Source organism: Bacillus sp. GW821-FHT11D08 (assembly GCF_058808515.1).
This window is the reverse complement of the sequence record NZ_JBXARS010000009.1, coordinates 57065-114735: the sequence shown is the minus strand read 5'-3', so window position 1 is coordinate 114735 and position 57671 is coordinate 57065. Positions and strand designations below refer to the sequence as shown.

Annotated in this window: 60 protein-coding genes, 3 pseudogenes and 1 riboswitch (2 of these 64 running past the window's edge); of the genes and pseudogenes, 15 read left to right on the top strand and 48 right to left on the bottom strand. The window is 46.2% G+C overall.

The window, feature by feature from the left end; genetic code table 11:
• The 6 genes from AC1RRX_RS17085 to acpS form a co-directional block, all read right to left on the bottom strand.
• A protein-coding gene (locus AC1RRX_RS17085) for an STAS domain-containing protein (RefSeq protein WP_003156182.1) crosses the window boundary here: on the bottom strand, positions 1 to 404 show its beginning. Its footprint begins 418 nt before the window's first position; only the first 404 of its 822 coding nucleotides appear in the window; the start codon lies at positions 402 to 404; its stop codon lies beyond the left edge, outside the window.
• Between the two features lie 117 nt (positions 405 to 521).
• The gene (gene ndoA, locus AC1RRX_RS17080; protein WP_003156187.1) at positions 522 to 872 is read right to left on the bottom strand and encodes a type II toxin-antitoxin system endoribonuclease NdoA; all 351 of its coding nucleotides are present in this window, start codon (positions 870 to 872) and stop codon (positions 522 to 524) included.
• Between the two features lie 5 nt (positions 873 to 877).
• Positions 878 to 1159 (bottom strand): type II toxin-antitoxin system antitoxin EndoAI, encoded by a 282-nt coding sequence (gene endB / locus AC1RRX_RS17075; RefSeq protein ID WP_003156188.1) that lies wholly within the window; start codon positions 1157 to 1159, stop codon positions 878 to 880.
• 119 nt (positions 1160 to 1278) lie between these two features.
• Entirely contained in the window at positions 1279 to 2448 is a 1170-nt protein-coding gene (gene alr / locus AC1RRX_RS17070; RefSeq protein WP_144464926.1) for an alanine racemase, read from the bottom strand.
• A 116-nt stretch (positions 2449 to 2564) separates the two neighbouring features.
• On the bottom strand, positions 2565 to 3572 hold the full coding sequence (locus tag AC1RRX_RS17065) for a LolA family protein (RefSeq protein WP_007410230.1): 1008 nt from the start codon (positions 3570 to 3572) through the stop codon (positions 2565 to 2567).
• Positions 3573 to 3736: 164 nt separating this feature from the next.
• Positions 3737 to 4102, bottom strand: coding sequence for a holo-ACP synthase (gene acpS / locus AC1RRX_RS17060; RefSeq protein ID WP_007410229.1), 366 nt, complete (start codon positions 4100 to 4102; stop codon positions 3737 to 3739).
• 92 nt (positions 4103 to 4194) lie between these two features.
• Here acpS and AC1RRX_RS17055 point away from each other — a divergent pair, with 92 nt between their 5' ends.
• Positions 4195 to 4794, top strand: a complete 600-nt coding sequence (locus AC1RRX_RS17055; RefSeq protein ID WP_003156193.1) for a rhomboid family intramembrane serine protease — start codon at positions 4195 to 4197, stop codon at positions 4792 to 4794.
• On the opposite strand, the gene AC1RRX_RS17050 is transcribed toward AC1RRX_RS17055, so the two are convergent.
• The 5 genes from AC1RRX_RS17050 to AC1RRX_RS17030 form a co-directional block, all read right to left on the bottom strand.
• Entirely contained in the window at positions 4791 to 6257 is a 1467-nt protein-coding gene (locus AC1RRX_RS17050) for a PH domain-containing protein (RefSeq protein WP_031378638.1), read from the bottom strand. The two genes, AC1RRX_RS17055 and AC1RRX_RS17050, sit on opposite strands and share 4 nt — an antisense overlap.
• Positions 6247 to 6726 (bottom strand): PH domain-containing protein, encoded by a 480-nt coding sequence (locus AC1RRX_RS17045; protein WP_007410226.1) that lies wholly within the window; start codon positions 6724 to 6726, stop codon positions 6247 to 6249. Before AC1RRX_RS17045 ends, AC1RRX_RS17050 begins: the two co-directional genes overlap by 11 nt.
• A gap of 116 nt (positions 6727 to 6842) precedes the next feature.
• Entirely contained in the window at positions 6843 to 8327 is a 1485-nt protein-coding gene (gene cshA, locus AC1RRX_RS17040) for a degradosome RNA helicase CshA (RefSeq protein ID WP_020953895.1), read from the bottom strand.
• Between the two features lie 329 nt (positions 8328 to 8656).
• Positions 8657 to 10027 (bottom strand): UDP-N-acetylmuramoyl-tripeptide--D-alanyl-D-alanine ligase, encoded by a 1371-nt coding sequence (locus AC1RRX_RS17035; protein ID WP_094032118.1) that lies wholly within the window; start codon positions 10025 to 10027, stop codon positions 8657 to 8659.
• Between the two features lie 76 nt (positions 10028 to 10103).
• Positions 10104 to 11189, bottom strand: coding sequence for a D-alanine--D-alanine ligase (locus tag AC1RRX_RS17030; RefSeq protein WP_043021431.1), 1086 nt, complete (start codon positions 11187 to 11189; stop codon positions 10104 to 10106).
• A gap of 153 nt (positions 11190 to 11342) precedes the next feature.
• Between AC1RRX_RS17030 and AC1RRX_RS17025 the strand changes: the two genes are divergently transcribed.
• Positions 11343 to 11660 carry a thioredoxin family protein gene (locus AC1RRX_RS17025; protein ID WP_003156200.1) on the top strand — a complete coding sequence of 106 codons (318 nt, stop codon included), beginning with the start codon at positions 11343 to 11345 and terminating at the stop codon, positions 11658 to 11660.
• On the opposite strand, the gene AC1RRX_RS17020 is transcribed toward AC1RRX_RS17025, so the two are convergent.
• On the bottom strand, positions 11657 to 12550 hold the full coding sequence (locus AC1RRX_RS17020) for a cation diffusion facilitator family transporter (RefSeq protein ID WP_015239191.1): 894 nt from the start codon (positions 12548 to 12550) through the stop codon (positions 11657 to 11659). The two genes, AC1RRX_RS17025 and AC1RRX_RS17020, sit on opposite strands and share 4 nt — an antisense overlap.
• 213 nt (positions 12551 to 12763) lie before the next feature.
• On the opposite strand from AC1RRX_RS17020, the gene AC1RRX_RS17015 reads away from it, so the two are divergent.
• Both AC1RRX_RS17015 and fbpB read left to right on the top strand, forming a co-directional pair.
• Complete coding sequence (locus tag AC1RRX_RS17015; protein ID WP_003156203.1) at positions 12764 to 12943, top strand: Fur-regulated basic protein FbpA; 180 nt, start codon at positions 12764 to 12766, stop codon at positions 12941 to 12943.
• Positions 12930 to 13076, top strand: coding sequence for a Fur-regulated basic protein FbpB (fbpB, locus tag AC1RRX_RS17010; protein WP_003156206.1), 147 nt, complete (start codon positions 12930 to 12932; stop codon positions 13074 to 13076). Before AC1RRX_RS17015 ends, fbpB begins: the two co-directional genes overlap by 14 nt.
• Before the next feature lie 26 nt (positions 13077 to 13102).
• Here the strand turns inward: fbpB and AC1RRX_RS17005 are convergent, their stop codons facing one another.
• The 8 genes from AC1RRX_RS17005 to dctS all read right to left on the bottom strand — a co-directional run bounded on the left by AC1RRX_RS17005 (position 13103) and on the right by dctS (position 21450).
• On the bottom strand, positions 13103 to 14248 hold the full coding sequence (locus tag AC1RRX_RS17005) for an acyl-CoA dehydrogenase family protein (RefSeq protein ID WP_094032119.1): 1146 nt from the start codon (positions 14246 to 14248) through the stop codon (positions 13103 to 13105).
• Positions 14249 to 14363: 115 nt separating this feature from the next.
• Entirely contained in the window at positions 14364 to 14699 is a 336-nt protein-coding gene (locus AC1RRX_RS17000; RefSeq protein ID WP_007410218.1) for a hypothetical protein, read from the bottom strand.
• A gap of 94 nt (positions 14700 to 14793) precedes the next feature.
• Complete coding sequence (locus AC1RRX_RS16995) at positions 14794 to 15561, bottom strand: ABC transporter permease (RefSeq protein WP_007410217.1); 768 nt, start codon at positions 15559 to 15561, stop codon at positions 14794 to 14796.
• Positions 15554 to 16480 (bottom strand): ABC transporter ATP-binding protein, encoded by a 927-nt coding sequence (locus tag AC1RRX_RS16990; protein ID WP_144464924.1) that lies wholly within the window; start codon positions 16478 to 16480, stop codon positions 15554 to 15556. The genes AC1RRX_RS16995 and AC1RRX_RS16990 overlap by 8 nt, the downstream gene beginning before the upstream one ends.
• Before the next feature lie 101 nt (positions 16481 to 16581).
• On the bottom strand, positions 16582 to 17631 hold the full coding sequence (locus AC1RRX_RS16985) for an AI-2E family transporter (RefSeq protein ID WP_007410215.1): 1050 nt from the start codon (positions 17629 to 17631) through the stop codon (positions 16582 to 16584).
• 185 nt (positions 17632 to 17816) lie between these two features.
• Positions 17817 to 19073 (bottom strand): C4-dicarboxylate transporter DctP, encoded by a 1257-nt coding sequence (gene dctP / locus AC1RRX_RS16980; protein WP_012116859.1) that lies wholly within the window; start codon positions 19071 to 19073, stop codon positions 17817 to 17819.
• Between the two features lie 108 nt (positions 19074 to 19181).
• Entirely contained in the window at positions 19182 to 19853 is a 672-nt protein-coding gene (locus tag AC1RRX_RS16975; protein ID WP_042634858.1) for a response regulator, read from the bottom strand.
• On the bottom strand, positions 19828 to 21450 hold the full coding sequence (gene dctS / locus AC1RRX_RS16970; protein WP_014416956.1) for a two-component system sensor histidine kinase DctS: 1623 nt from the start codon (positions 21448 to 21450) through the stop codon (positions 19828 to 19830). The genes AC1RRX_RS16975 and dctS overlap by 26 nt, the downstream gene beginning before the upstream one ends.
• An 80-nt stretch (positions 21451 to 21530) precedes the next feature.
• Between dctS and AC1RRX_RS16965 the strand changes: the two genes are divergently transcribed.
• Entirely contained in the window at positions 21531 to 22583 is a 1053-nt protein-coding gene (locus tag AC1RRX_RS16965) for a TRAP transporter substrate-binding protein (protein ID WP_015239187.1), read from the top strand.
• Between the two features lie 84 nt (positions 22584 to 22667).
• A complete protein-coding gene (locus AC1RRX_RS16960; RefSeq protein WP_012116856.1) occupies positions 22668 to 23489 on the top strand; it encodes a manganese catalase in 822 nt (273 codons plus the stop codon).
• Positions 23490 to 23525: 36 nt separating this feature from the next.
• Here the strand turns inward: AC1RRX_RS16960 and AC1RRX_RS16955 are convergent, their stop codons facing one another.
• The 4 genes from AC1RRX_RS16955 to AC1RRX_RS16940 all read right to left on the bottom strand — a co-directional run bounded on the left by AC1RRX_RS16955 (position 23526) and on the right by AC1RRX_RS16940 (position 25633).
• Positions 23526 to 23885, bottom strand: a complete 360-nt coding sequence (locus AC1RRX_RS16955) for a DUF4937 domain-containing protein (protein WP_144464922.1) — start codon at positions 23883 to 23885, stop codon at positions 23526 to 23528.
• On the bottom strand, positions 23879 to 24220 hold the full coding sequence (locus AC1RRX_RS16950; protein WP_042634851.1) for a cupin domain-containing protein: 342 nt from the start codon (positions 24218 to 24220) through the stop codon (positions 23879 to 23881). The genes AC1RRX_RS16955 and AC1RRX_RS16950 overlap by 7 nt, the downstream gene beginning before the upstream one ends.
• Before the next feature lie 134 nt (positions 24221 to 24354).
• Positions 24355 to 24726: a glucose starvation-inducible protein GsiB gene (gene gsiB, locus AC1RRX_RS16945; protein WP_015416859.1), complete on the bottom strand. Its 372-nt coding sequence runs from the start codon at positions 24724 to 24726 to the stop codon at positions 24355 to 24357.
• Positions 24727 to 24826: 100 nt separating this feature from the next.
• Entirely contained in the window at positions 24827 to 25633 is an 807-nt protein-coding gene (locus tag AC1RRX_RS16940) for an EcsC family protein (protein ID WP_007410207.1), read from the bottom strand.
• A gap of 166 nt (positions 25634 to 25799) precedes the next feature.
• On the opposite strand from AC1RRX_RS16940, the gene AC1RRX_RS16935 reads away from it, so the two are divergent.
• From AC1RRX_RS16935 to AC1RRX_RS16925, 3 genes and pseudogenes are all read left to right on the top strand, one after another.
• Positions 25800 to 26165: a DMT family transporter gene (locus AC1RRX_RS16935; RefSeq protein ID WP_007410206.1), complete on the top strand. Its 366-nt coding sequence runs from the start codon at positions 25800 to 25802 to the stop codon at positions 26163 to 26165.
• Positions 26162 to 26569, top strand: coding sequence for a DUF5360 family protein (locus tag AC1RRX_RS16930; protein WP_144464920.1), 408 nt, complete (start codon positions 26162 to 26164; stop codon positions 26567 to 26569). The genes AC1RRX_RS16935 and AC1RRX_RS16930 overlap by 4 nt, the downstream gene beginning before the upstream one ends.
• A gap of 57 nt (positions 26570 to 26626) precedes the next feature.
• A pseudogene (locus AC1RRX_RS16925) lies at positions 26627 to 26842 on the top strand (DUF2188 domain-containing protein); the annotation flags it as partial.
• Positions 26843 to 26900: 58 nt separating this feature from the next.
• On the opposite strand, the gene AC1RRX_RS16920 reads toward AC1RRX_RS16925, so the two are convergent.
• Positions 26901 to 27254, bottom strand: a complete 354-nt coding sequence (locus tag AC1RRX_RS16920) for a hypothetical protein (RefSeq protein WP_007410203.1) — start codon at positions 27252 to 27254, stop codon at positions 26901 to 26903.
• Positions 27255 to 27909: 655 nt separating this feature from the next.
• Here AC1RRX_RS16920 and AC1RRX_RS16915 point away from each other — a divergent pair.
• The 5 genes from AC1RRX_RS16915 to AC1RRX_RS16895 all read left to right on the top strand — a co-directional run bounded on the left by AC1RRX_RS16915 (position 27910) and on the right by AC1RRX_RS16895 (position 31627).
• The gene (locus AC1RRX_RS16915; protein WP_094032124.1) at positions 27910 to 29187 is read left to right on the top strand and encodes an Nramp family divalent metal transporter; all 1278 of its coding nucleotides are present in this window, start codon (positions 27910 to 27912) and stop codon (positions 29185 to 29187) included.
• Between the two features lie 105 nt (positions 29188 to 29292).
• Positions 29293 to 29559 carry a hypothetical protein gene (locus tag AC1RRX_RS16910; RefSeq protein ID WP_060675355.1) on the top strand — a complete coding sequence of 89 codons (267 nt, stop codon included), beginning with the start codon at positions 29293 to 29295 and terminating at the stop codon, positions 29557 to 29559.
• A gap of 224 nt (positions 29560 to 29783) precedes the next feature.
• Positions 29784 to 30362 carry a hypothetical protein gene (locus AC1RRX_RS16905; RefSeq protein ID WP_020953893.1) on the top strand — a complete coding sequence of 193 codons (579 nt, stop codon included), beginning with the start codon at positions 29784 to 29786 and terminating at the stop codon, positions 30360 to 30362.
• 96 nt (positions 30363 to 30458) lie between these two features.
• Positions 30459 to 31016, top strand: coding sequence for a hypothetical protein (locus tag AC1RRX_RS16900; RefSeq protein WP_007410197.1), 558 nt, complete (start codon positions 30459 to 30461; stop codon positions 31014 to 31016).
• A 380-nt stretch (positions 31017 to 31396) separates the two neighbouring features.
• Positions 31397 to 31627, top strand: a complete 231-nt coding sequence (locus tag AC1RRX_RS16895) for a hypothetical protein (RefSeq protein WP_094032125.1) — start codon at positions 31397 to 31399, stop codon at positions 31625 to 31627.
• Between the two features lie 359 nt (positions 31628 to 31986).
• Here the strand turns inward: AC1RRX_RS16895 and AC1RRX_RS16890 are convergent, their stop codons facing one another.
• The 16 genes and pseudogenes from AC1RRX_RS16890 to lrpC all read right to left on the bottom strand — a co-directional run bounded on the left by AC1RRX_RS16890 (position 31987) and on the right by lrpC (position 51157).
• On the bottom strand, positions 31987 to 32121 hold the full coding sequence (locus AC1RRX_RS16890; protein ID WP_254922222.1) for a hypothetical protein: 135 nt from the start codon (positions 32119 to 32121) through the stop codon (positions 31987 to 31989).
• Entirely contained in the window at positions 32121 to 33251 is a 1131-nt protein-coding gene (locus tag AC1RRX_RS16885; RefSeq protein WP_039062639.1) for a Rap family tetratricopeptide repeat protein, read from the bottom strand. The genes AC1RRX_RS16890 and AC1RRX_RS16885 overlap by 1 nt, the downstream gene beginning before the upstream one ends.
• A 136-nt stretch (positions 33252 to 33387) precedes the next feature.
• Positions 33388 to 33591 (bottom strand): DUF2651 family protein, encoded by a 204-nt coding sequence (locus AC1RRX_RS16880; RefSeq protein WP_228767510.1) that lies wholly within the window; start codon positions 33589 to 33591, stop codon positions 33388 to 33390.
• Positions 33592 to 33666: 75 nt separating this feature from the next.
• Positions 33667 to 34800: a hypothetical protein gene (locus AC1RRX_RS16875; protein ID WP_144464939.1), complete on the bottom strand. Its 1134-nt coding sequence runs from the start codon at positions 34798 to 34800 to the stop codon at positions 33667 to 33669.
• A gap of 62 nt (positions 34801 to 34862) precedes the next feature.
• Positions 34863 to 35626 (bottom strand): annotated as a pseudogene (locus tag AC1RRX_RS16870) (septation ring formation regulator EzrA).
• A 416-nt stretch (positions 35627 to 36042) separates the two neighbouring features.
• Positions 36043 to 36297, bottom strand: a pseudogene (locus AC1RRX_RS16865) (peptidoglycan-binding domain-containing protein); the annotation flags it as partial.
• Between the two features lie 407 nt (positions 36298 to 36704).
• Positions 36705 to 38426 carry a pyruvate oxidase gene (locus tag AC1RRX_RS16860; RefSeq protein ID WP_014416943.1) on the bottom strand — a complete coding sequence of 574 codons (1722 nt, stop codon included), beginning with the start codon at positions 38424 to 38426 and terminating at the stop codon, positions 36705 to 36707.
• A 57-nt stretch (positions 38427 to 38483) separates the two neighbouring features.
• The gene (locus AC1RRX_RS16855) at positions 38484 to 38930 is read right to left on the bottom strand and encodes an NUDIX hydrolase (protein ID WP_007410188.1); all 447 of its coding nucleotides are present in this window, start codon (positions 38928 to 38930) and stop codon (positions 38484 to 38486) included.
• Between the two features lie 53 nt (positions 38931 to 38983).
• Complete coding sequence (locus AC1RRX_RS16850) at positions 38984 to 40804, bottom strand: APC family permease (protein WP_007410187.1); 1821 nt, start codon at positions 40802 to 40804, stop codon at positions 38984 to 38986.
• Positions 40805 to 40960: 156 nt separating this feature from the next.
• A riboswitch (cyclic di-AMP (ydaO/yuaA leader) is annotated at positions 40961 to 41107 on the bottom strand.
• Positions 41108 to 41241: 134 nt separating this feature from the next.
• Positions 41242 to 43347 (bottom strand): cellulose biosynthesis cyclic di-GMP-binding regulatory protein BcsB, encoded by a 2106-nt coding sequence (locus AC1RRX_RS16845; protein ID WP_144464918.1) that lies wholly within the window; start codon positions 43345 to 43347, stop codon positions 41242 to 41244.
• Between the two features lie 5 nt (positions 43348 to 43352).
• Entirely contained in the window at positions 43353 to 44615 is a 1263-nt protein-coding gene (locus tag AC1RRX_RS16840; protein WP_017419244.1) for a glycosyltransferase family 2 protein, read from the bottom strand.
• Positions 44608 to 46335 (bottom strand): DUF2334 domain-containing protein, encoded by a 1728-nt coding sequence (locus tag AC1RRX_RS16835; RefSeq protein WP_085341739.1) that lies wholly within the window; start codon positions 46333 to 46335, stop codon positions 44608 to 44610. Before AC1RRX_RS16835 ends, AC1RRX_RS16840 begins: the two co-directional genes overlap by 8 nt.
• Entirely contained in the window at positions 46325 to 47173 is an 849-nt protein-coding gene (locus AC1RRX_RS16830; protein WP_085341738.1) for a diguanylate cyclase domain-containing protein, read from the bottom strand. The genes AC1RRX_RS16835 and AC1RRX_RS16830 overlap by 11 nt, the downstream gene beginning before the upstream one ends.
• Positions 47154 to 48239 (bottom strand): lipoprotein YdaJ, encoded by a 1086-nt coding sequence (locus AC1RRX_RS16825; RefSeq protein ID WP_144464916.1) that lies wholly within the window; start codon positions 48237 to 48239, stop codon positions 47154 to 47156. The genes AC1RRX_RS16830 and AC1RRX_RS16825 overlap by 20 nt, the downstream gene beginning before the upstream one ends.
• A 233-nt stretch (positions 48240 to 48472) precedes the next feature.
• Positions 48473 to 50659 (bottom strand): DNA topoisomerase III, encoded by a 2187-nt coding sequence (locus AC1RRX_RS16820; protein ID WP_003156261.1) that lies wholly within the window; start codon positions 50657 to 50659, stop codon positions 48473 to 48475.
• 63 nt (positions 50660 to 50722) lie between these two features.
• Positions 50723 to 51157, bottom strand: a complete 435-nt coding sequence (gene lrpC, locus AC1RRX_RS16815) for a transcriptional regulator LrpC (RefSeq protein WP_007410180.1) — start codon at positions 51155 to 51157, stop codon at positions 50723 to 50725.
• Between the two features lie 176 nt (positions 51158 to 51333).
• On the opposite strand from lrpC, the gene AC1RRX_RS16810 reads away from it, so the two are divergent.
• On the top strand, positions 51334 to 51624 hold the full coding sequence (locus tag AC1RRX_RS16810; RefSeq protein ID WP_003156265.1) for a DUF3817 domain-containing protein: 291 nt from the start codon (positions 51334 to 51336) through the stop codon (positions 51622 to 51624).
• Positions 51625 to 51661: 37 nt separating this feature from the next.
• On the opposite strand, the gene amj is transcribed toward AC1RRX_RS16810, so the two are convergent.
• The 7 genes from amj to AC1RRX_RS16775 all read right to left on the bottom strand — a co-directional run.
• Entirely contained in the window at positions 51662 to 52471 is an 810-nt protein-coding gene (amj, locus tag AC1RRX_RS16805; protein WP_012116831.1) for a lipid II flippase Amj, read from the bottom strand.
• A 496-nt stretch (positions 52472 to 52967) separates the two neighbouring features.
• Positions 52968 to 53390 carry a pyridoxamine 5'-phosphate oxidase family protein gene (locus tag AC1RRX_RS16800; protein WP_015239169.1) on the bottom strand — a complete coding sequence of 141 codons (423 nt, stop codon included), beginning with the start codon at positions 53388 to 53390 and terminating at the stop codon, positions 52968 to 52970.
• Between the two features lie 6 nt (positions 53391 to 53396).
• Positions 53397 to 54020, bottom strand: coding sequence for a GNAT family N-acetyltransferase (locus AC1RRX_RS16795; protein ID WP_015239168.1), 624 nt, complete (start codon positions 54018 to 54020; stop codon positions 53397 to 53399).
• Positions 54021 to 54107: 87 nt separating this feature from the next.
• Complete coding sequence (locus AC1RRX_RS16790; RefSeq protein ID WP_007410308.1) at positions 54108 to 54611, bottom strand: D-lyxose/D-mannose family sugar isomerase; 504 nt, start codon at positions 54609 to 54611, stop codon at positions 54108 to 54110.
• Between the two features lie 12 nt (positions 54612 to 54623).
• On the bottom strand, positions 54624 to 55484 hold the full coding sequence (locus AC1RRX_RS16785) for an SDR family oxidoreductase (RefSeq protein WP_144464914.1): 861 nt from the start codon (positions 55482 to 55484) through the stop codon (positions 54624 to 54626).
• A 158-nt stretch (positions 55485 to 55642) separates the two neighbouring features.
• Complete coding sequence (locus tag AC1RRX_RS16780) at positions 55643 to 57157, bottom strand: class I adenylate-forming enzyme family protein (protein WP_144464912.1); 1515 nt, start codon at positions 57155 to 57157, stop codon at positions 55643 to 55645.
• Positions 57158 to 57379: 222 nt separating this feature from the next.
• On the bottom strand, positions 57380 to 57671 hold the end of the coding sequence (locus AC1RRX_RS16775) for a BglG family transcription antiterminator (RefSeq protein WP_144464910.1). 1793 nt of this gene lie beyond the right edge of the window; 292 of the gene's 2085 nt are visible here — the last part of the coding sequence; its start codon lies beyond the right edge, outside the window; its stop codon occupies positions 57380 to 57382.

Genomic DNA, 57671 nt, shown 5'->3' with positions numbered 1-57671 from the left:
TCCCAGGAGATAGAATACTGATTTAAGATTTCCGTGTTGATCGGATTGAAAAAGCTGTCTATTTCCAAAATCAAATCTGCTCTGTCCTGATCGGCCATATTAAGGTCGACCATCGTTTCGTAAAGCAGTTTCCAAAACTCTGACAGGGTGGCTGAAAGAAGTTTCAGTGACAGGCCGAGCTGAACGGCGCGCAGTGCGAGTTCACTGATCTGCTCTTCCGTAGCCTCGTCATTTTTAGTCGATAATAAAAGAATGTCTATATAGTCTTTACAAATATTTTCACATATGTGATTCGTAAGCTGATAGTCTTCCTGATTGCCTACTTCTTTTAGTTTGGCTGTCCAAGTATCAAGCAGTTCATCATGCTGATCAATGATGAACTGATACACTTTCTGATTCGACATGGGTTTCACTGACCTCCCGACACAAAACAACAAATTTTGTTTGATTATCTCTTTATTATAGCGCTTATGTTTTTCGAAAACAAAAAAAGTTGCTCTATATGAGCAACCAAAATATGACTAAAAATCAATGAGTGCCAAACTGATTTGCAGGGCTTCATCAACCTTATCCATCATTTCATCATCCAGATGAGTTATTTTATCCGTTAATCTTTGCTTGTCAATCGTCCGAATTTGCTCCAGCAAAATAACGGAATCTCTTTCAAAACCGTAGCGTTTTGCATCAATTTCGACGTGGGTTGGTAATTTCGCTTTCTGTATTTGGGCTGTTATGGCTGCAACAATAGCAGTCGGGCTAAAGCGATTTCCGATATCATTCTGGATCACTAAAACCGGGCGTACGCCGCCTTGCTCTGAGCCAACAACAGGAGATAAATCAGCAAAATAAACATCGCCGCGCTTTACAATCAAAATGATTATCCTCCGCTGACTAAGCGCTCAACGGTCGTTTCTGCTTCGCACTCAGCATAGTGAGCCTCAGAAGAGATATTCAAGTTGATTTTCGCCATTTCCATATACCCGCGTCTCATCAAATCACGGTTATGGCGAGTTGTCCGTTCGCTGACATACGCTCTCACTGCTTGTGATATCAGTTCGTTTCTGCTTCGTTTCTCCCGCATCGCTACACCATCCAATTCAGCTACTAAGTTTTCGGGCAAGCTGATTTTCATTTCGGTTCTTGCGCTGGATTCAGACAAAAAACATACACCTCCACCAAACTTACGGATACGACCAATTCATCCATCCAGACATAATGATACCATTATTCAAACGTCAAGCAAAGCTGTTTTATAAATTCTCTTTTTCCGGATGACGGCTACTTGCTTGTATTATCTTGCAGTAAAGGATTTCTTACTTCCATTATACTCTCATTTTCCAAAAACATACGGGGAACGCGGGAACTAATGGTACAAGGGACCTCGTAATTAATCGTCCCAAGCCGCCCGGCGATTTCATCCATCGTGATCGTTTCTTCCTTCTGGCTGCCGATCAGGGTGACTTTGGTGCCCGGCGGATAAGATTGATCTAATTCGACCATCAATTGATCCATGCAGATTCTTCCCGCGATATTCATCCGTTTGCCGCCGATCAGCACAGACGTGCCGCTCAGCTTGCGGAGCCACCCGTCTGCATAGCCGATGGGAACCGTTCCGATCCATTGATCCTTCTCTGCCGTATATGTTGCGCCGTAGCTGACGCTTTCCCCTTTGCGGATCTTTTTCACATGGGATAAAACAGAGTGCAGCGCAAAAGCCGGCTTTAATTGAAACGGAATTTCGCTTTGGATGTCAGCAGAAGGACGAAGCCCGTACATACTGATGCCGAAACGAACCGCGTTAAAGAAGCCCTTTTTAAGACGAAGTCCGGCAGCGCTGTTCGCGCAGTGCACCATCAATTCTTTTAAAGGAAGCGGAGCGATCAATGTTTTAAAGCGGTCAAACTGGCAGAGGAAATAATCTCTGTTTTTCTCATCCGCGGTAGCAAAGTGGGTGAATACGCCTTTACAGACTAAACCGGGATTTTGGCTGAGGATTTTTAACACGCTTTGGATTTCTTCCTCCGTTTTGACTCCGAGTCTGTTCATGCCGGTGTCGACTTTCAGATGAAACGGCACTGTCGCACTCCCGAGGTGGCGCGCAGCTTCCTGAAGCCATTCAACAGAATACCCCGTGAGTGTTACGTCATACTCGGCAGCTGCTTGTACATATTCGGGCGGCACGGCGCCAAGCACGAGAATCGGCGCTGTAATGCCCCGCTTTCTCAATGAAATCGCTTCATCCAGTATGGCTACGGCAAGACAAGAGGCACCCGCTTCAAGCGCGGCTTTACCGGCTTCCAAATCTCCGTGTCCATAAGCGTTCGCCTTTACAACCGCCATGAGATGGACGTTTTCCCCGATGTGTTTTTTCATATGCGTGACATTTTCTTTAATCGCGGACAGGTTGATTTCCGCCCACGTTTCTCTGTAAAAGGATGCTGTGTCCATTCGATACACTTCCTAGCATTATTTTCAATTCATATTGTTATTATCATACTAAAATTATTCTGCAAAGTGAAATGGAATCAAAAAAGAGACCGACAGCGGCGGCCTCTTTTTTGACGTTATTTTGACGACTGTCCCTGCATGCTTTTGGCGGCGGCCACCATTTCATCTTTTGTCAGATCCTGTGATGACAGAAGATAATCCACTCCGTCATATGTCCACGTTAAAGACGTATCAGATAATGCCGCAACCGTGAAGCCGAGATTAACCGGTTCGCCTTTCAGCGTGACGGCAGAGGCGGCTTTTGCGATATGGGCTTTTTCTTGAATAAGGGTGAAAGATTTTTCTCCGCCGTAAGTCATGACGATCCGTTTGCCGTCCGCCGTTGAAATATCTTTCTCTTCAAGCTTTTTGACGCCGGCCGGCACTTGAAGCGGTGTTTTGACCGCAAATGAATCAGACGGCTTGGCGCTTGTGGCGACGTCCATCTGGGAAAGCGTCATATTTTTCTTCTCGTCAAAAGAGTCTTTATCAAACGGCTTGTTGAATTCAAAGCTTTTGAATTCGACTTTTACCATCACTTTCCGGTCTGTATCCATGACTTTGACGAGCGACGGGCTCATGTCCTTTTTGTTGAAAGTGATTTCCTGAGTCGGCAGCATTTTGTTGTGCTGATAGTTTGTTTTTGTTTCAAACGTGTACTTTTTATCTTTGGCGGAATAGACGGCGTCTTTGTCATGCTGCACGTCCTTTACAAGTGACTCAAACAAATATACTTGGCTGCTGTTATTCGGCCAGTCGCTTTGGAATCTGAAGCTCTTATTTAGAGACGGCGTGAGGACAAAGACTCCGTTGGCGTTCCGTAAAATGACTTGGTTTTGGTCTTTTTTCGGATTTTCCAGATAGACCCGGTACAGGGAAGGTTTTTTATGCCAGATTTCCACATTGTATACTTGCGGATCACTCCCCGTTTCGATGGTCATTTTGGCTTTCGCTTTGTACGAGGTGTATTCCTTCGCCTTCTTATCTAAACCGTTCACGATATCTTCCTGTGATTTTTGGCCGCAGGCCGAAAGAATAAGGACGGCAAGCAGTCCCGTTAAAAGCAAAACAAAGCTTTTTCTCACCTTTTTTCAACCCCTTCTTCTCAATTGATGTAAAGGGAAGAAATCGCTTGTTTGACTTTAACGGTACGCCCTGAACGGACGGACGCGTACCATAAAAGCCTCAAACAACTTGTCTCCCTTAATGCACTATCAAATATATGAAGGGGTTCCGGCTAATATGCAGACTAGCGTGACAACCTTTCAATCACGACCTGTGCCGCGGCGTATTCTTTTGTATGGGTAATGGAGACGTGAACCGCCGCGCCGTCAAGCTTGGCGCAGGCCAGCACAGGCTTTCCCGCTTTGTCGTTTCCAGTTTCAATATCCTGAAAGCTGAGCTCTTTGCCGATACCTGTGCCGTATGCTTTCGAAAAGGCTTCTTTTGCCGCAAATCTTCCCGCGAGAAATTCAATTTTCCTTTTGTCCGACAGCAATGTAAAACGGGCGTATTCAGCCTCCGTCAATATTCTTTGCGGAAATCTTGCCTGCCGGCTGAGCATGTTTTCAATTCTGTGCAGTTCAACGATGTCGATTCCGATTCCGAAAATCATGTGAATTCCTCCTAAAAGTCCGTACTAAAAAACGGTTTATGTCATAAACGTGTTACTATATATGTAACAAATCAGATGCAAAGGGGCTTGCGATGTTTATACGAACGGAAAATTTCCAGACTTTTATCAGACGTTATCCGGCCGTCAGCTGTATCTTGGCGCTGCAGGCGTTCTTGTGGCTGTTTTTCAGTATGCCGCTTCATTCCGTCATGATGTGGTCAGATGCTGTGACCGGCTATAATTACGGCGTTTCCTCGGGAGAATGGTGGCGGCTGGTGACACCGATGTTTTTACACGCGAATTTCACTCACCTTTTGTTTAACTCCATGTCTCTCTTTTTATTCGCGCCCCCGCTTGAGCAGATGCTCGGAAAAGTCCGTTTTCTGATTGTGTACATCGCATCGGGCATCATCGGCAATATCGGCACGTATCTTGCCGAACCGCTTGATTATGTGCATGTCGGCGCATCCGGCGCGATCTTCGGACTTTTCGGCGTGTATGTGTTTCTGACTGTTTTCCGCAAGGAGCTGATCGGCCGGGATCAGTCGAAAATGATTATGACCCTGCTTATCATCGCGGTGCTGTCGACGTTTATCAACTCTAATATTAACATTATGGCGCATTTGTTCGGACTGGCAGGCGGATTTTTGCTTTCCTTTTTATGCGTGCAGCAAAAAAAGCGGCGGTATTAACCGTCCGCTTTTTCATATGAATACCAGCGCCCGATGCGTTCGGCATCTTCCTCGCTGACATCCTTCAGCATGACATGCTCCATGTGGTGAGCTGATTTCACTGCGGTAGCCACAGATGCGAGCCGCCTTCTTTTTTGCAGAAAGGAGCGGCTGACTTCAAACATCTGCATTCTTCTTCTCAGCATAATCGTGGTCGTCTTCCCGACCAGCCTCGTGGTAATCTGAAGCCTGCCGCCGTTTATGCACCATGACGCTGTCCTAAACGAGGCATATCCAAGCACCAGTTCGACGGGAAGCACAAGGAGCGATGCATATCCCCACGGCTTAAACAGAATACAAAGCGGGATGATCACGAAAACCGAGAAGATTATGGATCGGAATAAATACCGGCGCAGCGCCCTTTTCGGCAAATGATTCCGGTTTTCTTCCAGCACGTAATCCGGTGTGAAACCGTTCAGCATCACTCCGAGCTTTGATTTGCGGATGATCGGAAACAGAATCGTCTGTGCTCCTTCTTTCTCATTCCCCGCACTGCCTGCGCTGACAATCGCCACCGTCGCGTATCCGAATAATTGCCTGATCACATTTTCTTTCATTTTAATGGCTTGGATTTTACGGAGCGGGATTGTCACTTGATGTTTTTCAATAATTCCTCTGGTAATGACCAATTCGTGTTCCTTTTTTTCTATTTTAAAGTTGGCATGCTTGATCATCATACCGGCGATGCTTAACAGCCAGGCGATGAACAATCCTATGAAAATGATCACGGCGTATATACCGATGCTCGCATGCTTGAGAAAAGAAAACCTGTCATAGAGCCAGTCCATCGGAAGTACTTCATCAATCTGAGAAAAGAGGGCGAATACCGCTGAGATGATGACACCGATTCCCCCGGATGTTGAGGCGGCCATAAGCAGCTCACCTACAGACAATCGGTAAACGGATTGCACATCTTCCCCGCGCATCGGCTCCTGCTCCGCTGCGGTCTCCCCTCGTTCTTCTTGTTCCGCTTTTTGCTGAAAAACAGCCGCTCTGATCCGTTCCGCCTCTTCCACAGTAATGGCGGATAAGACGGCCTCGGCGTTTTTCCCGTCGCCAGCCGTTTCGATTTGAAGCTTAACAAGCTTAAAAAGCTGCTGAATGATGCCGGCACTCGTATTCATTGATTGAATCCGGTCAATGGAGATGTATCTCTTTTTCGTAAAAAACAAGCCTTCTTCAATTCTGAATTCTCCGTCCTCAATCCGGTATGTGAATTTTCTCCACTCGATCACACTAGCCGTAATCAGCCAGATAAGCAGGACGGCGAGCGCAATGCCTCCGTAAAAGCGGATGAAGTGGTTGGAGTTTACAATATAGACGAGAAAAAATGGCAGAATAATGTTTTTAATGGTTTCGATAATAATATGGAATAAGTTCAAAATCACGGCCGCCGGGTGCAGACGTTTCGGCTCAGACATCATCTTCCGTCACCCTTGCCAGACGGGAAATGGAATCCCTCAGCCGGTCAGCTTCCTCCATATCAAGCGCCGGAATGGAATGAACGGTTGCCGCCGTAGAAATTTTGACTGAGGCCAGACGGTACCTTCTGAGGAGCGGGCCTTGTGAAGTATCTACGTGCTGCACCCTCACCATCGGCACAATGACCCGTTTGACAATAAAAATGCCGGATTGAATATCAATTTCATTTTCATGGACTTCATAGCGCCAGATCCTGTGCCTGATTTTCGGTATGGCATAGACGGATATCACTGAACCGAATATCCAAATGATGCCGAGGACTCCGGTGATCCAATACGGCCAATGGAAGAAATGGCTTAAAACAGCTGCTGCTATAACGGCCAGAAGACAGAAGGCGGACAGGATGATTTCCTGAAGACGCCAGACTTTTAAGCCGCTTGGACTGATTCGATTTTTTGGCTGTGCTCTCAACATACCTACCTCCCATTTTTTATCATACATACAAATACGGCTGATTTGCAAAAAAGATTCACTTTCCGGCATATCAAAAAAAAGCGGACCCCGTAAAAGGGTCCGCTTCCTGTGTTTTAGTATGATTTTTTCTGGCGTCTGTCACCTGAAGAACGGCGGTCGCTTGAGCGTTTTTTATCGTAGGAAGAACGGTTGTTGTTTTTCCCTTTGCCGCCGCGGTAGCCGCCGCCTTGGCCGTCTCTGCGCTTAGAAGTACGCTGGTTTTTATAGCGTTTGCTGACCATCGGCGCTTCATCAGTGAGGCGTACAGGCGTGCTGTCCGGCTCTTTTGTCGCCATTTTAATGGCTGCAGCCACAACTGTCACTGCATCATGATCTTCTAACAATTCCGCAGCTGCCGTCATGTAGAAGTTCAAGTTGTTTTCGCTGATCGCCGTGCGCAGACGGTCAACCGTCACCTGCTGCTGTCCTTCTAATGCTTCGTCAAGCGTCGGCTCTTTCATGCGGTCCATTTTGCGTTTTGTCGTTTGTTCAATCGCGCGAAGCATGCTTTTCTCACGCGGTGTGATAAACGTCATCGCCATACCCGTTTTTCCTGCACGGCCCGTTCTTCCGATACGGTGAACGTAGCTTTCAGGATCTTGAGGCACGTCAAAGTTATAAACGTGGGTAACGCCTGAGATATCAAGTCCGCGGGCGGCAACATCAGTCGCTACAAGCACTTCGATCGCACCTTCTTTAAATTTACGAAGCGCAACCATACGTTTCGCCTGCGTTAAGTCGCCGTGAATTCCTTCAGCCGCATATCCGCGAAGGTTCAGGGCTTCAGCAAGCTCATCGACACGGCGTTTCGTACGTCCGAATACGATCGCAAGTTCCGGAGACTGAATGTCAAGAAGACGAGTCAGGGTATCGAATTTTTTGCGCTCCTGCACTTCCAAGTAGAACTGCTGAATGTTGGACACAGTCATTTCTTTCGCTTTTACTTTTACGTGTTCCGGCTCAGTCATGAAACGCTCTGCGATCCGTTTGATCGGCGCAGGCATTGTTGCTGAGAATAAGAGCGTTTGGTGCTCGCTCGGCACGTTTGAGAGAATGGATTCAATATCATCAATGAATCCCATGTTCAGCATTTCATCAGCCTCATCCATAACAACCGTATTCACGTTGTTTAAACGGATCGTGCGGCGGTTGATATGGTCAAGAAGACGCCCCGGCGTACCTACGATGATATGCGGGTTTTTCTTCAATGCGCGGATCTGACGTCCGATATCCTGTCCGCCATAAATAGGCAGTACTTTCGCACGCTTATCTTGTCCGATTTTATATAACTCTTCAGATACTTGAATGGCTAATTCACGGGTTGGCGCGATTACGATTGCTTGAATATTAGGAGACTCGGGGTTCATTTTTTCAACAAGGGGTATACCAAACGCAGCTGTTTTACCTGTACCTGTTTGCGCTTGTCCAATGACGTCTTTATTTGAAAGTCCGAGCGGAATCGTTTGTGCCTGAATCGGCGTTGCTTCTTCAAATCCCATACGATTAATTGCCTTCATGAGATCAGAACTTAATTGAAAATCTTGAAACGTTATAGTCAAATTATTCAAACTCCTTCTAATTGCTGTTTCAGTAATGTCGTGATTTACCACTAAAAACTGTCCTTTCATTCAAAAGACAGGATCGTACGTATACAAAGCCCGAATTACTTTACGTTTAATCTTACCATTACAGTATGTGTTTTTCAATAAGGCGAGATGGTCAGGCGGCCGGAAGCGGCCTGACCGGATTCTTCCCGCGAATGATGCCGGCCCCCGCACCGTGCGGGTTTTCCCAGCCGGCGGGATTTCTTTTTCATACGGACAGAATTATTTCACCCTGAATTAGTTTCTTCATTTTTGATAATTTTATAATGCTGATCGGTATTTTTTCAGTTCTTCTCTAATAAATCTTTAACGATTTCTTCGAGCTTCATACCTCTTGATGCTTTAAACAGCAGGAGATCGCCGGAAGCGGCCATTTCCTGTATGGCGTGAAGCAGTTCTTTTTTGTCAAGATAATGGCTGACGCGCCCTTCTTCAAAATGCCGGCGCGCTCCGTCAGCGATGAATGCGCCGAGTGTGCCGTAAGTAAATACATGGTCGATTTCCGCCGGATTGACCGCAGCTCCGCATTCTTCGTGGAATGCTTTTTCTTCATCACCAAGTTCAAGCATATCACCGAGCACGAGCATTTTCTTCCGATAGCCTTTCATTGTTTCGATTAATTCGACCGCCGCTTTCATTGACGTCGGGCTCGCATTATACGCGTCGTTTACGATTGAGATGCCGTTTTCCGTTTTGACCAGTTCCAATCTCATACCCGTCACCTTCAGGCGGCTCAGTCCCAGAGCGGCATTTTCCGGCGTAATGCCGAAATAGATGCCGGCGGCGTATGAGGCCATAGCATTCATCACATTATGTCTGCCGAGAACCGGAATAAAGAAAGAACGGTCGATCCCGTCGATATTGAAGTACGTGCCTTCTTCCGCCTGTTTTATTTCTTTCAGGCGGAGATCATTGTCCGCGCCTGCGCCGTATGTCGTTGTCCGGCAAGTGTACGTCTTTTGGCGGAGCAGCGGCTCATCCCCGAAATAAAACAGAACGCCGTCTTCCCGAAGTCCGTTTATAATTTCAAGTTTCGCCTCCGCAATTCCTTCTCTTGAGCCTAAATCCTGCATGTGGGATTCGCCGATATTGGTAATGACGGCCGCTTCCGGTTCAGCAAGACGGCTCAGAAAATCAATTTCGCCTCTCGCGCTCATCCCCATTTCTAAAACGGCGATTTCTGTATCTTCAGGCATGGCAAGCACGGTCAGCGGCAGGCCGATATGATTGTTGAAATTGCCGGCGGTTTTGTGAACGCGGTACTGCGTGCCGAGAACGGCGTGAAGCATGTCTTTCGTTGTCGTTTTTCCGTTGCTCCCGGTCACCCCGATAACTCGTGTGCCGAGCTCTTCCAAATAAGCTTTTGCCAATGTCTGCAGCGCCTCCAGCGTGTCATCGACCAAGATGACAGCACGCTCCTCCGGCGGATTCGATTCGGAGCGTTCCCACAACACCGCGGAAACGCCTTTTTCGAATGCTTGCGGCACAAAGGTGTGGCCGTTAAAATGCTCGCCTTTTAAAGGAATGAACAGCTGATTTTTTTCCAAAGTCCGCGTATCCGTTGCGGCGCCCTCAATCATTGTTTGTTCAAATACGGGATTTGTCAGTGTGCCTTTGACCATGTCTGCGATTCGTTTTACAGTTCGCTTTATCAAAGGTGGCACCTCGCTTTCTGAAAATGTTGTCTGTTACGGGAAAAGACACTGCCCCTTCAGGCAGTGTCCGTCTTCATTAAAATGTATGTTTAATCAGCTGTTTTTCGGCATGGCGTTCTTTTGCCAGCTCAACCAGCTGTTCGATCAGATCACTGTACTCTACGCCTGCTTCTTTCCAAAGCAGCGGGAACATGCTGAATGGCGTAAAGCCCGGCATTGTGTTCACTTCGTTAATGAGCACTTGACCGTCATTGGTCAGGAAGAAATCGGCGCGGACAAGGCCTGATCCGTCAATCGCTTTGAAGGCTTTAATCGCCATCTCGCTGATTTCCGCATATTGTTCATCCGTCACTTGCGCGGGAATCATTAAATCCGTGTCGCCGTCTTCATATTTCGCTTTGTAATCGTAAAAGTCGGTTTTCGGCGCGATTTCACCGACGGCGGAGCATTTCGGTTCGTCATTTCCGAGTACGCCGATTTCGATTTCTCTGCCGGCGATTCCTTCTTCCACCACAATTTTCCGGTCATACTCAAAAGCCAGTTCGAAGGCTTTTTCAAGCTCTTCACGGTTTCGGCATTTGCTGATTCCGACGCTTGATCCGAGGTTCGCCGGTTTGACGAAGCACGGATATCCCAGCTCCTCTTCAACCTGCTGTAAGCAGCTGTCCGGCGTCTGTTTCCAGTCCTTTTTTAAGAAAGCGGCGTACTTCGCCTGCGGAAGCCCCGCTTGAGCGAACAAATGCTTCATGATGACTTTATCCATGCCGGCTGATGATGCAAGCACCCCGTTGCCGACATAAGGAACGTTCAGCAATTCCAGCAGACCCTGAATGGTGCCGTCTTCACCGTTCGGTCCGTGCAGAAGCGGAAATACGACATCGATCGGCGCCTTTTCGTCAGGCGACGCTTCAGGAAACATTTCCCGGTTCAATGCTGATAGAGCGAAACTTTCACCGTTTTGTTCCAGCTGAAGCATTTTCACGTTGGAAACCGGCTCAGTCAGCAGCGGGCCTCTTTGCCATTCTCCTTTTTCAGTGATGTAAATCGGATGTATATCAAACTTCTCAGTATTAAGCGCTTTTGTTACAGCTAATGCTGTCTGCAGCGATACATTGTGTTCGGCTGACTTTCCGCCGTACACCAATCCTAGACTTGTTTTCAATGGATATTCCCCCCACAACAATTCATCTTTACTATCTTATCACTTTCCTCAGAAAATGATCTAATTATTTTTGGGCATTCTGAATATGAAAGCATTTGTATGTAATTCCTTTTTATTTTATATTAAAATGGCATGGAAAAGGAGATGTGTCATATGAAAAAAATCAGTACAACAGAACAATTTAATGAACTTATTCAATCCGACAAGGAAATCATCGTGAAATTTTTCGCTGACTGGTGCCCTGACTGCACGCGCATGAATATGTTCATCGGCGATATTTTGGAAGAATATAATCAAAATGATTGGTATGAACTGAACAGAGACGAGCTCCCTGAGCTTGCCGACAAATATCAGGTAATGGGCATACCGAGCCTTCTGATCTTTAAAAACGGCGAAAAGAAAGCGCATCTTCACAGCGCAAACGCGAAAACGCCCGAAGAAGTCACAGAGTTTTTATCACAGCATATTTAATTCGTTTCACGATCTTTGTTTATGACTTCAGGCTCTACATGAACATGGACATGAGTCACATCATGTTCATGTTTTATTGCATATTCGACCTCATCGGCTACTTCATGGCCTTCTTTCACAGACAGTCCCGGATCTACCGTAATGACCAGTTCCACATGAACCGTGCTCCCCAAATACCTTGCTTTCACATCCTTCAGCCTGCTGACCTCTTTTATTTCTTTCACCGTGTGTTTATACGGCTCCAAATCTTTCAGATCAAACCCGTCCGTCAATGAGTGGGAAGCATCTTTGAAGATGTCCCATGCCGTCTTACAGATGATGATTCCGATCAGAAAAGCAATGACCGGATCAACCCACGGCAGATGAAGCCGGGCGGTTAAGACGCCTATAAACGCCCCAATACTGACATAGGCGTCAGAACGGCTGTCTTTCGCCGCCGCATGAAGCGCAGAACTTTTAACCCGATCCGCAAGACGGCTGTTATATACATACATGCCGTACATTACAATCGCGCTTCCGAGCGCCGTCCATGCCGCAATGAAGCTCGGCTCGGCCTCCGTTCCGCTGACAATCGCCTTTGCTCCTCCGATCAGCACTTCAATACCGACCGCCATCATAATAAAAGACGCAATTAATGAAGAAATTGTTTCAGCCCGATAATGTCCGTAGGCATGATCACTGTCCGCGGGGCGCTGGGAAATCCGGAGCCCGATCAGCACAGCCAGTGATGCGACAATATCCGTGGCATTATTTAACCCGTCCGCTCTGAGCGCTTCGGAATGATAAATAAGACCGATCACCAGTTTGACGGCGGCAAGGATGAGGTACGCGGCGATATTAAGAATCGCGCCTTTTTCGCCCCGTTTTAAGTTTGCCGTTTGATCATTCATGTAAGGACTCCTCCATTCTCATTCATAGTATGGATGGAAAAGCGGAAAAATAGCAGCTTTGATCTGAGCAAGTGCAATATTCGACAGCATTATTCCCCGGGAAACTTTTTGTCGAAAAATTGGCGGTATTTTCCCTTTACATATGAATATGCCCATTGTATACTTTCATTAACTGATAATGATTCTCAATATCATTTGATTAGGAGGGTAATCATGAGGTCTTCTCCTCAGCTCAGATCATCAGTTGAAGGACGAAAAAAACATCTGATCCATTTGCTGATCAATAACGGAATATACAAAAAGTCGGAACGGCATTTATATGAATTATCGCTCGGAGAATTAGAAAGCGAATACAAATATGTAAGGAAGGTGCGGGCTCATGGCGAAACGTAAAATAAAAACATACGAACAGCTGATAAAAGAAAACAAGGCGGCCATTATGAATAATCAAAAGCTGATGAATGTGATCTATGACAGAATTGACCGCAAGCATCAAAAACTGCTCCGGCACAACAGCCATACATAAAAAGAGCCTTTTTCAGGCTCTTTTTTTTATTGCTCAAAGGCTTCCGCCGCTAATTTGCCGATGACCGCATCGTCCATCGGCGGATTGTGAAGGCCGGCCCGGGCATCCCGATAATACCGCTGAAGCGGATTGTTTCGCTCCAGGCTTTTTGCGCCGGTGATTCTCATTGCTTTATCAACAACAGAAAGGACCGCATTTGTCACAATATGTTTTGCGGCGCCAAGCTCGCTTTTGATGAAAGGACGGCGTTTCGGGTCATCATACATTTGCGCCGCCGTGAAGAGAAACTGTCTCGCTTTTAACAATTCAAGCTCCATTTCCCCGACACGCTGCCCAACGGCCGGCACGTCTTTAATCGGTCCTTTCAGGCTGTTCGGCGAATATTCGGATGCAAACCGGACGGCATAGTCCCTTGCCGCTTGAGCGATGCCCAGATAAGCAGCCGGAATGTGAAGCAGCCAGCCATTCACTTTCGCCGCTCTCGGCCCGCTGATAAGCTCCACAAGCCGCTCGTCACTGACCATGACATGATCTAAAAGGAGATCATGGCTTCCGGTCGCCTTCATGGCAATCATATCCCATGTTTCCTCGACTGAAACGCCTGCCTGATCTTTATGAATGAGAAAAACACCGGTCGTTTGTTTTTCTTCAATCCATGCCGTCACAAGCATATAATCCAAAGTCAGTGAAAGGGTTGTAAAGGTTTTTCGGCCGTTCAGCACCCATTTTCCGTCTTTTTTGACAGCGGAGGTGCCGGGTCTTCCTCCCCTCGTCGGACTGCCGGTCTGCCGTTCCGTCGCTGCCCTGTTCAGGACAGCTCCCTTTTTCACCTCTTCTGTGATAAATGAAAAGACATCTTCATCCCAGCTGTTTCCTTCTCCGAGCTCACCCATGACGGATAAATGCCAGCCGATTCCGAGAGCAACGGCCGCGTCTCCTCGCGCCAGCCGTTCCTGAAACAGCACCATATCATAAACGGAAATGCCTGCACCGCCGAATACCTCAGGTACCGTTAACGCCGTATATCCCGCGTCGCGCAGTCTTTGAATTTTCTCCGCGGGAAAACGGCCCGCCTCATCATCAAGCGCGGCTGTTTTTTGAAATTCGTCTGCAAGCAGGCCGATTTTTTCCATCCATTCCCTCTGCCGTTCATTCTGTATCCATAAAGACACTGGAATCCCCCCATTATAATTCCGATAAAGTTAATAAGTATTATAGAGATTCAAGTCTCGTTTCGCAACTATGAGGCTGTACAAAAAAAACACGCTATTCCATGGAATAGCGCGTTCAGACTGCTTCCGGGCCGCGGTCCTGCTTAAGCCCGAGATAAATCAGCATATATGTGAGATAACCCATCGTCATCACAAGCCCGCCAAAGAAAAAGCTTGAAAAAATCGGCTCTTCAAACGCGGTAACTGCCGCAAGCACGATCCAGCTTGCATACAGGTAGATGATGAAATAACGGAATCCCGACTTCATTTTATATAAGAGAAACAGCCCCACTGTAGAAAACAAACCCAGCGCAAGCCTGAAATAAACAAGATGTTCGAATTGGAACATGAATGACACAAAGGAAAAACCAAGCAATAACACAATCGGTAATGCGGTAATAAAATTTCTCAAGTGAGCACCTCCGTCATTACCTTTATTATAAATCAAAATAGCATAAATTATTGATTTATCGTGATCTTTTTCACAAAAATGTCATTCCTTTACTTTATACCCGAACATCGCGTTTGCAAAAGCTCCACCAAGCGACGGCTAAGAAGAATACGATATGGATAATGATAATGCCTGCGGAAAATAACGGCGTCATTCCCGCAAACAGCGGTTTCGCCCCGCTCATATATTGCGTCAGGTCAGTATTTGCGAACAGCAGAAAACTTCCCCATTTGTTTTGGAAGAGCGACATAATCGTCACGAGTGATTTTGCGCCGTACAGCACGATAAATGACAAAATGACGGCCGTTGCGCTGTTTCGGAATACAGAAGAACACAACAAGCCAAAGCATGCCATCGCAAACGCCTCGACCCAGTTCGTGCCGATTACTTTCAGGGTGTTCATAAGAAGCGTCCCTGATTCAGATGTCACCGACACGCCGAAGAAAGCCATGCCGAACAGCAGAGACAGAATATAGTACGCCGCATACAGGTACAAGCTGACCAAAAATACGGTAATGAGTTTAGATACAAAAATCCGCTCCCGCTTTACCGGGCGGATTAACAAAAATTTGATCGTTTTCTTATCAAATTCAGCGGAAATGATTGTTGCCGCGATCACGATCGTTAATGCCTCAAGCAGAATATTCAGCCCGGGCGCGTACGCCATATAGCCGATGAAATTCTCATCCGTTCCGGAACTGATGACAAGCCGTTTAATGACAAGCGCCATAATAAATTGGAGAACGGCCATCAGAATCAGCGCCACCAATGAGACTTTTCGGTTAAAGAGTTTCATATGCTCATTCGCTGTCAATTTAAACATTCGTCTCCCCCTCCTCTTGAAGCGCCCTCGTCACTTTCATGAATTCATCCTCCAGCGATTCCGCATACGGCATGATGGAATACACGAGAAAGTCTTGTCCGACGAGCGCACGGTTTAATGCCGGGATGTCATTCTTCGCTACGGTGACGGTAATGCCCCCGCCGTTTTTCTCCGGAGCAAATTGCTGTTGGGACAGCCATTCTAATGCTTCGTCAGCCGGCTGAATATCGAGGACGGCTTTTTCTTCTTTTTCCTCAGCGCCGCGCAGAACAACCTCTGTTTTGATCTCACCTTTTTGAATGATGATGACACGGTCGCAAAGGTCCTCCACTTCACGCAATAAATGCGTCGCAAAAAGGATGCTCGTCCCTTCAAGCTCCGCGAGTTCCTTTAAGTGATCGCGGAAATCCTTCATTCCGCCGGGATCAAGCCCGTTTGTCGGTTCATCTAAAATGAGCAGATTCGGACGGTGAAGAATGGCCTGTGCAATCCCGAGACGCTGACGCATACCAAGGGAATACGTTTTAACTTTGTCATGAACGGCATTGGTGAGCCCGACCCGTTCGATGACTTCCTGAAGCCTGTCCTCTTTGATGTTTTTGTGCATGTTGGCAAAGTGCTTCAGATTTTCCCACCCCGTCAGGTACGGGTAGAATTCAGGATTTTCCACGATCGCTCCGACGGATTCAAGCGCTTTTTCGAAATCAGCATCGTGCTGAAAGCCGTTAATTGTAATCGTGCCGCTGTTTTTCTTTAAAAGACCGACGATGATTCGGATAAGTGTGGTTTTTCCCGACCCGTTCGGACCGAGCAAACCGATGATCTCGCCCTGCCTGACATCCATGCTGATGTTTTTTAAAATGTGCTTTTTGCTTATTGTTTTGTCAAGGCCTTCAATATGTAAAATCGGCTCAGTCATACAGCCTTCCTCCTTTTTCACAAAAAATAAACAGTGCCCGTACATAGGCACTGTCTGCATTATAACATTAGTCATATATTCGTGAAGAGCCGGAGCCGACGTTATGTCTTATCCGGGACCGGTCCGTTTTTTTCCTTCTCTTCATTATTGACGACATCCAGAATATCGAGCAGGAACACAAAAATCGGAATTCCGATAATCAAGCCCCAAATGCCGAAGAAATGTTCCGAGAAAATCAGAACTGTAAAGGTAAAAAAGATCGGCAGTTCCGTTTTCGCTGACATCAGTTTCGGATTAAGGAAGTACGTCTCAATCGCATGGATGACGAAAATGACCAGCACGATGTAGATGACATACGCTGCGCCGCCCGTCGTATACGCGATGATGCTGAGCGGAATGAGCGAAATCACCACACCCGCAACGGGAATGAGCCCGAGGAAAAAGACCATGATGGACAGGCCGAACAGCTGCGGAAAATGCAGAATCGCCAATGCGATCAAGGTGAGGATACAGTTCACCAGCGCGATAATAAATTGGGCTTCAAGCACTTTGCCGAATGTTCTCGCAAACTTGCTGCCGAAATAAGCAAGTTCGTAGTAAAAAACAGACAGCTTGCTGTGCTGAAATTTTTTCATAAACTCCGTGAGCCGCTTTTTCTCGAACAGGAAAAACATGCTGAGAATCAGTGACATCACGACCTGCAAACCGAAAGTGCTGATATCGGCCAAGTATGTATACAGTACATTAAAACCTTCTTTTACATAGGAACCGATATTGATATCGCCGAACACGCTCGATATCTCATCATAAAACGGAATGACATCGGGATGATACGCGATGTGCTTGATCTGCTTAATCAGCTGTTCAATCTGCTTGGCAACAATCGGGTAAAAGACAAAGCCTCCGACAGTCGCCCCGACAGCCAGCGCAATATATAAAACGGTGATGACCACCCTCTGGCTGATCCGGAAAAAATGGTTCAACACGTGCCGGATGACAGTCTCCAGCCGATCCATCAGAAAAGTAAAAATAAACGTAAGCAAAATCAAATTAATCATACTTCGGAATACAACTAACACCCCAGTCAAAACAAGAAAAACGGAAAAACGTCTGACACCCGGATGCTGAAAAAATTTAAAAATAGCCGCCATTTATACACTCCTGCTAGGACAAAAAGCCCTTAGATTTCATCTTTCACTCTCTAATTGTAAATTATATAACAAAATGACGCTAAGGTCTTTGTCCACCTCCTAATAAATTTAAACAAATTTATCTTTTTTACTCATGGCGGCCGAAAAAAAGAACGGCATGCCCGATGCATACCGTTCCTTTCCTTTTATACCGCCGTTTTCATTTCTTTTACGGCCTGTGTGCTTTTCGCTTCGTCAAACTCATTTTCGCTCTTGGCTACGATGATGGTGGCGATTCCGTTTCCGATCAGGTTGACGATCGCCCTTCCTTCACTCATAAAGCGGTCAACGCCGAGGAGCAGCGCCAGCCCCTCCAGCGGAATAACCTGAAGCGCCGATAAAGTGGAGGCGAGCACGATAAATCCGCTTCCGGTTACGCCCGCCGCGCCTTTTGATGTCAGCATCAGCACGAGAATGATCGTAACCTGCTGGCCGATGGTAAGGTCAACGCCGAACACCTGCGCCAGAAAAACCGTCGCCATGGACAGATAAATCGAGGTGCCGTCCAGGTTAAAAGAATATCCCGTCGGAATGACAAGGCCGACAACCGATTTGGAACAGCCGTAGCGCTCCATTTTATCCATCATCCGCGGAAGGACGGACTCAGAAGAGCTTGTGCCGAGAACGATGAGCAGTTCATCTTTAATAAAACGGAGATAGTTCCACAAGCTGAAACCGAATAGTTTGCAAATGATATTCAAAGCGACAAATACAAACAGGAACATCGTAACGTATACAGACAGCATCAGACTCGCCAGCGGCTTGATGGAATCAAGGCCGAAGTGCCCGATCGTATAGGCCATGGCCCCGAATGCGCCGATCGGCGCCGCGCGCATGATGTAGCCGATGATTTTGAAAAAAACGTGCGACAGTTTATCGAAGAAATCAATAATGCTTTTGCCTCTTTCACCGAGCGCCGCCAGGCCGACACCGAATAAAACAGAAAAGAATAAGACCTGAAGAATGTCGCCTTTTGCGAAAGCGTCAACCATATTTGACGGAACGATGTGAGTGATAAATTCAATCCAGTCAATCCCCTGTCCCCCGTTTTGCGTGTACTGAGAGACATCCCCTTTTTCAAGCTTGCTGTAATCAAGCCCCTCACCGGGTTTCATGATATTGACGACCAGAAGTCCGATAATAAGGGCGATGGTGGTCACGACTTCAAAATAAATAAATGCTTTTCCCCCGACTTTGCCGACTTTTTTCATGTCTCCCATCTTGGCGATGCCAAGCACGATCGTCAGGAATATGATCGGTGCGATAATCATTTTTACCGCATTGATAAATGTATCGCCGAGCGGCTTCATCTGCTTCCCGGCCTCAGGCCATACGAGTCCGACAATGACGCCGATGATCACCGCCGTGATGACCTGCACCGTAAGATTTTTGAAAATTTTCATCCCTACTCCCCCTTGCCTCTCGCTGCGTCTATACAAAAATGATAGCGTTTTCAAACAAAGAGGGGAAGCTTATGATCATAACGGACATTTTGGTCTTTTTGGTCTCGGCTAGCGGACGAATTTGTAGCGGTTAACCGGCCGGCCCACTCCCCCGTATTGAATGTCGAGCTTAATCTGGCCGTCTTTTTCAAGAAAATCAAGATAACGCCGCGCTGTCACCCTGGCGATTCCGAGCGCTTTGGCGGCTTCTTCAGCTGAAAGCGGCTCCGTCTGCTGTTTCATATAGGTCAAAATTTCATTCATCGTAAAATGATTTAACCCCTTCGGCAGATCGCGGGACGGATTTTGCGGAATTTTAAGCAGCATGTCAAGCTGCTCTTGCGACATGGTGTCATGCTCTTCAATTTTCCGTTTATATTGTTTATAGTTTTCGAGCGCCTGTCTCATCCGCTCCAGCTTAAACGGCTTCAAAATATAGTCGGCCGCACCGTTTTGCAGCATAAGCTGGATTGTTTCTCTGTCTTTTGCGGCCGAGACGATGATGACGTCTACTTCGAGCTTTTGTTTTCTGATTTCCTGGAGCGTTTTAATTCCGTCTTTTTTCGGCATGTATACGTCTAATACCACGAGCCCGGGCCGCAGATCTTTAATAAGCCTGATTCCCTCGTCTCCGTCAGCGGCTGTGGCGATGACGCTGAACCCCGAAACACCGGTGATAAATTCTTTATTCACCTCCTGCACCATCGGATCATCTTCAATAAGCAGCACCTTGATGTCCATCGAATGATTCCTCCCCCTTCATCGGAAATAAAATAGAAAATGCCGTTCCCTGTCCCTGCCGTGTGTCGACTTCAATAACGCCCATCCCTTTGTCGACGATTTGTTTGACGAGGTACAAGCCGTATCCCGTTCCTCCCGTTTTATTGACGGTAAACCCTTTGTCATAAAGGCGCGGGATGTGCTGATCGGAAATCCCGCTTCCGTTGTCTTCTATTAATATAGCAAGCACTTCATCATTTTGCTCGATACTGATGTCAATATGTTTGTCCTCCGTGTCCGCTGTTTCGAATGCGCCGAACGCATTCTCAATTAAATTGCCGAGCAGGACGACGATGTCATGCTGGTCGACATGTTCCGGAAATGCCGAGAAACTGCTGTTTTCATCAATTTTCACAGAAATGCCAAGCTCTTTTCCTCTTTTGATTTTGCTTAACAGCAGTCCCGCCGCAGCGTCATTCTGAATGGCCTGATGAAGAAAATCGGTGACGCTTTCTTGTTCTGATGATTCCTTAAAAGCAAGCTGGAGCGCTTTTTCTGATTTTCCGAGCTGAATCAGTCCCGCGATGGTGTGAAGCTTGTTCATATGTTCATGATTTTGAACTCTGAGCGCATCGACAAAATTTTTCACACCTGTCAGTTCTTCCGCCATTTTCGCGGCTTCCGTCCTGTCCTGAAAAATGGCGACGGCTCCGATGACCTTCTTTTTCATGACGATCGGAATTCTGCTGCTCATGATCACCTTTCCGCTGACTTGGATTTCTTCATTATATACGGCTCGGTTCCGCTCGACGATCTCAGGGAGCCGCGAATCTTTTAACACGTCCCAGATCAGCCTGCCATCGGTCTCTTGTCTGACATTGAATATCTGCTTCGCTTTTTCATTAAAAATGGTGATGTGATGCTGATTATCGATCGCGATGACGCCCTCATTCATCGAATGAAACGTAGCGGTCCGTTCCTCATACATTCTCACGATCTCATGGGGCTCCAGCCAAAACATTTGTTTTTTGATGTGGCGGGCCAGCAAAAAGGAGCCGGCCAGTCCGAACCCGAGCGCCAGCAGAACGATAAACAGTATTTCATGTTTCAGCTGAAGAAGAATTTCACCGAATCCGGGCAGCGTTTTACCGGCCAGAACGACCCCGATCTGATTCAAATCCCGGTCTTTAATGGGATAAAAAGCGCGGACGGCGGTGCCGATTTCTCCCTTTGCTTCGGAAAAATAAATGTGCTCGGCGAACGCCGCGGCTTCGTCCTCACCCCTTGAACGCTTTCCGATCATTGTGCTGACGGGATGTGAATAGCGGATATGATCCATATCCATGACGACGATGTAGTCCGCTTCATTGATGATCCTTATTTCTTCGACCGCATGGCGCACGTCTTCCCTTTGTTTTTTCTGCTCGAGGGCGCGTTTGACATCGGTCATCTCAGATACCGTCCGCGCGGTATTCATCAGCCGTTTTTTCAGCTCGCGCTCCTCTGTATGCTGAATATTGCCGATCAGCACGATGCCGACGATCAAAAAGGTAAAAAGCACGACGATATACGAAAGTATGGTGATTTTCCAGCGGATGGTGAGCTTTTTTTTCGTCATTGGCCTCTTCCTTTCCGTCTCTTTACGAAAACGGCCCGCCCGATTATGCTTGTTATAGAAAATGGCGGAGGGGGTTTTCGATGAAAAGCTTGCTGACTTGTCTCAGCCTGATGGTACTCGGTATCGGAACCGCTTTATTCATCGGCTTTCATGATCGTTTCTCAACGGAAGAACCGTATTATGATGACGAACAGGAAGGCCTGAAAGATCAAATCGTTTTCAAATTCAGCCATGTCGTTGCTGAAAACACGCCAAAAGGGCGGGCGGCGAATAAGTTTGCCGACCTTGTCTATCAAAAGTCCGGCGGCACCATTAAAGTAGAGGTGTTTCCAAACGGGAGCCTCTATTCAGATAATGAAGAAATAAACGCCCTCCAAAACGGGGACGTGCAATTCATCGCTCCCTCCACCTCAAAGCTCGGATCACTGTCTCCCGAATGGGGTGTTTTGGATCTGCCTTACGCGTTTACAAACTATAAAGCCGTGCAAGAAGGCCTGAACGGCAAAATCGGCACACGCCTGTTCGCTTCTTTAGAAAAGCATCATTTGAAAGGTCTGGCGTACTGGACGAACGGGTTTAAGCAGCTTACGTCAAATAAAGGGCCGATCTTCACTCCGGACGATTTGAAAGGACAGGCGCTCAGGATCATGCCGAGCAGCGTGATCGAAGACCAGTACCGTCTGCTCGGCGCGCGCCCGCGGCAGGATTCCTTTAATTCCACGTTTCAGCTCTTGGAAAGCAATCTCGTAGACGGAGAAGAAAATACGATTTCAAATATCTATTCTAAAAAATTTTATAATGTTCAAGATTATTTGACAATCAGCAATCACGGGTACCTCGGTTATGCCGTGATGACCGACGAGCATTTCTGGAATTCGCAGACAGAAAAAACGAGAACCATCTTAACGGAGGCGATGAGAGAAACGACGGAATGGAACGAAGCCTCCGCTGAGAAAATGAATAAAGACCAGCTTGAAGAGATAAAGAAGAATTCATCCATTCATATTCATGTGCTGAGCAAAGCGGAAAAGAACACATGGATGAAACGCCTCGACCCGATTTACGGACAATATGAACAGGTGATCGGCCGCGGGCTTGTGCAGGATTTGTTATCCTTGCGCCGCGAGCCTTAGCAGGACCAATACGCCCATCTCCGTTTCATCCCTTTTCCCGCCGGGGAAGTAAATAGGGACAGAGCAAAAAAAGGAGATGGAGACATGTTTACACATACGAAAAAACTGCAGCATCCGGCTAAACCGGATCGTCCTGACCCGCTGTTCGCAAAAAAGATGCAGGAAATTTTAGGGGGACAATACGGGGAAATATCCGTCGCCATGCAATATTTGTTCCAAGGATGGAATACACGGGGCAATGAAAAATATAAGGATCTTCTGATGGATACCGCGACGGAAGAAATCGGCCATGTCGAAATGATCGCGACGATGATTGCGAGACTGTTAGAAGACGCCCCGCTGGCAGAGCAGGAAAAAGCGGCTGATGATCCGGTCATCGGGTCCATTTTAGGCGGGATGAATCCGCATCATGCAATTGTCTCAGGACTCGGCGCAATGCCGGAGAGCAGCACGGGCGTTCCGTGGAGCGCAGGCTATATCGTCGCAAGCGGAAACCTTCTGGCAGACTTCCGCGCCAATCTGAACGCCGAATCACAAGGAAGGCTTCAAGTCGCACGCCTGTATGAAATGACCGATGATAAAGGCGTGAAAGATATGCTCAGCTTTTTATTGGCCCGCGATACCATGCATCAAAACCAATGGCTTGCGGCCATTAAAGAATTAGAAGAACAGGAAGGCCCGATCGTTCCTTCCACATTCCCGAAGGCACTGGAAAAACAGTCATTCTCCCATAAGCTTATTCATTTCTCAGATGGCGGAGAAAGCGCTGAACAAAATTGGCTGAAGGAAACAGCGCCGGACGGAGAACCATTTGAATACGAAAAGGAACCGAAAGCGCACGGCGAAATAGCTAAGCTGGATCCTGTCCCGCCGTATGTCCACAACACGCTTCCCGGACGCGAGTAAAGACACAAGCCCAAAACAAACTGTTTTGGGCTTTCATTATGCCTTCTGAACCGTCCAGTCCGGTTCGTATCGGATGTCCGGGTGATGTAACAGCTCGTGAATGACAGGTTCATCCTCTTCATACAGCATCACTTCTATTGAAAGAATCGCAGCCTTCTGCCCGATTTCTTCGTATATGCGGTCATGTTCGTTCTCCATAAAATCATCATAGGCCTGTCTGTTCTCCCAAACGCTGATGATCTCTGCGATGAACAGGCCGTCTGCGTTTTTCCGCCAGCCGCCGGCCTGTTTGACGAAGCCATTTACACATGATAATGCTCCCCACCTTGACTGTGCTTGCGCAAATGCTTCAGCGTTTGCAGCGTCTGTTTCACATACAATCTTTTTGATCAGCATGACAATTCCTCTGTGATGACTGTTTTCGCATGCGTATGCTCGACACAAAGATTCACGGTTCTGACGTAAGAGCGGGTGCGGTGAATCGTGCCTTTCGGGATGAGCAGGCTGTCATTTGCCTTGAGCACTGCGGTTTCTTTGTCCTTAAAATCAATCAGCAGCTCCCCTTCCAGAACGATGAACCATTCATCTGAGTCAGGGTGATGGTGCCAGTCATATTCTCCCGTAAACACTGCGAGGCGCACACAGTGGTCATTGATCTCCGCGATTGAAAAATTGTCGTGTTTTTCTTTAACTTTATTGGCGATAGCGAGCAAATTCAGCATGTCAGACACGAGTGAAAAACCCCTTTTTCATCTTATTGTATCGCAACGGCGGCTCAGATTAAGATTTTCCCAAAATAAAAAGCGATCCAGCTGATGCGCCGGATCGCTTTTGATCTGCAGGTTGTCTGCCTTTTATGCTTTTATTAGCTGCTTCGTCTGTTTCCGCCTTTTTGGCCAATTTCCTTATAAAAATCTTTGTCATGATTTTTGCTTGTGGCTTCTCCGCCTTTTTGGCCGATTTCTTGATAGAATTCCTTGTCATGGTTATTGCTAGTGGCTTCTCCGCCTTTTTCACCGATTTCCTGATAGAATTCTTTGTCATGATTTTTGCTAGTGGCTTCTCCGCCTTTTTCACCGATTTCCTGATAGAATTCTTTGTCGTGATTTTTGCTAGTGGCTTCTCCGCCTTTTTGACCAATTTCCTGATAGAATTCTTTGTCATGGTTATTGCTTGTCGCTTCTCCGCCTTTTTGACCTGCTTCTTCTCTGCTCATTTTGTTATTATCTTGTGCCATTTTTGAATTCCTCCTTTAATTGGTGTTGGTTGTTGGTTTCCCGATTTCAGAACTGCTAAACAAAGAAAACACATTGAATGTGTTTTCGGGTGGTTTTTTATCATTCTGTATCCTTCATGCGTTTTAGAATCCGGCGTTTTTTATAAAGCATGATGCCTGTTTCCGCGATGCTTTCTAAAGCTGAACGGTTGGCGGACGCGCCGAAGATGATACCTGCGGCCGGAACCATTTGCAGCAGTTTTTTCGCGGCGAACGTATCGCGGTAGCTGTAAACGACTTCCCGCCAGCCTTGGATTTGCGAGGCGACGCGCTGATAGGCGCGGTCGTTTTGATCATATTGCCGTAAATCTTGCAGGATCGCTTTTTTTCCGATGACGTCACTGGATGCAAGCTGGAGCAATTTGACGATAAACACGCGTTCTTTCTTGTCTTTCGGATCAAAGCCGTAAGCAACCGCGATATCTTGCAGCGTCTTTAAGGACAGGCCGAGCATCGCCGGGATGTCTGCCGCCAGCGTGAATACGCCGCCGACTCCCGTTGCGGCTCCCTGCACCGTCGCGGCCTTTACGCTTGTACGCGCTATGGCTTCTGCGATTTCGTCCATGACGGCAAGCGGCGCAATGCGGATGTCGTGTAGCGTTTGACATGTACCGTGCGGCAGCCGTTTTTGAAACTTTTTCATGATGCGCTTTTCAGATGTCAGGTACTGTCCGCCTGACTGAATAAACGTTCCCGTTTCATCGAGAATGAGTCCGATTTTCCTCTGAATAAATTGCGGTGTCAGCTTGTCCAAAAGCTGAAACGGCAAGCGGGTGAATGTTTGCCAGAACATCACCCTCTGCTGCGCCTTTTCCCATTTTTGAATGTCTCTCAGTTGTCTTTCCAGGTCTGTCCGCTCTTCTGTCACCCGTCCTGCACGTCCTTTCTGATTTCTTTGTTCATAGTATACCTTTATGGCGTTTTCTTTTTACACCCGGCCGAATTTTTTATCCGGAAAACATTCCATTGTTTAATTTTCTTCAAATTCTGTATATTGTATAATTTTGAATAATACGATTGAAGGAGAATGTTGAATGCAATGGATTTATTTAAGTTTAGCGATCATTTTTGAAGTATTGGGTACGGTCAGCATGAAATTATCAAATGGATTTACAAAACTTGTCCCAAGTATTTTATTGTTATTGTTTTATATCGGCAGCCTTTGTTTTCTTACTTTGACTTTGAAATATATAAGTGTCTCCATCGCATATGCGGTCTGGTCCGGAATGGGGATCGTGCTGATTTCCGTGATCGGAATTTTTTTCTTTCATGAACAGTTCTCTGTCATAAAAGCCGTCTCTGTTCTTCTGATCATCATCGGTGTTGTTTCCTTAAACTTTATTTCTGAAAGTGAAACGTCATCAAACGGCATCAGCGTTCATACGGACAGAAACAGATGATGAAAGGGTTAAAGGTTCTCTTCCTCATTACAGATATTGGATTTATCGTTTATTGGATTGTTACTTTTTTTGAGTGGATTCCAAAAAACATGGTGTTTAAAGATTATGATAACGCCATGATCATGGCCTGGAACTGGTCATTCTTTCCCTTAGATATTTTCATTTCGATAACCGGGCTGTACAGCTTGTTTCTTTATAAACGGACACATGCGTTATGGCGCTCTTTCGCATTAATATCACTTGTGCTGACCTTTTGTTCAGGCCTGCAAGCGATTGCCTTTTGGGTATTTATCGGTGATTTTGATCTTATGTGGTGGGCATTCAATCTGTACTTGCTTCTTTATCCTTTATATTTTATTCAGAAATTGCTGGTCTCTCGTAAAAATAGCTGTCATTCTTTTTGATGAGGCGGTTTTCTTTTTCTTCAGGCGGGAAACACTTTTCATAAAGGAGTGATAGACATGCCTTGGTCTATGAAGGATTATCCGCAATCATTGAAGAATCTCGAGGAACCTGTGAAGAAAAAAGCGATCGAAATCGCGAATGCGATGGTAGATGAGGGTTATGAAGAAGGACGGGCCATTCCCATTGCGACAAGTCAGGCGAAAGAGTGGAAAAAAAACGCTTCTAAGGAAGAAATCGATCAGCTGATGAAACACGATGATGAAACGAAACGCGGAAATTGAATCGGAATAAAGGAAAAACCCCGCTCTCAAGAGAACGAGGTTTTTCTGATTATAAACCGTAATAATAAGATAGCGTGGTGACTGAAACGTAGCCTGTCGCTCCTGCATACGTGACTTTCAGCCATTTATTAGAATTGGTGTAGTGGCCTTGAACATATTCTCCGGTTACCCAAGAACCAGTAATTTTTTTACCGCTTGAGAATGTTGTGATCGTTGAACAGCTGACCTTAGAGCATGAGCGCATATTAGCACCGTAAATACCGACTGTGCCCCCGCTGGCTAAAATGGAAACGTCCGGTTCAGCTTTAGGTTTGAAAGCTGCTGCTGATGCAGAGCCGCCAAAAGCGAATAAAGAAACAGCAAAAATCATGGCTAAAGAAATGATCGACAAACGACGTACCAAGAAAATTCCCCCTCTTTTATCATATGGCCGGAAAGCTTTCCTGACGTTATTATACTTTTTCGCCCGGGAGACTGAAATAAGTCTAATGCTCCAACTTCTTTTCTTCGCAAGTGACCATGCCGATTCTTTTTTTGATAGATAACAGCGGTTTATTAGACTGGAATCACTGAAATATCGTTGATTCAAACGTTTATTCAGAGCGGCCGGAGTTTTTCCGGAGGTCATTTGAATGGTACAGAAAGGTTTTATCTTTCAATGGAAAGAAACATTATTATTCTATTTACCCGAGAAAACGGAGGAAATACAGCGTCTTTTTCTCAAATCAGTTGGGCGGACAGAAAGTTGTGAAGTTATATAGGCAAGTGTCCTCTTTTCACCTTTTTAAAAGAACGCTCCACGCATCCGCGCATGATCCGACGCGGAAACACGCTTTGCGAACGGCATCGCTTCTTTCCCGGAACGATGCCGTTTTCATTTTCGGACCTTTCTTCGGCGGGATACATATCATAGATAAAACAGGGCATCAATGTGCCGGTTTATTGAACATAAAGAACTTGACATCTTATAATAGCGGATTTATGATGTAGATAAAATAATTTGCATCTAGGAAACTTTTTGTTATTTAGCTAAAAATCTATCGGAATTTAGGTGAGACATAATGAGCAAAGACATCTCAGCACAATCACTGCAAGCAAAAGCCGTGCAGGATGCACTTGACGGCAAAAGCAAGGGATTCAAGCGGCTTCTGCCTTTTTTAGGCCCCGCCTTTATCGCGGCGATTGCCTACATTGATCCGGGAAACTTCGCTACGAATATCTCAGCTGGTTCGAAGTATGGGTATATGCTGCTGTGGGTCATCCTCTTTTCAAACTTGATGGCTTTTTTAATTCAAGTTCTTTCCGCGAAGCTCGGCATTGCCACGGGTAAAAACCTTCCGGAAATCGCCAGAGACCGGTATCCGAAATGGGTATCAGCCGGGCTGTGGATACAGGGTGAACTGGTGATTATGGCAACTGATCTGGCAGAATTTATCGGGGCGGCGCTCGGACTCAACCTGCTGTTCGGCATACCGATGGTTGAAGCGGCCATTATCGCGGCGATCGGATCATTCGCGATTTTAGAGCTGCAGCGCCGGGGTTACCGGGCGCTGGAAGCGGGCATTGCCGGACTTCTGTTCGTCGTGGTGATCGCCTTCGCTCTGCAAACCTTCTTTGCCAAACCTGACGCCGCCTCCGTTCTCGAGGGGCTGTTTATCCCGAAAATTGACGGAATGGACAGTGTGCTCTTGGCAACCGGGATACTCGGCGCAACCGTGATGCCGCATGCCATTTACTTACATTCCGCACTGACACAGCGCCGTGTCGTCGGAAAAACGGATAGTGAGCGGAAAAAGATTTTTAGATTCGAGACGATTGACATTCTCATCGCGATGGTGATCGCCGGGGCGATTAACGCAAGCATGCTCATCGTCGCTGCCGCGCTTTTCTTCAAGAACGGGCTGTATGTAGAAGATTTAGACGTGGCTTATCAGCAATTCGGCCACTATATCGGACCGGCTTCAGCCATTCTCTTCGGGATCGGGCTGCTGGCCGCAGGGCTTTCAAGCTCTTCTGTCGGCACATTGTCAGGCGATATTATCATGCAGGGCTTCATCCGTTACCGTATCCCGCTTTATTTGCGGCGTTTCATTACCATCATTCCGCCGATGATCATCATTATCTCGGGGGTCAACGCCACAGAAGCGCTCGTATGGAGCCAGGTCGTTCTTTCATTCGGCATCTCCTTTGCGCTCGTGCCGCTGATTATGTTTACAAGCAACAAACGCCTGATGGGCGCCCTGACGAACCGAAAATGGGTGACGGCTCTCGCCTGGCTGATTGCGGTTTTGGTGATCGCGCTTAATCTGTTTGTGATCTACGATTCATTCCGTTAGAAAAAAACCGGCCGCAATGGCCGGTTTTTCTTTTGACGCCGGGTGCCGTTCGTATCTTTTTCCGGGCGTTTTTGGTATGATAGAAGAAAAATCGGAGTTTTGCTTATGTCAGTATTTATCCTTTTTTATCTGTGGATTGTGCCGATTGTCATCGGCATCTTCTGTTCTCTTTTTGCTTATCGGACAACGGGTAAGAAACGTCTGATTCCCGGCTTTTTCATGATCGCATTAAGCATCGTTTCCTTAATCACGGGGCTTTGGATCGGCGGGGTGAACTATCATGTGTTCATCGGGGGCATGTTTTTATTCGGTACGTTATTGGCCGGCTCCGCCTTCCCGTTTTTCTTCGCTCTTTCACGCAAACGAAAATAAACAGGCATGCCGCCTGTTTATTTTTATTCATTAACCCTAAATTATAAACCGCTCCGATAATGTGATTCCGCCTCAATCAGCCTGTACATGTGTTATATAGGCTCCAGCCCATGTCCCATCTCATCGAAACTGCAGCCAAAATGAATCCTGCTAAAGAAGATTTTGAATTATAAGAAAAATACTGTATTAAAATCCTATTTACCCCAAAAATACCTATTGATAGAATGGTATCTGAGAGGGGAAAATGTTCAAAGCGGATCATATCGGTCCCGCCTAAATACATAGTCTTTCATTTCTCTCTACACTACATTTCTAAAGGAGGATTTCCCATTAGACACGCAGCTAAAGGCATTCTGTTTGCCGCATCTTTAGCCCTTGTAACTACTGCTTTTGTCCCCGCATCCTTAGCTAAAGAAAATCATAATAATACTGCCAATGCCACTGGAACGACCAAATCATTTTTTTATCAGACTGATACGCAATTTTCCTACGGACTTAAAGCACAAAGCGATGCATCTGTGTCAAAACCAGTCAAAGATGTAATCAGAGAAGTGCTGAAAAATAAAACAAAATTATTCAATCTTGTTGAAAAATTAGCAGGAAAGAAAATAAGAAATGAACTCGAGTCCGTTTTCAATGAACACATCGAACCGGTTTTAAAGAAAATGCTGAACGAGTATGTCGCCTTAAGCTGGGCTGACGTGGAAAAGAATCTTTATCTTTCACTTAAAAAGTCCGGACTTTCTGACAGCCAGGCTAAAAACCTCGCTCAATTGACAACTTTAGCAATGAAAGCATTTTAAAATCATTCATAAATGATCATCAGGAAAATACGTATGAAGTAATGCAAAGTGCTGTTAGATTCACTCTAATAGCACTTTTTCATTGGAGATGTCAAAATGACTGTCTTTTTTACTGTTCTGCTCACTTTCTTATGCTGCCTTGTGATTTCATCTCTTATTTTTATGATTCTATTAAAAAAAGAGATCGTGGATACACCGCCAAACCGCTTAGCTCATGCAGCATTCATCGTACTTATTGGATTCTCCCTGTTCTTGGCTATAACTGTACCCAGCCTAGTTATGTATTTTGCAGCTATAACTGTAAATCATTTTTTCGGAGAATATATCATCTATGGTTCACTTTCAGACTTATACATATTTTCTGTCGTCGTCAGTATCTTAGCTTTAGTTTATATGCTTATCCTTACAGCAATTGTAAAAGGAATGACTCATGTTTTGACATTGCCTGCTTGGTCAGCCTATATCCTTGAATTCATTTTTGCATGGGCTGCTGTTTACTTCTCAATCCAATACGTTTCCAATCATATCATTGAGAACATATCTATATTTCAAGGTGGAGAAATTCTTCTTTCATTGTTCATCACTTTCTTATTTTCGGGATTGGATATCCTTTTCACTAATTTGGATAAGATCACAAAAGAGAAATTAGGCTAAGGGGGTAACAAATATGAGAATCATGACATATATATCCTATTTTTCTATTTCTTTAGTTTTGCAGGTGGTATGGCTGCTATTAATAAAAAGAACCTCTAATATATTTCTGATAGATATGATTACGGTGTCCTTCTTATTCACCCTCTTTATGTTCATCTTGGATCAAATGTTCAAAAATAAGCGGACAAATTAGGGACTGTTTTTTAATAATCCTCGGGCTTCTCTTTCGTTTTGAAATGATTCCGGATCTAGAGATGTTACGGTGAGCCATTCATTAATGAATAACACCAGCCTCTTTAAAATACTTCTTCTTTTATATAACATCCTGACTTTTCCGTCATATATTCATACGAAAAAACTGCAATAGGGAGTAATGAAACATGATATTGTTTATTGGCAAGTTCATGTTGCTCTTTTTACTCTGTTCGCTGGCGTATCATTTGTTTAAAATTGTTTATTACAATATAGGGAAGAACATTGCGCTTAAAACCCCGAAAGGGACAAAGACAAACCGGACGGCACTTGTGTTTGTCAAAAATGGAACTACACTGAATGAGGGAGATTACTTTATGATCGCTGTTGTGACCGCTCTCTGGCTGTTCTTGAGATGAATTGCACTGGTCCTTCATAAGTTTTTTGATCAGCCATCGCTCGCCAGCTGCCGATTTTCACAATCATCGTTTTCGTTTAGGACGGCTATATGCAAGCAAGCCGCTCAACAAACAAAGGAGCTGTCGAGATCTTCTCGATAGCTCTTTTGTTTGTCCTTGAATGATTGAAGATAGGCTTAAAAATGGACGGCGTCTTTCTCATGCATGCATCGTTCAAGAAAACACTTCACAGCAAAACGGAAAGGTGAACGCAATATAAGTAACGGTTAAGAACCTTATGAGGCAGCGTATGTTGATTACTGGATAAGAAAAAGAAATCCCCCAGTCTTAAAAGGTGGAGGTCAAAAATTGGAGAACACTTAAATATTTATAGCTTTTTCAGCGATATAAAAAGTTCCAGAGTCACTCATTTCAGCAGTATAAACATTTGTCACACTTAATAATCCAGTAAAAAGAATACCGATTAAAGCGGAGCTGATTATAAGTTTCTTCATTATATAGCCTCCGTAACCTTAAGTATTTGTGTTTGGGCATGTATGGTTTTCTTTAAAAAGTTTCTTCCCTCTACATAGTTTCTCTTCTCAAAATGAAAGTCACCTAATTTTTCGGTTAGCTCTGCGAAATCAGACCAAAGGCGTTTCTTTTCCAAGTAACCTAAGCTTTGTTTCACTTCTGTTTCATTATATTCTTCGTATAATGAATTAATGATTTTTAATTTAGCCAAATATTCTTCTTCATTAGAAGTCCGAGCACGATTTAGAGCCGTTTCATAAAAGAAACGTGCTTCCTTGGCTTTATCACATTGGTACAGGACATTCGCCATCATATATAATGATCTCACTCCATACACTGTATCAATATGTTCTTTCACGTCTATTGCCTTTTTGAAATTCTCTTCAGCAGCAATCAAATTTTTCCCTCTTAAATAAACTAAGCCTAAGTTATGAAAGATCACTCCGATAATTCTTTTCACTTTTTCCTCATCCAAGCCACGGGCGATACTTAATGCTTCCCGATAATATGATTCTGCCTCCGTCAGCCTGTACATATCGTACATGTTAGCACCGACCATCATATTACAGCCAATCACTTTCACTTTGTATAGTTGACTTTTTTCAAACAATTGCTTGGCTTTTTTTAAATGATTGAGGGAAACAAAATGCTGATCAATTTGATAATAGGCATCAGCTATTTTGTAATGAAATTCAGCTTGCTCCATTTCATCTGATACAGCATTCAACTCTCTCTCTGCTTTGCGATAATAGCTTATCGCTTCAACATACTCTTTATGATCAAATTCATACATTCCACGAAAAAACAATGAGTAATATTTCAAGAGGCCTGTAAGTCTTTTTTGTGGTTTTTCTATTTTTTCAAGCAGTTCGTCGACTGTAGGGCGATCTCTATATCTGTCTTCCGGCTCCAAGGAATCTAACATCAATTGGTGACGAAAGCACATCAATGAATAAAAGACAAGCAAATCCTGATCCTCTTCCATCTCCTCTATTTCCTGTTCTACTTCAGCCTTTAAAATCTCAGCATCAGGCACACTGAACTGGCGAATCATTTTGTACCATTCATTGATCTTGACACCAACTTGGGACGACGGTAAAACTTGGTCCACACTTATCCCTCCCTCTAATCACTATTTTTGTAATATTATAACTTTTCCTACAATAAACACAAACGAAAAAATCCCGCAATTTTCGTCGCGGGATTTTTGGGATTATGGTTTTGATGTACACTCTTGATTATTCCATTTAATATTTTCGCTTTGTAAAATTCATTATAGTCTTAGTGATTGAACCGGAGATAAGGCAGGCTCCCGTCATGATAAACACCCAAATTAAAAATGTTGGCTCTGCCCCTATCACAACAAACATAAATATCAATGACAGGATCAATACGACGACAACCATAGTCCATACTTTTTTAAAGATGAAATACCCTATTATCCCCAGCATAAAAGAAGCTGCCGGAAGAATAATGAGTATGATATATGCAGGGCTCAAAAACGGGCTAATATAAACACCTCCTACTTATTTTAAAATTTCGAACCGGGCAATTTCCCACTCTTTTTTTGCTTTTAGCGGGATTGTTTTTACCTTTTTGCCTGATTTCAAATCATAAGACGTGATATCTCCAAGCTTGTTATCACGCTGGATATCAAAGTTTTTGAGTAAAACATACATCTCTCTGTCATTGAATTGAACATCATTCATTAATTTGTTATCATCCCCAGCATAAAAATCAAAAGATTTTTTCTTAACCATTTTTTTATCAAACACCTGCAGCTTCCCCTCAAAAGAAACAGCTAAGATGCTATCTTTTAATATTTTCAATTTTGCAGGATGAAACCCTTTCTCCATCTCGACTTCTTTTTTTACCTTAAGAGTCTCTCTGTCTATTAATATGAGCTTAGAATTCTCTTTCTCATTCACGTTATCATTAACTGCCAGTACAAATGTATTTTCATCTAGAGCTTGGAATGCATCCTTTTCATCCATGAAGTATATCCCTTTATTCGGTATGGATGCCTTGTTCTCTTGCTTATTTGTCTCTGGGTTAATTGAAAGGATGGACATACTTTCTTCATCACTTGAAATGACATAAATTTTATTTTTAGCGACGATTGCTGATCCAAGTTCTCCGTCAAGCTTTATTTGTTTCTTGTTTTTTCGGCTGTTTCCCTCCCAATATACCAGTTCACTTTCCAGCCCTTTGTCTGTATATCCAACGTTAATGTCATGGATGATATAACCGTCAGAACTATTTATAAAGAAAGCACCTTCATCCTCAGTTGTTTTTGACAAACTCTTTTCATTTATTTTGTTTATTTTTCCGGTTTTATTGTCTATCATCAAGTGATTATTGCTTCTATTTGATGAGAAGAACGTATCGTTTTTGTTATATGAAGACATCGTGAAATTTATACCATCTTTCAATTCCAAGCTATCCATTTTAGCACCATCTTCACCGTAAACCCCAATCTCACTTCCCCTATCTAAAGTGTTAGAAAAACCAACAATAAATTTTGCATTGTCAATATCCTTTAATACAGTCTTTTTATTGCTGCTTCTTTCCTCTTTTTCATTCCCAGTTTGGATGAGACCGCAAGAGGTTGTGACTATCAGTATGCAAATGAAAATAAACAGGGTCTTAAGTCTATTCATATTTTCCTCCCTTTGAAATGACAAAACAACCGGTGCAGCACCGATTGTTTTTGTCAATTTGTTTAACCCTTGTGATAAAAGATTGTTGTGTTATTGGATTTTACAAGCTCCATTGGTGTTACAACGCTGTCCCATTTGACATTGTCAATATCAATACCTTGGTTTTTCCAAGAACGCCAAGCTAATTGAGAACAATAAAATTTAGCGTCTTTTTATTTAAAAAGTTGAAATTATATTTCTTTTTATTATCTGCTTGCTTTTCCGCATATTTTGCAGCGTTTATATACTTATTGTTATTCGATCCTTTAACCCATAGACCATAAACTTTCTTTTTACTTCCCCAGTTATTATTATATCTGCGAACTCCATCTTGGTTTATAGGGCTCCAGCTTTTCGCCCATGCTTCAACTGTTTTTGATTTGTTAGTTGAAACAACCGCAGCATGTCCTACACCAATAGACCAACTTCCAGAATTAATTTCATAGCTTGTAAGAACATCACCTTTTGTACCTAACGCTTTTGCTGCAATTTGGTTCTTGGGCTGATATTCAGGCTCCTTGTATTTAGGAAGAACTTCATCAATTTGACCAGAGGCTTTCAATTCTTTGATTTCTTTTTGGGAACCCTTATACAAGTCTTCTGCATGTTCTTGTACATACGCATACTCTTCTTTACTCATTTCATAGAATTTCTGTACTTCCTCACTTGTCATGCCGGCATCTTTCATTTCCTGTATTTCCGTTTGGACTTTTTCATTAGTAAGTTGCGGAAATCCTTCAGCATGTGCACTTTTCCCAAATCCCAAGCCTAAACCGGAAATCAACATAGTTGTAGAGAACATGGTGGTAAGTAAAAATTTACTCTTTTTCACGTCAGTATCCCCCTATTGAATATTTTTCCTTCTTTTCTAAGATATAGGATATAAATAAGGTTGTAAACACCTTTTTTTAATTATTTAGGATATTTTAATCATTTCTATCTAGTGCATAATGACACAAAATCGGGATATGCAGTGCCAACTGAACTATAGGATTTGGGTTTTGCACGATGTTTATCAGGCAATGTGTTGTTTCACTATTTCTTCGTAAGGTTACCCTTCAAATTTTATACAAATTTACAAGTATTTTAAATGCCTTCCAACAAACACATTCTACCATTGATGCGAACCACAATTCTATATACTTCTTTATTTTTATGAAATATATAGAATTGTGGTACAGCCCTATTAAAGGGCTGTTTCATTTATTTCAGAAGAGACAACATTTTTGCTTTCGTTTTCGGTCCGTAAATTCCATCAGCAGTTAACCCGTACATAGATTGGAATCGTTTGACTGCGTTTGCTGTTTTCGGACCGTAATAGCCATCTATTCCGTTGTTCTTTGCTCCTTTGTCCGGATAGTAATAAAGAGCCGCCAAAGCTGTCTGGATCTGTTTCACGGCCGTTCCCTTAGTTAAGGGGCTTGTCACTTTAAAAACGCCTGATGGCAGCGTGTAAGATGATTTTTTGCCTTTTGTTGGAGAGCTGGCCGAGTCCGTCTGCTTTAATACTTGGCCGACTTTGATAAAATTCGGGTCCTTGATACTGTTCAACCTTTGCAGGGTCGCCATGCTCACGCCAGTTTCCTGTGCAATGACAGAAAGAGTATCGCCTTTCTTGACGGTGTACGTCGCCCCGCCTGTCTTGGTTTCTGTTTTTGCTGATAAGGGCTGGGCGATGCGATGTGCGAACCACGTTTGTTATGAACTGTCCTGGTCCTTCATAAGTTTTTTGATCAGCCATCGCTCGCCAGCTGTGGCTTTTCACAATCTCCGTTTTCGTTTAGGACGGCTATATGCAAGCAAGCCGCCCAACAAAAAAATAAACAGGCATGCTGCCTGTTTATTTTTTTATAACCACCTGCTTCTTAAAACAGCCGTTTTAAGCTTTTCTTGAGTGACGGCATTTCGATTTTTTGGTTTTCAAAGAAGTTTTTCAGCATGTATTTGCTGAAGCCCTTCGCTTGACCGTAAGTGATTTTTCCCGGAAGCGGCGGCTCGTCGCCGATGACGGCGTCGATGACGACCGGCTCATTTGAGTTGAGCGCTTCATGAAAAGCGGGAGCCAATTCCTCGTGTTTCGTCACTTTGATCCCTTTTGCCCCGCAGCTTTCTGCAAAAGCGGCGTAATCCATATTTTGCAGCTGGGTGACGTAGTCAATGTTGCCTTTGACCCGCTGTTCATATTCAATCATGCCTAAATTTTCGTTGTTTAATATGACAACCGTAATCGGCAGTTTATATTTAACAGCTGTCGGCAGATCCTGCATCACCATTGAAAATCCGCCGTCTCCGCAAATGGCGATGGACTGCCGCTCAGGTTCGGCAAGGCTTGCGGCAATCGCTCCCGGAAGCCCGCACCCCATCGTGGCGAGCCAGCTTGAGACGATAAAGTCCTGCTTCTTCATTTTAAAATGGCGGGCCATCCACACCGTAACCGTTCCGACATCCACTGACAGGACGGCGTCCTCTGCGGCCGCATCCTGAAGCCGGGCAATGACCTGCTGCGGCTTGAGCGGATGAGTCGCTTCGGTTTCATCCTTTTCGATTTCCTTCCACCAATGCTTCATGTGCTCGGTGCAGGCGTCCAAAAATCTTCTGTCTTCTTTATATTCAATGTATTCCGTCAGCTCTTTCAGCCCCAGAGCCGCATCACTGACGATTCCCGCATTGACGGGATAGCGCTTGCCGATTTTCGCCGGATCCGAATCAAGCTGAATGGCGGGCGTATCATCCGGGAGATAATCCCTGTATGGGAACGATGTGCCGAGCATGATCAGCAGATCGCATTCCTCCATTGCTTCGTAGGCGGGCTTTGTGCCGATTTGCCCGAGATTCCCGAGAAAGTGGGGATGGCTGTCAGGCACGACGCCTTTTGCCGGAAGGGTAATGACAATCGGAGCGGCCGCTTTATCGGCGAATGCGAGCAGCTCCTCTTTTGCTGATTTTAACCCTTGGCCGGCGAGAATGACCGGTTTTTTTGCGTTGTTAATATATTGCGCACATGTCACGAGATGTTCTTTTTTCGGCTCTATATCAGCTTTGAGGTATATCGGCGATGTGTAAACCGGCTCCCGTTTGATTTTTTGCGCGAATAAATCATCAGAAACAGTTAAAACGGCAACGCCTTTTTTGCTGTAAGCCGTGCGGATCGCCTGATTCAGAAGATCGGGCAGCGCTTCTGCCGTATGTACTTGCTGGTTGAATACCGCCACGTCCTCAAACATTTGCTCTAATTTGATTTCCTGAAAGCTGTCACGGCCGATTTCATCGGAAGCCACCTGTCCCGCAATCGCCAGCACCGGAACGCCGTCCGCTTTGGCGTCGTATAAACCGTTCAGCAGATGAACGGCCCCCGGTCCTGCGATTGAAAGGCAGACACCGATCTGGCCGGTCAGTTTTGCCTCAGCCGCGGCTGCCAGGGCTGCGACTTCTTCGTGCCGGGTTTGGATGAATGTCAGGTTATTCCGTTCATGTCTCAGTTCTTCGATAAATTCATTAATGCTGTCTCCGGGAATGCCGTATATATGACCGACTCCCCATTGTTCAAGCAGCTCCGTCATTACGTGTCCTGCTGTTTTACTTGGCATACTGCATCCTCCTTTTACCTGTATTCATCCCCTTTTTCATACAGGTTGAAACACGAGCTATACTCTCAGCTTTTTTCTTAGCAGATCAAGGATGGATAACAGATTTCGGTCTTTAAGGACTGCCTTTTGATTTGCCGCCCCATTGAGTCCGTCTTTTATTTGCCGTTTTCTGTTCGGCACCATGAACAGCGGCAGCCGGTTTGGGGAAAACCAGCGTAAAGCGGCGGTTTCCGGCCCGTTCATCAGCGGAGTTCCCCCATTAATGGCTCCGATGAATACATGTTGTGTATCTTCAAATGCCGGCCTTTCATACTCACCGGCTTTTTGCAGGATGGTCACGTTATAACCGGTTTCTTCGAAGGCCTCTCTGACGGCTGCGGCTTCAGATGTTTCACCTTCTTCAATCCTGCCCCCGGGCAAATCCCATAAGGGAATGTCTTTTCGTTTTACGAGCAATATGTCCCGCCCGTCATTTTGTATGATGACAAAAGCGCCTTGTGCCATGTTGTCCTCCTTTACAAAAAAGACCGCGGCATTTTAGCCTGCGGTCTTTGCCGTTACTTTTTAAAATGATACGGCAGGGTGGCGACGATTATGTCCTTCTTCCAAAACAGCCGGACGCGGAGCAAGAAGGCTGATTGGTTGTGAAGGATGGTCTGCCAGCGTTTTTTCGTAATGAATTGCGGAAACAGCACCATCACGGAGAACTGTTCTTTTTTCGCTTTCTGTTCGACCGTTTCCAAAAATTTATCAAACGGGTGAACCAGACTGCGGTATGAGGAATGCAGGGTGACGAGGCGGACACCGTTATGAAGCTCTTCCCAGCGCTTTTCCACCTTTTTTTCGTTTTCTCTGTCAAAGGAAACATGAACCGCAATGACCTGATCCGATAATGATTTCGCATACTGAATCGATTTTTGGACGACGGTGGTGACACCGGCGACAGGCACGATGACGACGGTTCCCCTGATTTCCTCAGGCTGCTGATCAACGACCCGCAGCTGTTCGCCGACCGCGGTGTAGTGATTTTTAATGACGAAAAACAGCATGACGACAGCAGGCATGAATAACAGCACTGGCCAGACAAGATTGAACTTCGTCGCGAATAAAATACACAGCACCATAAATGAAATGGCGGCGCCGCATGAGTTGATCAGCATTTTTACCGCCCAGCCCTTCGGCTTCTGCCTGATCCACTTGATGCACATTCCCGTCTGCGACAGCGTAAACGGGATGAACACGCCGACAGCATAAAGCGGAATTAAATGTTCCGTGCGGCCGCCGAATAAAAGAATGAGCAGGATGGACGCGATACCGAGAAAGATGATTCCGTTTGAAAATCCTAACCGGTCGCCTCGTACCGTAAACATTCTCGGCATATACTGATCGCGCGCTAAATTAAACGCCAGCTGCGGAAATGCGGAAAAGCCCGTATTCGCCGCAAGCACGAGAATCAATGATGTAACGCCTTGAATGAAATAATACACCGTATGGCGTCCGAAGGTTTCCGCGGCGATTTGCGAAATAACGGTCTCGTTAGGCTTCGGACCCGTGCCGTAGCCGTACGCCAGCACCGTAATCCCCGTAAATAAGATCGCCAGCAGAATCCCCATCATGGCCAAAGTGCGGGCCGCGTTTTTTGCCGGAGGATTTTTAAAGGCCGGGATCGCGTTTGAAATGGCTTCAACACCGGTCAGTGCCGAACAGCCCGAAGAAAAGGCCTTCAGCAATAAAAACAGCGTGATGCCCGCCACAGGTGTGCCGATCGGCGTGTGTTCGGCCGGATGAACCTGGCCCGTCATGAGTTTAAACAGCCCGACGACGATCAAAAGGACAAGCGCCGCCACAAACAGATAGACGGGATACGCCAAAATGGACGCCGACTCTGACAGTCCTCTCAAATTTAAAATCATAATCAGAATCACAAGCAAAACAGCAATGAGCAAATGATGCGGGTGCAAAGCCGGAAATGCCGATGTAATCGCGTCAGTTCCGGCAGAAATGCTTACCGCCACCGTCAGAATATAATCAACAAGCAATGAGCCGCCCGCAATCAGGCCCGGCTTCTCACCAAGGTTTTCTTTTGACACCATATAAGCGCCCCCGCCTTGCGGATAAGCGTAAATAATCTGTCTGTAGGACAGAATCAAAGCAAGCAGCAAAATGAGAACACCCGCTGCGATCGGAATGGAATACCAAAACGCGGCCGCGCTTACCGCAGCCAAAATGATCAGAATCTGTTCCGTTCCGTAAGCAACTGATGACAGCGCGTCTGAAGAAAGCATGGCGAGCGCCTTGAGTTTCGTGAGTTTCTGCTCTCCGGCAGCCTGTGATTTCAGCGGTTTCCCAATCAAAAATCTTTTGATTGAATGGTACATTTGTTGTCTTCCCCTTTTTTTCATTTTCCGTTTGATTTACAAACCCTTACTGCTATGATGTCTCCGAATGCTGATTGCATGCCATATTTCAGCACAGCAAAAAGACACAGAGGCAAACGGATGCCCCTGCGCCATAATCGTGCACAGGTTTCATTCATCTCCTCTCATGAACGCTTACGAGGTTAGCTGTCGGATTCGGGCTGATGAGAGTTGGCCCTACCTGAAAAAGGATTCACCCCAAGCGGCATCACGCGCCGCAAATTGGTTCCCCCGCTCTGATTACAGATTAAGCGATATAGATTATAAAAGAGATCATACTCCCGTCCCGTTCAGTTGTAAAGGGGCTTTTATGCTGTTTCAAAAATAAAAAAATCACCGCCAAAAATGGAAATAAAAATACAAAAAAAGAGGCCTGTTAACGGCCTCTTTTTCCTTCATTACTCTTCGCTTTTTTCATTATCCGCTTTCCTTTTTTTCCTTCTTGCCGTCAGCCAGATCAGACCGGCCGCAATGATCATAAGCGCCGCGAAAACAGCAATATACGTAACGTTCAGTGCTGCGGACCGGCTCTTCGTATCAACCGCCGAACTGCTGTCATCGGACTTGATTTGCTGATGGTTCGAAAACAGCTGCCGGCCGGCTGTTTCGTTAATGACAGTTGCGGCATCGCTTGTGCTGTCTAAAAAGCTGATCAGCTCTTTTGTGACAGACGCGCCGCTTCCTGATAACGGAGCAAAAACAGCGATGCTCCGGCCGGAGTCCCAAGGTGATTCCTGGGTAAACGCGACTTGTTTCGTCGTCTCATTAAGCATCTGAAACGAAGAAACATCGTACGCGCCGCTGCGGTCTGACGGCACGAGAAGCTTAGAGGCGTTTGATTTCAAAAGCGGAATTTGCGGCAGGCCTCCGATAAACACAACATTCCGGCCTTTGGCATCCGTTTCCTTCATGTCTGATGCAGTCTTTACGGTAAAGCCGTTTCCGAATGAATCCGCCACCAGAGAAAGTTCTTTCAGTGTCTGTATGTTTACGCCATCCGGGATGACGATCACTGTTTTCTCTTTCCCGCCGCCCGCAAACGGGAGCGGCCATTGCCCGAAATCAGCTTTCTGCGCCGTATCGCTTACCGGATACGTCAGCGTGCTGCTTTTATCAATATAGACCCATTTGTTTTCGTCACGGTCGATACACGGATTGTTATGTTTCAAACCTGATGTGACAAATTGCAGATCAATGTACCTGCTGCTTCGCAAAAGCTTCGGATCAATCGGGATGGAGACGTGGTAAAAGCCGTCTTTATCTTTATTGCCGAGATCATCAAGACGCACCGCATTCGGCTGTCCGTTGACCGTGACGTTCAGCTCCGCTCTCTCGGCGTCATTTGCTGAATCCGCCTTCGTCCGGATCGATTCCGACGTCTTTAATGTAAGTGAAAGCTTGACCTTACCGTCTTTATCAACAGCGGCCGCCGCAGGGTAAAAGAAGTGCTCTGACGCCGTTTTGTTTGATCCGACCGTTACATTTCCCGCGCCGAAGTCCTCTAGTGTCAGTTTATTGCCTGTCTTTTCCGCAGCGGGCTGAAGGCGGCCGATTGTCAAAGTATCTCCGCCCAGCTGGCTTGAATAAGCGCTGTCTGTGATGACGCGGATTTTATCCGTCAGCGTTTTGTCTGATTGCGCCGTGACAAACAGGACGGGCTGCCGTTTGTCCCCTGATGTCAGAACCCGTTCAGCGAGAAGAAGTTTGTTGTCTTCCGCTTTGATGTTCCCGCGTTCGAAAAGTTCTTTTATTTTCCCGTTCCAATGCTGATCAGCGCCGATGACAATTGACGGATTGCTGATTTTGCCGGCGTCGGATTCTTTTACATAGGATACCTTCAGCCTGCTGTCTGCCGTTTTCAGAAATGCTTCTGTTTTGACTGCGGCTTCAGCTTCCGCCGAGGTCGGTTTGTCAGGAAGGATAATATCGGTTTCTTCACCCGTATTGCCTGATTGGGCAAACGGATACGGGAAATGGCCGAGATCCGCTCCCTTTGACTTGCTTGCTTCTGAAAGCACAAGGCGGCTGTCCGGATAAATTTTTATCCAGTTGCCTGACGTATCCTGCCTGACGCAGACGCCCTCTTTTAATACGCCGTAAAATCGTAATGATACATTGTGATAGCCTTGGGCGGATTGGCTTTTGCTGAGATTGAGCTTCACCGTTTTCCGCTTGGAACTGCCGTCAAGCTTTATGGATTTGACGGGTTCATCATCAATGGCGATGGTTAAAGAAGACGGGGCAATTAATAAGTTTGACGCCTCGTAATCAATCAGAAGCGACTGATCCGCATTCGAAGCTCCCGCAGGAATCTGATAGGTCAGCTCTGCGCTGTCTTTCGCCCCGTACAGTGTCATCAGATCGCCAGTCAGCGCCTGCTGCTCTTTTGCGCCGGCGCTTGTTCCGAGGGCGGAACCGTCCGTTTTCAGTTCCCGGGCCGCGGCCGCCTGCCCGTTATACATCAATAGCAAAAGGCCAGTTATCAATATGATCGCTTTTTTCAAAAAGGTCACCCGCTTTTATTTTGATTGTATCGCTCCGTTTTGTACCACTTGACTTCCTGCTTGAACAAGCGGTGCTTGATCTCTGTGAATAATGACCAGATGACGAGCACGATCCAAGCCTGGGAGTATGTAAAGTACATCAGAAATACGATAAAGAAGTTTTGTTTGTTCATTTCTGTTTTTTCAATGCTTAAAGTAATCATGACCTCAGTCATAAACAGGAAAAAGGCCAGTATCCACAAAATCATCGCCAAAAACCCGACTGCCAGATGCAGGTCGTAAAAAAGATTGATGATAAAAATCGTGTTTGACATGATCACACCGAAGAAAAACAAAAAATACGTAAAAAAGAAATAAAACAGATCGAAGATGATCCGCTTGCGTTTCAGCTTAAAAAATTGGGATAAAAACTTGAGAACAACGTATTGGTTGCCGCGCGCCCATCTTGTCCGCTGACGCCACCACACCTTCCATGTCTCAGGCTCCTGCTCCCATGTCACAGCCGCCGGGAAAAAGCGGATATGATAGCCGAGATTATACACGCGGATGGTCAGCTCGGTATCCTCCGCCAGCGCCTTATCATCCCAGCCGCCGAGCTGTTCGATAATGCTCCGCCTGATCGCGAAGTTCGTTCCCGGGATGGTGGCGATTTTGAACCATTTCCATCTGCCGCCCTGCGCCATCCACTGAAAGCAGATGGTTTCAATATTGATAAACTTCGTCAGGATCGTTTTGGCCGCGTTGATGACACGGAATTTCCCGACAACCGCTCCCGCTTTCTCATCATTCATCAGACCGAGAACCAGGTAGTACACCGCCATTTTTTCCGGCGTATTGTCCGCATCATACACGCAGATCACGTCTCCGTTCGATTCCGCGAACCCTGAGTTCAGCGCCGAAGATTTTCCTTTTCCGGCGTTCGGGGGCTTTGTGATGACCATTTTAATGAAGTCATACTGACGCGAAAATTCATTGACGATGTCTCCCGTCCGGTCGGAGGAATTATCATTAACGACGATGATCTCAAGCCTGTCTTTCGGATAATACAGGTTCACCATCGCCTTCAGCGTCTGCCTGATGACGACCTCTTCGTTATGCGCGGGAATGAGCACGCTGACCTTCGGGAGCTCCCCCATCTTTGCGCGCCATTTCGGAATGTTCCGTTCGAAGGTCATATAATGCCTGAATCCGCCCTGCATCAGAAACATGTGATAGAGAAGCATCACCCATATTAAACTTAATGAGATAAAAAACAGAATGTTACTCAAGGCTCCTTCTCTCCTTAAAGATTCGTTTTTTTAATGTGGCGCGCAAATAAAGAACGTAGCAGGCGAACATGATGATAAACAATAACACCACGCCGGAGAGAATCCAAAGCGCTTTTTCCAGAGGCGTCTGCTGATGGTGATTGAAAAAGGCCGTTATCGGATGAATCTTGTTTTCCACATGAATGGTTCCGTCTCCGTCCGTTTTGATCCTGACGCTGTCCGACGTTACCGTTTGCTTCGTTTTCTTCAGATCGAGCCACTCGCCGCCGGGAATCCGCTCCATCTGATTGACGAGCTCGGGGAGGTATTTCATGCCGAGATACGGATGGTAGAAACCGCCCGCCACTCCGCCGCCGAAATCAATCATCTGCGAAATATGATTCTCCATATCTCCGAGCGGATTTTCCTTTGAGTTATCGGCATAACCGATTGTTTCAGGGTACAGCGTCATCCCGTCCAGCATAGCCGGCTTTGAGACGAACGGAGGGGCGCCCGAGGTTTTCCACGTCGTGCCGCTGAGCTGCACTTGTCCGAAAATGCTGGAGAAATAAGAAGATGCGATTTTGTAGCCTTCTTCAGACATCGTATAGTGCGGCGCTTCGAATGACAGCGGGTAAAGGCCGAGCTCTGTCAGATCGTCAATCGCCTGCTCCAGCTTCGTTCTCGTGTAGATTTTTTCTTTTTCACGGAAAGGCTTCACATACGCCCGGTACGCTTTTTCATTCGGAAAATCCTGTTCCTTTTCAAGCTTGACCGGAGTATCATCCGCATTTTCTGACGTAATCGGCTGATCCGCTTTGGCATCCCAAAATTCAAAGCCTTCTCCCGTTTCGCTGTATCGGTATGCGTGCGTGTAGCCGTGAATAATGATGCTGCCGCCCATTTGCTGAAGTTTTTTCAGGACGCTGACCATTTTCGGTTTGTCCGCCAAGTATACTTTTTCTCCGTTTTCCGGATTGAGATAGACCGGAATGACCGCCAGAATAAACGGAATGTGTCTTTTATGCAGGTAAGCGCCCGCTTCGTAAAGCAATGTTTCATCTGACATCGGACTGATGTCTTCAAGCCGCAAATAAAGGAGGGTGCCGCCCGCTGATTCTCCGAATGCGTTGCGCAGCGCTTTCGCCGTCAGAAACGAATCATTTAACAGGCTCGTCACACCGAAATAATAGTCAGAGCGCGCCGTTTTCCACATAAAAGGGCGGGTGCTGCCGTCACCGGACCGGTATGTATAAAGGGGCTTTCCTTTTACTCCCGATACGCCGAGCACGGACATCCCTTTTTCAAGCGGCATGTCTGTTTTTTCTTCTTTGCCGTAAATGCGGTATACCGTTTCTTTCTCTGTCAGGGACAAACCCGCAAATTGGCGGAACTGTCCGGCGTTATAGCCGATGCTGATAAGCTGCTGCGGCATGCTGCTGATCAGAGACACGAATGATGTGCTGAGCTTTTTTTTCGTGACGCCGTAATAGATGACGCGCCGATTCTTTTTGAGGTCCGCGGCTGTGATGTCTCCGTCGCTTTTCACGGTGACGGCGGATGAGAAATGGCCCGCGGTCAGATCAAGCATTTTGACCTCAGCGGTTTCTTTGCCGTCCGTGCTTGTATAAATAATGAGAATGCCGTCCTTTTTGTCTTTTGCTTCCGCCGTAAGGGGAACATAAACCGCCGAAATCATGAAGAGCGCCGAGAGTAAGAGACGTATCCATTTAGAGTTCATTCATCATCATCTCGTTTTCCAGTTCATTTAAAAATTGCTCGGCCGTTTGTAAATCCTTTCGGTACGCCAAGTAACATACACGGAAGGTGATGGAGACGTATTTACCGTTTTGCAGCCGATACGTATCCAATTCCTTTTTCAGCTTCGCCAGAACGGCCGGCATGTGTTCTTCAGGCGTATGGGTCAGCACGATGCCGAACCGTTCGGCGGACGGCCTGAATTTTTTGTCTGTTTCCCGAACGCTTGACCGGATTTGGCGGCTGATAAATGCCAGCAGGCGGTCGGTCTCTTTTTCTCCGTAGAGGGATTTGAATTCCTTGAAATAATGCATGTGCAGCAGCAAAAAGACGAAGGAATTGCCGTAGCGTTCCGCCCGCTTGATCTCCTCGGAAAGCTCCAGCTTCATCCGCAGATGGTTGTCAAAGCCGGTCACCCTGTCGACGGCGACAAAGCTCGTAATCTCTTCACGCAGCTGTTTCACTGAGCGCTCAAGCCCCTTCGCCAACTCGTGAATCCTTCCCGCTATGTAAGAAAAGACGAGCAGCGCAATCCCCCAAATGACCAGCACCTGCAGACTTTCGGCACCGGCAGACGCCATAAAGCTTCCGGTCTGAAACCACAGGAGCAGGCTGCCGAGAACAAATAAGACGAGTAAGGTGATGACGAGCGCGTAGATTGCCCCGAACCATATGCCGGCTCCCGTGACAAGCAATGTGATGCAGGTTATCAGAAGCCCTGCGGATTGCTGAGACGCATAGTAAATAAAAAAAGACAGCAGCACCAGCATAACTGCTGTGTAGCTGCACAGTTTTTGTGATTCATTGAATGATATTTTCATTAAACAATTTCCTTTCAGCCAGAAGCGGCAGCAGGTTATCGAAAGAATGTGTATCGCCCCCGCTCATATAGCCGCCGTAATCAGGTTTCAGCGTGTCCAGTGTTTCAAATGAAGTCATTCTTTCATAAAGCGGCTTGATGACAGCCGGATCAGCTTTTTGTTCTGCTAAAAAAAGAACGGCCAGGGCGTAAACGGACGGTGATTCGTATTGAACCACCGGCTCCTTCGTGTCTGCGCTGTATCGTCCGTACAGCTGTCCGCGCGACTTAAATTCCTTTATAATCCATTTCGACAGCACAGCGGCTTTGCCATCGCCCCGCTTCAGATTCACGGCGGCATACAGCTGGTCGATAACATTGACTTCGCTGTCATATTTGTATTCCTTAGTTTCGGTATTGAACGATTTCGGCAAAAAACCATTTTTCAGGGGCGCAAGATTGAGAACATCGAGGTTCCGGTTTTCCGTTTTCTCATCGATAATCCCCTTTTCTCTGAGCATCTGTAAGGCGCCGGGATCGACATAGGACAACGTCACGGTCTTTGACGCGGCATTTGAAGCGGCATCATAATAATCCGTAAAATACCCGTCATTCGTATTGTATTTTTCCAGCGCCTTCCCGATCTGCACCGCTGTTTTCCCGTATTCACTGTTTCCCCATAGGGTTCCGGCCTCATTCAGACAGTTCATGATTCTGAAATCGTCAATTAAGGCATTGGTGCCGCTCGCTTTATTCCCGTCAATCTTCCACGACACGAGCTCGTTTTTCGTCAGAAACGAATCGGTGAGAAGCTGATATTGCGCTTGAAACTGCCGTTCATCTTTCCTGTTCAGCAAAAATGCCATCCATAGTCCGAGAGACTCTGATAAATATTCCGGCTCACCGGTTATGTTCGTCCGGATCATCCCCCGCCCGTTCATCAAATTATGATAAATAAAATGCTCTGCGGGCTGAAGCGGTCCGGACGGTACGGCTGCCGCCTGTTTTTCAGTGCCGGCCTCCGCGCACCCCGCCGTCAGAACGATCGAAATCAAAAGGATCATCAGACGAAAAACGAATTGCTTCACAGTCCATCCTCCTATTTTATAAATCCTTTTTTAGACCCATATCTTATTTTTTCACAAAGTATTTTTACTATATAGGAAACGATAAAAGAATACTAGCATTTTTTCACATTGGGAAATTTTAAATGGGAGCGCCGTCTGCTCACCTTTTCCCTCTTCGTCTGGATCGTATTCCCATTACAGTTAAAAACACAACAAAAGGCAGCATTTCTTTACAAATGCTGCCTTTCTCTGATCTATTTATCCAGGCCGAGTTTTTTCAGCTGTTCTGCCAGCGCGTTGTTCATCGGCTCCTCTTTGTTTTGGCTTTTCATATAAGAGTTGATGTCCCGCTTGGATGCGCGTCCGGATTTATCTTTCGCCTTGCGCTTTTCAAAGACGGACAGTTTCTCCCGGTGGCCGCATACACATGCGAAGGTTTGGCCTTCGCCCTGGCCGCGAAGCTCCATTTTCTTATGACAGTTCGGACAGCGGGCGTTTGTTTTTCTTGCCAGCGTTTTCCGGCTGCCGCACTCACGATCCTGACATACGAGCATCGTGCCGCGTTTGCCGTTGACTTTAAGCATCATTTTGCCGCAATCAGGGCAGGCGGTGCCTGAAATGTTGTCATGTCTGAAGGTTTGGCTGCTGTTTTTGATTTCCTTCACCGTTTTGCCCGCATATGTTTTCATGTCTTTAATGAACACGGCGGATTTCAGTTTGCCCGCTGCGATGGCGGAAAGCTTTTGCTCCCACTCAGCGGTTAAGGCCGGCGATTTTAAATCTTCCGGGACGAGCTGTAAGAGCTGCTTCCCTTTTGACGTGATGAAAATATCTTTTTCTTTTTTCTCGATTAAGAAACTGTTGAACAGTTTTTCAATAATATCAGCGCGGGTGGCGACTGTTCCGAGTCCGCCGGTTTCACCCAATGTTTTCACAAGGTTCTTCTCTTCTCCCTGCATAAAGGCGCTTGGGTTCTCCATCGCGGATAACAGCGTGCCTTCATTAAAGCGCGCCGGCGGTTTCGTCTGTCCGCTCGTTTCTTTCAGTGATGAGACAGTGAGGCGCTGACCCTGCTGAAGATCCGGGAGCGTCTGGTCTTTGTCTTCCTCATGATCGTCGTCATCCTCGTACATATCATACACGGCTTTCCAGCCAGGCGATTGAACCGTTTTCCCTTTTGCGGTAAATGTTTCGCCGCCGATATCGGCTGTGACCTTTGTTTCTTCGTATTCGAACGCCGGCATTAACACTGCGAGAAAACGTTTGGCAATCAGGTCGTAAAGCTTTCGTTCTTTGTCGCTGAGGCTTGAAAGGATCAGCGGCTCCTCTGTCGGAATGATGGCATGGTGATCCGATACTTTCGCATCATTGACGAATCCTTTATGCGCTTTGACGCCCCGCTTCAGTATTTGATTGACGTACTGTGCGTACGGCTTAACTTCCATGCCGTTTAAACGGTCTTTTAAAGTCGGCACGATGTCTGCGGAAAGGAATCTGGAATCCGTCCGCGGGTAAGTGACAAGCTTATGCTGTTCATACAGCTTTTGAAGCACCGACAGCGTCTCTTTTGCGGAGAAACCGAAGCGCTTATGAGCGTCCCGCTGCAATTCCGTCAAGTCATAAAGACCGGGAGCGAAGCTTTTCTTCGCCGTTTTTTTCAATTCTGAAATGACCGCCGGCTTTCCTTGGAGATCTTTTGCCAAACGGCCGGTCACCGTCTGATCGAATGTTCTTGTCTGCTTTGTTTTTTTATCCTGCCATGTCAGCGTCATCTGATCAGCAGCCGCACGGAGACCGTAATAAGGAACGGGTTTGAACGCCTGAATGTCCGCTTCACGCTTGGCGATCATCGCCAATGTCGGAGTCTGGACGCGTCCGCATGACAGCTGCGCGTTAAATTTTGTGGTCAGCGCGCGGGTCGCGTTGATGCCGACGATCCAATCCGCTTCCGCTCTGGCAACGGCGGAATGATACAGGTTTTCGTACTCTTTTCCGCTGCGGAGCTTTTGGAATCCTTCTTTAATCGCCTTATCTGTCACAGAGGAAATCCACAGCCGCTTAATCGGTTTGCGGACGTTTGCCTTTTCGATAATCCAGCGGGCCACAAGCTCCCCTTCCCGTCCTGCGTCTGTAGCGATTACGATCTGGCTGACGTCTTTCCGGACAAGCTGAGCTTTGACCGCATTGAACTGTTTTCCTGTTTTTTTAATGACGACGAGCTTCAAAGGCTCCGGAATAATCGGCAGATCCTCAAGCCGCCATGATTGAAATTCTTTGCCGTATCCTTCAGGGTCAGCGAGCGTTACCAGATGCCCGAGCGCCCATGTGACGATGTAGCGGTCGCCTTCAAGATATCCGTTTCCTTTTTTATGACACTTCAGAACGCGGGCCAAGTCCCGGCCGACTGAAGGTTTTTCAGCTAATACAACTGTTTTTGACATGCTTTTCACTTCTCTTTCTTTCACAATCATCCTGTTATTATAACAGACTTCCTCACGCTCTCTCTAATCGAGGACGTTTTTTGTGTCAATTTCTGAGAAAATGACGTGGGTCACGGTTTGGGCATACGGAGAGGTGCGGTTGATGAAGTGTTCGATCGTTTCCAGGCTGTCCGCGTTCATCTTCAGCATATAACACGCCGCCCCGGCGACCCGAAAACAAAATTCAATGTTGGGAATGGATTGAATGTAGGTTTTAAATTGATCGTATTTTCCGTTTTTCACTGTCGCTTCGACAATGCAGGAAACAGGAAGCCCGATCTTTTTTTGATCAATGTCCAATGTATAGCGCTTAATGACGCCGAAGGATTCAAGCTGTCTGACACGCTCTGTGACGGACGGAGCTGACAATTTGATTTTTCTGCCCAGTTCCCGCATGGACAGGCGGCTGTCCCTTTGGAGCTCTTTGATGATGCTCAGATCCACATTATCTAGTTTCATGACTGTAGTCCTTCCTTACCCTTTTGGCTATATTATCAAGAGAAATCCGAAAAATGACAAGAACAACAGGCTGAAATCATGAAGGTTTTTTCAGGAACAGACGCGAAATGGTCATATTAGGACTGCCCTTTGCTTATAGTATAGAGGAAAAAAGATGTCCGACAGGAGGGAGCTGTATGTTACACACGCCTATCGGCAGACTTCGCACGATGGGGTTTATTGAAGGAATGTCGCTTTTGGTGCTGCTGTTTATCGCGATGCCGCTGAAGTATTGGGCTCATCATCCGCTCGCCGTCACCATTGCCGGTTCCATTCACGGCGGTTTGTTTATCATTTATCTGGCGGTGCTGGCGTATGCGGCGTTTACTGTCAAATGGCATGTGAAATGGTCAGCCGCCGGTTTTATCGCGGCCTTTATTCCGTTCGGTAATTTTATTTATGATCGCGGCCTGAGAAATTATCAATAAAAAAGCTCCTCTTCTGCAGAGGAGCTTTTTTCATGCGTTACATCCATTTCGTCACCCAGGCGATATAATAAGCGCCGGGGATGAATACGAGCTGGGCGAGAAGCGTACCAGCGACCCTTGATGTGACCATCGTCAATGATGTCCATTTTAAGGAGACGTAGCTGCGCTTGCCCTTCGCCACATCGTCTGCCAGTACGGAGACTTTCGGGTCAACAAACACAGCCAACAGCATAGTCGCAACTCCGTTGATTAAGCCTGATGCCATCACGGCGGTCGTGCTGTGCTCAGGCGCCAGAAGGCCGGCGTACAGAGCGGACAGAACACCGATCGTGTAAATAGACGTAATGACCATATTAATGACAAACAAGCGTTTCGGAATCATTCGGAATTGAAGCCCTTTTAAATAGGAGACTGACGGCAGTCTGATATAAGAACGCGCATGCTTCAGCCCGTTCAGTGAAAATCCTTTTTTAAATACCTGCATGACGGAGCCTCCTCCGTCCGCCAAGTGTATAATCGCCCTGGAGAATAACGCGACGAATGTCGGCAAAAGACAGATGCCGAGCATCGTTCCGACCGTGGAGCCGAATATTAAAAATCGAAACTGGGCGCCCACAAGAGACAGGGCGTTTGATCCGGCGGCATCAATCAGATGTCCGGTAAACGGCTGCTGAACCATGTTTGACATGCGAGACACGATGACCATGACATTAAATAATGACAGTGCGGACGCGATAAATCCGACTCTCGCGCCGGAAAGCCGTGTTGCATAGGCAAGCGTTTCAATCGAATGTATCAGCAGCAGAAAACAGAAGATAAACAGTACTTGTGAAGTAATAACGTGCAATGTATGATTCCTCCAAATCTTTTCTACTGATTAGACTCTGCAGACTGCGGCGAGGTTTCGGCCGTTTACATAAAAAAACCGCCCGGATGTCCGGCGCGGTTTTGTCTTATTCTTTTCTTACGCAAATAAATAATATATGGTTGCCCGCCTTAGCCCGCGGGTGATTCGTATTAACAGTTCCGACAGAATCATTCTTCGAAAGTAAACACCATGGAAGTTCTTGAACACAAGACAACGAAAGCCCTACCTCTCAATCGTCACTGCGGCTCCGAAGCCGCGCCGGTGTGAATTGTAAAACAAAAAGTCTTTTTTCCATCTCTTCGTTAGGGGCGAATGTCAGAAGGAAAAGAATAAGCTCAGCTTTTTTCAAGCTGTCCATTGAAGCCTGAAGCTTCTATATCAAAACAGAAAAAAGAAGTTTACTTTCTTTTTTATTTGCATGTTGTCACTTAGCAATTAAGTATAACAGATTGCCCCTGAATGATCAAATGATTTATTAAAGTTCCAGCTCGGCCGGCGTTTTTTCACCTGCGTTCATGAGCTTGATCTGCTTCGGTTCAATTTCAAGAATCACCAGGTTCGGATCGTCTTTTCCGTCAAACCAGCGTTCCAGTTTCGGACCCCACAGCTTTTCTTTTAAATCGGCTGAGTTGTTCAGCTTGGCGGTTCCTGCCACTTCCACATAAGCGTCTCCGAATCCTTCACAGTCATACCCTAACAGAATATGAACATTCGGATTGTTTTCAATTTCTTCCGCTTTATGAGTGTCTTTGCTCGTCGGCGTGTAAATCGTTAAGCCGTCATGGAAAAATGTCATGTAGCGTGAATGCGGTTTGCCTTGCTCTACCGTCGCAAGCGAACCGACTTTATGATGATCCAGTACTTCAAGCACTTTTTCTTTGATTTCATTTTGATTCATGAAGAATCACTCCTTTTTAACGTCTCCGCTTTTACTTTTCCACATTGGGGAGACATTTAAACCAAGAAATGTGCTCTTCTGCCGATCTTCGCTCCATTCCCGCTTCAGCATGCTGTAGTTCACCGTGTCATGATAGGCGCCCTGTACGAAAATGCCTTCTCTCGTCAGTCCTTCTTTCTGAAATCCGAGCCGCTCCGCCACCGCCCTGCTTTTCATGTTTTTTTCAGCCGCGCTGATCATAATGCGGTTCAGGCCGAGATCCTGAAATGCATGGGTGATGACCGCCCGGCAGCTTGCGGTGATAATGCCGAATCCTTCATGCTCTCGATCCAGCCAGTAGCCGATCTCTGCTTTTTGATTGGCTGTATCGACATTATGGATGCTGATCATGCCGCAAAACCGGCCCTTCACAAAAATTCCGGCGTCAAACCCATTTTCTTCCGCGTATTTATAGCGCCATTCGGGGATGATCACATCGCGGTACGTATCGATATCAGCCAGGTCTTCCGCCCAGCTGAGCCATTCGCTGAGATGGTTTTGATTTCGCTTCATAACAGAATACAATTCGTCCGTATCTTCTTTGGCAAGCAATCTGATCGTCAGGTGTTCCCGGATTTGACAGGAAAACACGACCGCACCTTCTTTCCTTTATTAGCCATTATACAGGTAAATTCATTTTTTTCCATACAAAAAAAGATGAGGCGTGCAGCCTCATCCTTAAATGCGCGGGTCGGTGAAAATGTCGTGATCATCCGTGCTTGTCGATGACATTTCCGTGACGACCGCCCCTTCTTCTCCCGCTTGAAACCAATGCTTCGTATCCGGCGGAATGGTGTATTGTCCGCCCGGCTCAAGCACAATCTCATGCCAGACGGTGTAGTATTCCTTGTCTTCTTCCGGCGGGAGGACGCTTGGGTTCTCTGTCTTTTCGCCTTCCACGTAGAGATACACCTTCCCCCAGCGGCAGCGGAATGTCTCTTGTTTTCCCTTCTCGCCGCCGACCGGCGGATGACGGTGTTCCGGACACGTCTGGCGCGGGAAGAGCACCAATTCTTTCGAACAGTAGCGGTCGGTATTCACGTAAATAAACAGCTGAAGCCCGGTTTCCTCAAGCTTGCCTAAGCCGTAATCCATGATTTGAATGTCTTCGACTTCATTATCAGTCAGAACGATTCCCGCTTTTTGATAGTATGCATTCACATCATGTTTCGATATCGTCATGCTTCAGCCCCCTTATGTGTTTACAAATTTGCCGCCGTTGACATGCAGCGTCTGCCCGGTCATATAAGATGATTCATCTGAGGCCAAGAGCACATAGCAGCCGACATGCTCAACAGGCTGGCCTGCCCGCCCCATCGGAGTAGTCTGACCGAAGGAAGCGACTGTTTCTTCTGAGAATGTCGCCGGAATGAGCGGTGTCCAGATCGGCCCCGGTGCCACGGCGTTGACACGGATACCGTCGTTGACGAGCGCTTGCGCCATGGATCTCGTAAAACCGTTAATCGCGCCTTTTGTAGCCGTGTAGTCAATCAGCTGCGGATTGCCTGTGTAAGGATTAATGGATGTCGTATTGATGATCGCGCTGCCCGGCTTCATGTAATCAATCGCTTTTTTAGTCAAATAAAATTGTGAGTAAAAGTTTGTTTTAAAGGTTCTGTGAAGCTGCTCGCTTGTGATGTCTTTAATGCTTTCTTTCGGATGCTGTTCCGCGGCGTTATTCACGAGAATATCAAGACGCCCGAATTCTTCAACCGTTTTTTCAACCGCTTCATTGCAAAAGTCTTCCTCACCGACATCGCCGGGGATTAACAGACATTTTACGCCTTCTTCTTCCACTCGTTTTTTTGTATCTTCCGCATCACCGTGTTCATCAAAATAGACGATCGCGACATTTGCGCCTTCCTTCGCGTAAGCAACCGCTACGGCGCGTCCGATACCGCTGTCGCCCCCTGTGATAAGTGCGATTTTTCCTTTTAATTTATCAGCGCCTTTATATTCTTTGTATTCATAAACAGGCGCCGGATTCATTTCGTTCTCAATGCCCGGCTGGCGGTTTTGTGATTCCGCCGGGAATTCCTTCGGATAGTTTTCCATGTCAAGTTCCTCCTTCTTGTTCGATCTCATATTTCTTGTCTACCTCGGCTGTCCTCCGGATAAACATGATTGAGACAGTTCAAAACGTTTTCGGAGAAAAATGTTTCACATGGAACGCAAGAAAAAAACCCGGCTGGCAGCCGGGTTTTTGTTTTCAATTATGAACGGACCGCTTGTTTGCGGAGCACGTCTTTTCTCACTTTTCCAAGGTTGTTTTTCGGAAGTTCGCTGACGAACTCAATGTCCGGAATTTTAAAGGCGGCAAGACGTTCTTGAAGGAATCGGGTCACTTCTTCTTCTGTCAGACCTTCTCTGCCGTTTGTCACGATGAACGCTTTCGGTTTTTCGCCGTAAAGCGGATCAGGGATACCGACAACCGCCGTTTCGAGAATGCCCGGCACTTGCTGAATGACCTCTTCAATCTGGTCAGGATAAATATTGTCGCCGCCGTAGATGATGACATCTTTATACCGTCCGGTGATAAAGATAAATCCGTCTTCATCCACATAGCCGGAATCGCCGGTATGGAACCAGCCGTCTTTCAGCACTTTTCGTGTCGCTTCTTCGTTACCTTCGTAGCCTTTGAATAAAAACGGACTTTTCACAACGACTTCTCCGATTGAACCTTGCGGAAGGAATTCACCTGTTTCCGGATCTACAACGCGGACGTCCACTTCTTCCATCGGTTTACCCGCGGAAGCGGCTTTATCCATTCCCATTTGCGGATTCCAAGAGCTGATGCCCCACGCTTCCGTGCTTCCGTATCCGTGCATGAGCGGAATGCCGATGTCGAGATACTGCTGGATCAGACTGCTTGGCACCTTTGTTCCTCCCGTCATCATATAAACGATAGAAGACATGTCAGTCTGATGCGTTTCCCATGCTTTCAGCAGGTATGTGAAATAGACTGGCAGCGCCATGATGGTTTGAATTTTTTCTTTTTCGATGAGCTTCAGGTTTTCCACAGGGTCCTGATTGTCTGTCATAATGAATGTCGTTCCGCTCATCGTGCCGACCATCTGGCAGATAATCGCGCTCGTATGGTAATTCGGATGGCATGCTAAGAAGCGGACATGCTGCATTCTCCCCGTGTATGCCAATGTCGCGTTTACGTAGTTGTATATGCCGCCGTGAGTGATCATGCAGCGTTTCGGATTGCCGGTTGTACCTGAGGTAAACATCAGCAATGCCGTATCGTTTTCAGACACCGTTTCGACGTCCGGTATTTCGCCGGAGCCTGTCAATAAAGCGTCAAACTCAGGCGTTGTCTCCGCAGCTGTTCCGGTCTCGACCTTCAGTTTAAGGGAAGATGCAAGCGCAGGAAGCACTTCTTCCATAATCTCTTTAAATTCAGTGCCGTAAAAAACAGCTTTCGGTTCACAGGCTGCTAAAATGCCCTTCATTTCGTAAGGTGTTAATTGCCAGCTGACCGGCACAACTACCGCGCCGATTTCGAGTGCCGCAAACATGACAATGGATGCCGCGTGGCCGTTTTTGCAAAGCATCGCCACTCTGTCGCCTTTTTTTATTCCTTTATCAAGAAGCGCTTGTGCAAGCTGGTTGATTCGTTTTCGATATTCCGCGTAGGTCAGGGTATGCGCACCGCTTTTTACAGCTTCAATCTCTTCGCTATTTGAAATGTCATGCAGAATCAGATGCTGTAATGTCTCCATATTTTCATCTCCCATAATGATAAATCACAAAAAAACTCTGTCAGATTTTCTTTCTCACGCAACCCATTTTAAACCAAAAAATATAACTTGTAAAACTATTTTGTTTTAGAACTATTCCATCAGTGAATGATACAATAGTCCCGTGTTTTTAGTTTCTTCCCTTCCCCTTACCCTCATACATGCACAAAAAAACACACCCCACATGAGGTGTGCGCTTCCTGTTTACCGCTGTCCTTTCTCCTGAATGAAATGATAAAACAGCTTGTTTAAACGTTTGTATAAATCGGCCTCATCCTCAGTCTGGAAGGCTTTTATACTGTCTTCGGACTCGATGATGGCCGAGCTGACCGCACTTAGTATTTCCGACCCTTCAGCGGGCATATCAGCCGGCGCCATCATCACCAAAGCGCGGTCGACGGTCAGGGAATTTCCGTCCATGCCTTTGACACTGCATGGAGCTGTCAAATCATAAATTTTGAAAAAAGGCGTGACAATTTCTTCATTTTTGAGATGG

Coding starts and splice junctions, on each gene's coding strand:
- alr (WP_144464926.1), bottom strand. CDS start 2,448: ATGGACACAGCATCCTTTTACAGAGAAACGTGGGCGGAAATCAACCTG.
- acpS (WP_007410229.1), bottom strand. CDS start 4,102: ATGATTTTCGGAATCGGAATCGACATCGTTGAACTGCACAGAATTGAA.
- AC1RRX_RS17055 (WP_003156193.1), top strand. CDS start 4,195: ATGTTTATACGAACGGAAAATTTCCAGACTTTTATCAGACGTTATCCG.
- AC1RRX_RS17050 (WP_031378638.1), bottom strand. CDS start 6,257: ATGATGTCTGAGCCGAAACGTCTGCACCCGGCGGCCGTGATTTTGAAC.
- AC1RRX_RS17025 (WP_003156200.1), top strand. CDS start 11,343: ATGAAAAAAATCAGTACAACAGAACAATTTAATGAACTTATTCAATCC.
- AC1RRX_RS17020 (WP_015239191.1), bottom strand. CDS start 12,550: ATGAATGATCAAACGGCAAACTTAAAACGGGGCGAAAAAGGCGCGATT.
- AC1RRX_RS17015 (WP_003156203.1), top strand. CDS start 12,764: ATGAGGTCTTCTCCTCAGCTCAGATCATCAGTTGAAGGACGAAAAAAA.
- fbpB (WP_003156206.1), top strand. CDS start 12,930: ATGGCGAAACGTAAAATAAAAACATACGAACAGCTGATAAAAGAAAAC.
- AC1RRX_RS16995 (WP_007410217.1), bottom strand. CDS start 15,561: ATGTTTAAATTGACAGCGAATGAGCATATGAAACTCTTTAACCGAAAA.
- AC1RRX_RS16990 (WP_144464924.1), bottom strand. CDS start 16,480: ATGACTGAGCCGATTTTACATATTGAAGGCCTTGACAAAACAATAAGC.
- AC1RRX_RS16985 (WP_007410215.1), bottom strand. CDS start 17,631: ATGGCGGCTATTTTTAAATTTTTTCAGCATCCGGGTGTCAGACGTTTT.
- dctP (WP_012116859.1), bottom strand. CDS start 19,073: ATGAAAATTTTCAAAAATCTTACGGTGCAGGTCATCACGGCGGTGATC.
- AC1RRX_RS16975 (WP_042634858.1), bottom strand. CDS start 19,853: ATGGACATCAAGGTGCTGCTTATTGAAGATGATCCGATGGTGCAGGAG.
- dctS (WP_014416956.1), bottom strand. CDS start 21,450: ATGACGAAAAAAAAGCTCACCATCCGCTGGAAAATCACCATACTTTCG.
- AC1RRX_RS16965 (WP_015239187.1), top strand. CDS start 21,531: ATGAAAAGCTTGCTGACTTGTCTCAGCCTGATGGTACTCGGTATCGGA.
- AC1RRX_RS16960 (WP_012116856.1), top strand. CDS start 22,668: ATGTTTACACATACGAAAAAACTGCAGCATCCGGCTAAACCGGATCGT.
- AC1RRX_RS16955 (WP_144464922.1), bottom strand. CDS start 23,885: ATGCTGATCAAAAAGATTGTATGTGAAACAGACGCTGCAAACGCTGAA.
- gsiB (WP_015416859.1), bottom strand. CDS start 24,726: ATGGCACAAGATAATAACAAAATGAGCAGAGAAGAAGCAGGTCAAAAA.
- AC1RRX_RS16935 (WP_007410206.1), top strand. CDS start 25,800: ATGCAATGGATTTATTTAAGTTTAGCGATCATTTTTGAAGTATTGGGT.
- AC1RRX_RS16930 (WP_144464920.1), top strand. CDS start 26,162: ATGATGAAAGGGTTAAAGGTTCTCTTCCTCATTACAGATATTGGATTT.
- AC1RRX_RS16910 (WP_060675355.1), top strand. CDS start 29,293: ATGTCAGTATTTATCCTTTTTTATCTGTGGATTGTGCCGATTGTCATC.
- AC1RRX_RS16905 (WP_020953893.1), top strand. CDS start 29,784: ATGGTATCTGAGAGGGGAAAATGTTCAAAGCGGATCATATCGGTCCCG.
- AC1RRX_RS16900 (WP_007410197.1), top strand. CDS start 30,459: ATGACTGTCTTTTTTACTGTTCTGCTCACTTTCTTATGCTGCCTTGTG.
- AC1RRX_RS16895 (WP_094032125.1), top strand. CDS start 31,397: ATGATATTGTTTATTGGCAAGTTCATGTTGCTCTTTTTACTCTGTTCG.
- AC1RRX_RS16890 (WP_254922222.1), bottom strand. CDS start 32,121: ATGAAGAAACTTATAATCAGCTCCGCTTTAATCGGTATTCTTTTTACT.
- AC1RRX_RS16880 (WP_228767510.1), bottom strand. CDS start 33,591: ATGCTGGGGATAATAGGGTATTTCATCTTTAAAAAAGTATGGACTATG.
- AC1RRX_RS16875 (WP_144464939.1), bottom strand. CDS start 34,800: ATGAATAGACTTAAGACCCTGTTTATTTTCATTTGCATACTGATAGTC.
- AC1RRX_RS16860 (WP_014416943.1), bottom strand. CDS start 38,426: ATGCCAAGTAAAACAGCAGGACACGTAATGACGGAGCTGCTTGAACAA.
- AC1RRX_RS16855 (WP_007410188.1), bottom strand. CDS start 38,930: ATGGCACAAGGCGCTTTTGTCATCATACAAAATGACGGGCGGGACATA.
- AC1RRX_RS16850 (WP_007410187.1), bottom strand. CDS start 40,804: ATGTACCATTCAATCAAAAGATTTTTGATTGGGAAACCGCTGAAATCA.
- AC1RRX_RS16835 (WP_085341739.1), bottom strand. CDS start 46,335: ATGAACTCTAAATGGATACGTCTCTTACTCTCGGCGCTCTTCATGATT.
- AC1RRX_RS16830 (WP_085341738.1), bottom strand. CDS start 47,173: ATGAAAATATCATTCAATGAATCACAAAAACTGTGCAGCTACACAGCA.
- AC1RRX_RS16820 (WP_003156261.1), bottom strand. CDS start 50,659: ATGTCAAAAACAGTTGTATTAGCTGAAAAACCTTCAGTCGGCCGGGAC.
- lrpC (WP_007410180.1), bottom strand. CDS start 51,157: ATGAAACTAGATAATGTGGATCTGAGCATCATCAAAGAGCTCCAAAGG.
- AC1RRX_RS16810 (WP_003156265.1), top strand. CDS start 51,334: ATGTTACACACGCCTATCGGCAGACTTCGCACGATGGGGTTTATTGAA.
- AC1RRX_RS16800 (WP_015239169.1), bottom strand. CDS start 53,390: ATGAATCAAAATGAAATCAAAGAAAAAGTGCTTGAAGTACTGGATCAT.
- AC1RRX_RS16790 (WP_007410308.1), bottom strand. CDS start 54,611: ATGACGATATCGAAACATGATGTGAATGCATACTATCAAAAAGCGGGA.
- AC1RRX_RS16785 (WP_144464914.1), bottom strand. CDS start 55,484: ATGGAAAACTATCCGAAGGAATTCCCGGCGGAATCACAAAACCGCCAG.
- AC1RRX_RS16780 (WP_144464912.1), bottom strand. CDS start 57,157: ATGGAGACATTACAGCATCTGATTCTGCATGACATTTCAAATAGCGAA.